This window comes from Rhizobium skierniewicense Ch11, from assembly GCF_023757665.1.
In the GTDB taxonomy this organism is placed as follows: Bacteria; Pseudomonadota; Alphaproteobacteria; order Rhizobiales; family Rhizobiaceae; genus Agrobacterium; species Agrobacterium skierniewicense.
In genome coordinates, this window is the sequence record NZ_RXPG01000021.1 from 344,798 (window position 1) to 402,468 (window position 57,671).

Sequence of the window (57,671 nt, forward strand, 5' to 3'; positions counted from 1 at the left end):
CGTTCTTCCTCGGTGAAGATACGGTCAGGCTCGTTGACGACGAGGTCCAGACGCTTCGATGTTGACGTCCCAAGCGTCAGATCCGGCGTGGCCTTCAGCTTCTCCGTAATGAGAGACAGCAACGCCTCACCACGACCGTTGTAGGCTTCGATCCACATCGTACGGCCGAAACAGGAAATGCCGAGCGGCGGGTCGATGATCGCGGTGTCCCAACGGGTGTAACGGCCAGGATACTCGTAGTTGGACGAAAACACGGCGCCACGACGTTCGTCGAGTCCGGTCACGTAGCTATCGATGGCCGTTGCGTAATCGGCAGCGCGACGCTGGCGCGTGACTTTGACCCCGCCTCTGGTCTCGTATGTTTCAGACCCGTCATCCTGAATAATTGTTACCATCTATTCTGCTTCCCGTTTCTAAAGCCCGATGACAGGCGGCATAACAACAAAAAAGCCGCCTGAAAATTCGGGCGGCTTGGACTTAGTCTAAGGACATGGGTGCTCAAGGCCGCGTTAAGCTGCCCCACCACCAGATTGCAATGTTCTTCGACCGTGTGTTCATGACGAAAATTGTTAGCGCCAACCGAGCCTATTGGCAAGCGGATTTGAACCGAAAGCATATTGAAACGTTGTGGGTGAGCCGCAATGGGGGAACGACCGGTCACATGCTTCATCGTCTCATGATACTCGCAGCCAGCACGCTGCTGATCTCCGCCGCACAACCGCCGCAGGATGTGCCGGTCCCTCAGCCCAAGCCTGCGCAGCAAGACACCACGCCCGTACCTGAATCGGCAGACAAGAAAAAAGAAGAAGAGAAACCCGCGCCCCCTCCTGCGGAAAATGGAGTGCCTAAACCAGAAGAAAAGCCTCAATCGCCTGCAAGACCTGAAGACAGCAAAAAAGAGGAGGACAAAAAGCCGGAAGAGCCTCCTCGCGATCCTGTAAAGGCAGAAAACCCCGAAGAGTTGAAAGCCTGCCTGGCGGAACTAAAACAGCTGGGTGCGGAGTTCAAGGAACTCCCGCCGATCACGGGTGAAGAGGATGGATGTGGCATCGCATCTCCTTTGGAACTATCCACCGTCATTCCGGGCATCAAGCTGGAGCCAGAGGGCACGATGAGATGCGAAACGGCACTGGCGCTCTCGCGCTGGGCAAAGAACGTCGTGGTACCCAATGCGGCAATCGCTATGCCCGACAAAAAAGTCACCGCCTTCGGCAATGCCTCCACCTACATCTGCCGTAACCGCAACAGCGCCGAAACAGGCAAGATTTCCGAACACGCCAAAGGCAGCGCCGTCGACATTGCGACCATGACCTTCGACAAGGGCGAACCACTGGTCATGAAGCCACGTTCGGAAGACGGCACCATGGAAGGTGCTTTTCAGCGCACCATCACCACCGCCGCCTGTCTGTTCTTCCGTACCGTACTTTCTCCCGGCAGCGACGCCACCCACCAGGACCACCTGCACCTGGACGTCTTGGAGCGCAAGGGCGGATATCTGTATTGCCGATAAACGTCAAAAGACGGAGCCAAAGCCCCGCCTTTCTTTTTTCACTCAAATCCTGATTGGCAAATCCTGATTAGCCAGTCCTCATTAGCCAGTCCTCATTAGAATGTCTGTGTGAGCGAAATCTTGAACGAACGACCCGGCTCGGAATAGAAATCGACGGGCTGGTTCACGCTGGAAACCGTGTTCGGGTTGATGTCCCTGACGCCGACTGCATTCCAGTATTTGCGATCGAAGAGATTATAGACACCGGCTTGAACACGCAGGCCCTTCGTCTGTTCGGGCTCCCACCAGCCGGTCAGGTTGAAGATGCCGTAGCCCGGCGCATCGAAAGTGCTCGCCGCTGCGTCATCACGCATGTGCGACGAAAAGATGCCGGTAAATTCCGAGCCCCAGCTTTCCTCAGCGTAGCCAACACCAACGATGGACTTGAACGGTGCGACCGTTCGAATGAATTCGTTGGTATCCGTGTCTTTGCCATAGGCATAGGCAAGCGAGGCATGCGCGAAAAAGCCATTCGCCAAATCCTTGCGGACCTTTGCTTCTACGCCAGATATCTCAACGTTTTCCCGATTTTGATAGGTGAAGAGCGAACCATTGCCTCTCCCACCGAAGCCGGGGAAAAGGGTTGTCGTCGTCGTGACCTGTTCGATGAAGTTTTTGTATTTGTTATGAAACAGCGTCACGCTACTCGAAAGATCGCCATCGTCATATCGGCCACCGAGTTCAAAACCATTGCTGGTTTCTGGGTCCAAGGATGAATTGCCAATGACAGCGTAGCCGGAGCTGATGTTGGAGAAGTTGAGATAGAGTTCGTTGACGGTCGGCGCGCGATACGCCATGGCCCATTGGGCAAAGAGCTGAACCTCTGGTGTCAGGTCATAGGTGGCAAGAAGCTTTGGAGAGAAGCGTGAGCCATTGTTGCCCGAGGGCAAGCCGAATGTATTGTAGCCGCTGTTGGTCGAGACCGATCCATCTGGATCGTAATCATAGGCATCGAACCGTATGCCGGGCGTCAGCTTGAAGCCGCCGTTGCCGAAAGCAAGTTCGTCCTCCAGATAAACGCCGAGACTTTTCCCGCTGACATTCGGCATATCAGACTGGGACGCGGAGGAAGATCCGCCCGTATTGATGTAAACGGAGTCAGTGAAATCAGACGTCCAGGCGTTACCGCCAAACCGAATGGTGTGGCTGATGCCGCCAAGGTCGAACCCGGATTCAAGACCGCCGACAAGCCCGAAGCGACTATCTCTCATAGTGTCTTCACGAATATAGAGCGAGTTGTTGGTCAAACGGTCGCCAGCACCGGAAACCTTGTCGAGACGCGTCCAGTAAAGGGACAAATCAGCCGCATCGATGACGCCGTCCGTCGATGGTGCCTCGTATTTGTAATCCAGAGATACGCGGTCGCGTTCAGTGTCCTCATGGCCATCATAATCGTCGATCCGGTAAGTGGAGCCGGAGACACTGGTGCCCTGCAGGGTTTTGAGGTCGGTTCTCGTACGCAGTGAGAACCGTTCCGCTGTCAAACCAATGCTGTGTCCACTTTCCAAATCCTGCCTGACCTTGAACAGCAGGTTGCTTTCATACGTATCGCCCGGATTGGGTGTCGTGCGGCGGGTGCCGTAAATATCTGCGCTTCCGCGGTTATCCACTTCATTCCCACGTTTGTAGGACCCCTGGAACAGAACGGACGTGTTCTCTATTTTCTTGGCAACAGCGACCGACCCGCCGATGCTTTTGTCCTCACTGTCATAGGTTGTTTTGGCAACGCCACCCCAGTCCTTGTCGCCGGAGATGAGATCGTCGGCCTCCAGGGTACGCAGTACCAGCGCGCCACCCAGGGCGCCAGAACCGACCCGGCTGGAATCGGCACCGCGAACCACATCGATCGACGACAGTGACGAGAAATCGAAGCTGGAACTGGTATTGCTCAGCGTTGTCGTTGCCTGCCCTTGACGGGCGAAGTTCTCGAAAAACGGGACAGGGATGCCGTCGATCAGCGTGGTGACGCGCGCGCCGCCCAATCCTCGTATGAAAAGGCCGCCCGGCTTACCAGGCTTGGAGTTGACGAAATCCACGCCCGCTTCTGTCGTCTTGCCAAGATCCTTCAGGCTGCCGATGTCTTTCCTACGGATTTCGGTGGCACCCGTCGTGCTTGCCAATGGCGTATCGCCAGCGGCATCTCCTGCCTTAACCCGCTTTCCCTTGACAATAATTCGCTCCAGCACCGTCGCGCCATTGGCGTCGCTCTGGTCCGCGGTCTGCTGTGCATTGACCACATTAACGGAAAGAAGAACCATCGCCGTGCTGACAAGCAAAGCGGATTTGGAAAGCCCATTCATCATCATTCACCCCTGAATTCGGGCACACGAAAGCATGCGACAGCGTGATGCGCTGCCGCGGAGTGACCCGATAAAATACCCCTAATTTTTACGGTTTGGCCGCAATCGAGCAGTATAAAACATGACTTTTACTGTCAACAATTAAAATATGATTCGATGACTCATATTTATCGTCAAGGGACTGAGTTGCAAAAATGTTACGATGCTTTGGTAAGCTGCAACTCAACAGATATAATGGATTTCCGGTCTCTTACATTCAGTTTCAGGAAAAATGACACAAAGCTGCGAGAAATATCTGAAAAAGGATGGTTCAACTGACCATCACGGAGCGATTTCGGCGTTTTTTATGCCCACCGATAAATTTCTTGAAATCGCATGCAACCATTTGAATTGAAATATTTAAAATAAAAGTTAGGAAACAGGAATAAAACCAAAAATTAAGAGTGGCATTTGAAGGTTTTTCGTATATTTGTTACCGTTAACATATCTCGTGTCCTCGAACGAAAATACTTATGATCACAATCGAACGGCAGCCTTTGCTGAGCAAACAGATATCTGCTGCGGAAAGCCGACCCCAGTGGCTCCAGGTCCTTCAGACCGTTGCGGTGGAATTCGGATACACTCACGCCACGTTAATGCGAGTTCCGAAGTCTGATGAAATTCTGCTGGCCGGCGTTGTTATCGAAAGCACGATCCCCGTCCGCTTCGTCCGTGAGTTCGACCAGAATGTCTTTCTGCAATATTGCCCGGTTTTGCTGCGGGTTGCGGACTCCCTGATGCCGCAATACTGGTCTTTGGATGACGATTCCAGTCGCGCGTGTTACCCGAAGCCGATGAGCGACCTGATGCGCCAGTTCGGCATCGTGAACGGCTTGATGATACCGATCAACGCCTTCAGCGGCGATCGTCACATTCTGCGCTTCGATGGAGATCGGTCTGAACCCGACCAGGGAACCTTCAACGAGATCGGCATGATTGCGCTGCATGCTTTCGACGTCTACGATCGCATGCGCCGTGCAGAAATGGTTGCGCCGCGCAATTTGACCAAGCGCGAACTCGAAGTCATCCGCTGGACCTCTCAGGGCAAAACATCCGCAGAGATTGGCCAGATTCTGACGCTCTCCGACCACACGATCAACGCTTATTTGAATAATGCTATCCGCAAACTGGATTGTGTGAATCGCACACAGCTGGTGGCGAAAGCCATTCGCCTGAAGCTGATCAACTGATCAACTGGCGCCCCTCGTGCGAAGCGCCAGTCGTCTCCAGACGATTATCGATCCAGAACGGATCTTAGTTCCACCAGATTGGAACGCACTCTCAAAACATAAAAGCCCATGGTTGCCAGATGCGATGGCATGATCCAGCCGCTTTCGTCACCATTGGAAATGATCATTGGTTGAATGCGCAGTGCAGCGCGGGTTTGCAGCAACGTGTCGTTCCACAAACTTGTCAGGTTACGCTCGCGAATGACCTGTGAGAAGTCTGCACCAGCAGCCGACAGAATGCCGTAGTAGCCATAGAGCTGCCCGTATGCGAACCAGAAGCGGTCATCCGCACGCGTATCGAACCAGCCGCCATTATAGTTTTCCGAGCGTTCCCGCAGAATGGCAGATGTGCCACCGATGTCGTTGGCAATACGGTCGACAAACTGGATGAGGTTGTCGGCACGGCCGTCGAAAACGGAATTGCACAACGACAGATTGGCGTTGAACTTTCTTAAGCTCTCGGCGGCAGAGCGGTAATAACTTGGGCTTGGCGTCTTCGGGCCGAAGGGGTTCAAGCCGAAATACCAGGAATATTCATCGAACTGGAGATTGCCGCGTGCGCTTTGCAGATCGCCATCGACACCCGATGTTCCGCGAACGCGACCAAGAGAATCGACCAGTTCCACAGAGGTGCGGCGCACAGCCTGGTTGACGCCCCGCTGGAAGGAAGCCTTGTTGTCCAGAAACGGCGTACTGTCCCAATCAATCCCGAAAAGCCCGACACGATAGAGCAGCATGGATGAAATCCAGGCGTTCTGATCAACATTGTAGTCAATCAGGTCTGCTGCAACATCAACAATGGCCGAGCGCTGGCAGCTCTTGGTGGGAACGGCAGTGGCTGTAGCATCCGCACCCGCAGCGGGCTGCGCCGGTAATTCCTGCCCGGCGCTTTCCTTGCGTTCGGCAAATTTGTACGTCGCTACATAGTCAGGATTGAAGTTCGTCCAGACCTGGGTCTGCCAGAAGAAGTAGCCATAAAGACCAACCAGAATGACGAGCGCAGCTGCAATCGGTGCCTTTACCATCAGTGCCCGGTCAGAATACCAGCCATTGGCGGCACGAAAAGGCCACAAAAGCCCCGCGATCACGATGGAGATCCCTCTTCCGAACGCTGTAAACACGCGCCTGAAAAACGCGACAATCGGATCGAGCATCGTTCAAATCTCCTTAGCGCAACGACCGGAAGACCAGCTGCGATCTTTCTGGTACTTTGCCTCAAAATAACAAATCTGTGTTGCGGGCGCTCCGCATGTTGACAGCCCGGAACGCTTCACCCGTAGCAGTATTTCGGGATCCCTCGCGAGACCTGATGTCACTCACATATGGTTGCCGTTGCCGACGATACAACGGATGGGTCACGTTTTTACGAAGACTGGCCTACACGGGGGCGCTGGAGACGCTTCCTGCGCGCTGAGCAAGTGCTTCATCAACCCGTCCCTTTCGTTGCTCAATATCCTGCATGGTAATGGCGCCTTGGGAATGCAAAGTCAGCAAGCCCTGAAAGACAGCAAGTGACATCGGTGTGGAAACATCCGTGTGAACAGACGGTTTTGCCTCGGCCAGAAGCGGGTCAAGCGATCCAAATGCAGCGTCATAAAGCTGTATGCACCGCTCGGCCTCGACGTTGACCTTGTTGAGCAACAGCGTATGCAGAGCAATCGCTTCATTCTGGAGATCGATCATATCTCCAAGAAGAATTGCCTGCCGATCCAGAACGTCGTGCATTTTGCGCAGCGTGTCGCGCTGCCCCAACACCATCTCGCGCTCTGCGGAAAGCTCTGCTTCTTCAAGTCTCAACTGGGAAAGCCGCGTTACGTCACTGGCATCTTGTATTTTTCGGTTCAGCGTCGCAAGCGATGCCACGAGACTTTTGTCTCGCTGGCGTGCATCATCCATCTTGGACACGATGACGCGCCGTTCTTCCATACTTGCAACGAGTTCCGGTTCAACGCTTACCACCAGTGATGCTGCGGCATCCTTACGGCGCTGAAAGACGTCATGAACAGCAGCCGCCTGAAGAAGAATGGTTTTCGCCGTCTCCGCAACGATAAGCTTTTTCAATCGCAAGGCTTTGAACGATGTGGGGTTGCGCTTGATAAAAAACCCAAAGAATTGCTCACGCCATGACACTTCTTCCACTTTATCAAAAGCGGCATAAGCGGCTTGAGTGGACGCTCCCAAACCGGAGACAACCTCCAGAATATCAGTTTCAAGCGCTCGTATCAAATCTCGAAGCTCGGCAAGCTCCCGCGCTTCAGATTGGAAAGCCGTTTTCGGCGCCTCATCGAATGGAATGCAGAGCGCGTTTGCCAGTTGCGCACAGAGTTCCTGCACCGTCCGCGCCTCGGCACGCAGCTTTTCGGTTCTGGCGTCAAAAGACGGCGTTTTCGCCATGCGAAATTGTCCCCCGAATCGATTTGTAGCAAAAAGTCCACACATATAAATATGGGTAGCCTTCTCGCAAAGAAGCAGAAGAGATCGCGTGCACCAAAAGGGTTAATCGCCCTTGACGGCGTCGACCCAGTGGCGACGACAGAAGGAGACGTATTTCTCATTGCCGCCGACATCGATCTGCGCACCTTCCTTGACCACCTTGCCGTCGGAATCGAAACGCGCCACCATGGACGCTTTGCGTCCGCAGTGGCAGATCGTACGAATTTCTCGCAACTCGTCGGCAATCGCCAACAGCTCCCTTGAGGCGGGAAACAGCTTGCCCTGGAAATCGGTCCGCAGGCCGTAAGCCATAACCGGAACACCCAGCGTGTCAGCAATCGTGGCCAGTTGCCAAACGTGGTGTTCCGACAGAAAATTAGCCTCATCGATAAAGACGCAGGCGACCGGCTCTTGCGCATGCAACTGCGTGACCTGCGCAAGAATGTCGGTACTATCATCGAAAACGAGAGCATCGGAGGAGAGGCCGATACGTGAGGCAACTTTGCCGACACCGGCTCGGTTGTCGAATGCTGCGGTAAAGATCAGCGTGCGCATGCCGCGCTCATGATAATTGTACGACGCCTGCAAAAGCATGGTCGACTTGCCGGCATTCATTGCCGCATAGTTGAAATAGAGCTTGGCCATCATGCCCTCCGGTCGGTTCTGGCGTCTTTTGCGGCTTGGGCTAGGCCAAGGGCAAGAGCCGCATGACAAAAAACACAGCTTTCCTTGGTCAATAGTCTTCAGCCATTCTAAAAATCGAAGACGTGTCGCAAACCGTTGTGCATCGCACGCAAACGCGCATGAGTTGATTGTCTGCTCCAGATATTCATAATGGGCGCGAAGTTTAAAAAAGAGGGAGTAAGCAATGCTTGCAAAAAATCGCCGCTGTCTGGCACTCGCCGCAGCAGTTTCTGCAATGGCACTCTTCACCACCGCCGCCTCTGCGGCCGAACCGGCAAGCTGCGGCACTGTCCGCTTCTCGGATGTGGGCTGGACGGACATCACGGCGACCACTGCAACCGCCTCGGTCATCCTCAAAAGCCTGGGCTATGAGACAGACGTCAAAATCCTTTCCGTGCCCGTGACCTACACCTCGATGAAAAACAAGGATATCGACGTTTTCCTCGGCAACTGGATGCCAACAATGGAAGGCGACATCAAGGCTTACCGCGAAGACAAGTCTGTGGAAACCGTTCGCGAGAACCTGACCGGCGCCAAATACACGCTTGCAACCAACACCAAGGGTGCCGAACTCGGCATCAAGGATTTCAAGGATATCGCCGCCCATAGCGACGAGTTGAGCGGCAAGATCTACGGTATCGAGCCTGGCAATGATGGCAACCGTCTGATCCTTGGCATGGTGGAAAAGGACGCGTTTGGCCTCAAAGATTTTCAGGTCGTTGAATCCTCTGAACAGGGCATGCTGTCGCAGGTGGCACGCGCTGAAAAATCCGGCGACCCCATCGTCTTCCTCGGCTGGGAACCCCACCCGATGAACTCCAATTTCAAGCTGACTTACTTGACCGGCGGTGACGATGTGTTCGGCCCGAATCTCGGCGGCGCCACGATCTACACCAACACACGCGCTGGTTACGTTCAGGAATGCCCCAATATTGGCGCGCTCCTGAAAAACCTGCAATTCACACTTCCCATGGAAAACGAGATCATGGGCAAGATTCTCAATGACGGCATGGAAGCGGAAGCTGCCGCAACGGATTGGCTGAAGGCCAACCCGACTGCCATCGAGCCATGGCTTGCAGGTGTAAAGACCAAAGATGGCAGCGAAGATGCCCTGACTGCGGCAAAGAAAAATATCGGCCTCTAGAGGCTTTATCTTGCATTTGAACCTGTCTTCCGACCTGATCACGGTCGGAAGACAATTATGACTCCGTTCACGAAAGGTCCCGTCTTACCGTGGAATGGCTCAGCGCTTCTCAAAACCGTTTACCGATCGGTCGATATGCCAAGGAAGCAGTCGATTGGCTGACCGGAAATCTTTCTTTTTTCTTTGATTGGTTATCCTTCATTTTCGAAAGCGTCATCGACGCTTTTCTTTTCATGCTTCAGGCGCCGCATCCTCTCATCATCGTCGCCGTGCTGACGGCCCTGTCTGCGTGGATGCGTCGCTCCATCGGAATGCCGCTGTTTACGGCGCTTGGGCTGCTGCTCATCATCAATCTGGGCTACTGGAAAGCGACAACCGAGACACTCGCACTCGTCATTGCTGCGAGCATCGTCTGTATGATCCTCGGCATCCCGCTTGGAATTTTAGCTGCACGACGCAAATGGGTCTACACCTTCATGCGTCCAGCACTCGACCTCATGCAGACAATTCCGACATTCGTCTACCTCATTCCAGCCCTTGTCCTGTTCGGACTTGGAATGGTGCCGGGGTTGATTGCAACGGTGATTTTCGCCCTGCCCGCACCGATCCGGCTCACAAGGCTCGGCATCATCTCCACGCCACCAGCCTTGGTCGAAGCTGCGGTTGCCTTTGGTGCGACGCCAGGTCAGGTATTGCGCAAGGTGGAACTGCCCTACGCCACACCACAGATCATGGCGGGCCTAACCCAGACGATCATGTTGGCACTGTCCATGGTCGTCATATCCGCACTGGTCGGCGCAAACGGCTTGGGTGTTCCTGTGGTGCGCGCACTCAACACCGTCAATATCGCCATGGGGTTTGAGGCCGGACTCTGTATCGTCATTGTGGCGATCATTCTCGACCGGCTGTTCCGTCTGCCGGGCTCGGAGGATGAAGTATGAGTGACGCGATTATTTTCGAAAACGTCGATATCGTCTTCGGCGACAGTCCATCAGAAGCGCTGCCACTGATCGACGCAGGCAAAACCCGTACGGAGATCAAGGCAAAAACAGGCCATGTGCTTGGCGTGGCCAATGCGTCCCTCACAGTCAAGGAGGGGGAAATTCTCGTTCTGATGGGATTGTCTGGCTCTGGAAAGTCGACCCTTCTGCGAGCTGTCAATCGACTTGCGCCTGTCGTGCGCGGCAATGTCAGTGTGAAAACACCATCTGGTTATCTTGATCCTTACAAAGCATCAACGAAGGCATTGCGGGAACTTCGCACCAACACGGTGTCGATGGTGTTTCAGCAGTTCGGGCTGTTACCGTGGCGCAATGTCGCTGACAATGTCGGGTTCGGCCTTGAATTGGCGGGCGTTTCGGACGCTGAGCGTAAGAAGCGCGTTGCTGAACAGCTGGAACTCGTCAATCTCTCGGAATGGGCAAACCGCAAGGTGGGCGAACTCTCCGGGGGCATGCAACAGCGTGTTGGTCTTGCCAGAGCTTTTGCCACCGGCGCACCCATCCTGTTGATGGATGAGCCGTTCTCCGCGCTCGACCCCCTGATCCGCAGCCGTCTTCAGGATGAACTATTGGAGTTCCAAAGCCGGTTGAAAAAAACCATTCTGTTCGTTAGCCACGATCTGGATGAAGCGTTCCGCATCGGCAATCGCATTGCCATGATGGATGGTGGCCATATCATCCAGTGCGGCACGCCACGGGAAATCGTTAAAAACCCATCCAACCAGTATGTTTCGGATTTCGTGCAAAACATGAACCCGATATCCATGCTGACGGCAGCAGACGTGATGCGACCGGGCGTCAGCGCACACCAGGCGGGTCTCCCGGTATCCGGCACAGCGCGCCCGACCTCCCCTCTGGTCGATATTCTGGATGCCATGGCAAAGCAGCCCGGCGAAATCGGGATCGTCGATCACGGGTCGATTGTCGGAACCATCTCCGCAGACGACATCATTCGCGGGCTGACAACTCACAGACGGCGATAGAACACGGGCTGCGGTGCACGACGTCTGCATCGCAGCTCAGCGTCCCCTTTGCAGAGACACAGGTCGAATAGCCTCCTCGCAAGACGTTTGCCTCACCCGCCTGTCCTTCACGGCTCATACTGCAATCGTGAAGCAGCAGATAAAACGAATGACATTTGAAATGCCTATTTTGGAGGCGGTCCCAAAATCTGGTAATTCGTTCACCTATAGACGCACTTCAGAGAAACGAAATAAAATACTTTAATAGATTGAAATTTAATAAAAAATTCCAAAATTCAAAAAATAATATATAAAAATAGGAATTTATAACTATTTTTCCGGATTAATAGGAAAAATAAACGAGTTTAAACTATAACTAATATACACTGCACCATACCTTAGATTTAGGTATATACAGCGATCTGACCGAATTGGTACACTTTACGCATACCAAAAATGGTTTGCCAATGAGATGGTCCGGGGCGGGCTTTACTCGGGAGAAGTAAGAATATGAACACTGAGTCTCTTTCTGAACAGTCGACAGTCGCCGCGGGCCTTTTGTCAGCCATGGCGAACCCAAAGCGCCTGATGATCCTGTGCAGCCTGGTTGAAGGCGAAGTACCGGTTGGCGTGCTCGCTACGCAGGTTGGCCTTAGCCAATCCGCTTTGTCGCAGCACCTATCCAAGCTGCGTGCGCAGCGTTTGGTCAAGACCCGGCGCGATGCTCAGACGATCTACTATTCCAGTACCTCTGAATCCGTCAAAAAAATCCTTTCCACGCTTGAAGGTATCTACTGCGCCTCCCCAAGCTCGGAAAAATCTGCTGCTTGAAGAATAGCGCAATGCCAGCGCTGGACATTTCAACGGCTGGCGCTGCGCGTTTTTATCTACAGGTAACCGGCCGCCCCGGCCATTGGCGTTGAAACATTGATTATATGATGGCCTGCATCTGGGCCTTGAGACTGGCAGCGGCCTTCGAATAGCCGCCATCGCCGCCATCGACAAAATGCATGTGGTCTTTCGACAGCGGCGACGGCACGATACAGGTCATCAGCGCCGTATCCTGCTCGTGCAGGCCGTAATAGCAGATACCGTCACGCGCCGCCTCCTCCAGCTTTGCCTTGATACCGGCTAGCCGTTCCGGATCCACATCGACCGTCATCTTCAACCCATCGTCGAACTTGCGGAAGTCCGTATTGCTGGCAACTGCGCGTTTGTATTCGATGGGGTCAAAACGACCAACAGGCTTTCTGAGCTTGTAGAGCACAGCGATGAGGATCGTCTGAAATAGCACCCACGCACCTTTGCGGGCTTGGGACAGCCTGTCCCTGTAAGCCGACAGCGCGCGCGCCTCCATTGCAAGCCCTTCGCGAATGAAGCCAAGCGGTGGCCCTTCTGCGGGAACCGGATGGCCACCACGTCCATCCTCGTTGGCAAGCGCGACAATCTGCGACACGAGGTGCCGGAATGCGACAGTGTCCTGCGTCAGCCCAGGCACGGCGATGATCGACACCACCGTGCCATATGTGGCGGGAATCGGGTTCCAGCGACAAGACAAACCCGTAAGATCGGGCCGCGAACCACTTTCGGCAGGCTCAACCAGATAGTGTCCCTGCTTCATCTGCTCGTCAGCCCAGTGGTTGCCACCACCTGTAAACATGGCATAGGACACATCGTCGCTCGCTTGAAACCGGGCAATGCGTACATCCAAACCATTCTCTCGTATTGCCGCCACAGGCACGATGGCGGCGCGAAGCGAAAGACCAATGTCGTCCGCAACCCAGCTCTGAACCTTTGACAAGGCTTCACGCGCCGCTTCCACCTGCAAGGGCGGGACGGCAATCGCTGCACCGTCCCCTCCAAAAATAAATGGCAAGTCATGCCGCTTCAGGGCGTTTAAAACTCCGGAGATGACACCGGCACCGGCCATATTGACCGCTTTGTAACGGCCTGCGTCGATGGCGCCGGTCGAATCGTTGATATCGGCAAGAGCAAGCGCCCAACCGTCTGGCAGCGCGCGATAAAGCGTGGGATTGGCGACGTCCTCGAATTCAAGGAACAGCGGCAGCTCACTCAGGAACTCTTCGTCGGGCGACAACATGACGGCACCATCCTCTCTCGCACAGATCCGGCTGCTTAGCGGCCTTCCCGTCTCATGACATCGACCGCCGGTGAAAGTCTTCACAGATGATTTACGCGACAGCACCACCTTTAGATCAAACATGGCTTGCGAAATCAGTTCTGGCGAGTATGAACCACATTAGGATGTTGTAAATCAAAGATGATACGGCGCCGCTCGTCTGGTGGAAGGGTCAATTTGCGTGGCAATGAACGCCCCGGCCCCGACGACTTATCGGGGATACGACCCAATCCAAGGAGAGAGACGAAATGACACTCAAAATTCTATCCGGTCTGACGCTTGCGGCTTCCGTAGCTTTCGCACCACTGGCTCATGCGGAGATCGTGATCGGCCTTATCGCACCGCTGACCGGTCCGGTCGCAGCCTATGGCGATCAGGTCAAGAAAGGCGCTCAGACCGCCGTCGAGGTCATCAACAAAAACGGTGGCATTCTGGGCGAACAGGTCGTGTTGAAACTGGCCGATGATGGTGGCGAGCCCAAGCAAGGCGTGTCTGCCGCCAACCAGCTGGTTGCAGAAGGCATTCGCTTCGTCGTCGGTCCCGTTACCTCTGGCGTTGCCATTCCCGCCTCGGACGTTTTCGCCGAAAACGGCGTGTTGATGGTAACCCCGACCGCCACCGCACCTGATCTTACAAACCGCGAATTGTGGAACGTACTGCGCACCTGCGGTCGTGACGACCAGCAGGCGCAGGTTGCCGCCAAGCTCGTGCTATCGCAGCTGAAAGACCGCCGCATAGCCGTCATCCACGACAAAGGCGCCTACGGCAAGGGTCTGGCAGACTCCTTCAAAAAAACGTTGAACGAAGGCGGCGTGACCGAAGTCTTCTATGATGCACTCACACCCGGCGAAAAGGATCTGAGCGCTCTTACCACACGTCTGAAGTCTGAAAACGTTGATGTCGTTTACTTCGGTGGCTACCACCCTGAAGCAGGTCTGCTGGTTCGCCAGTTGAAGGATTCCGGCGCTAAGGCAACCGTAATCGGTGGCGATGGCCTGTCAAACACGGAATTCTGGAGCATCGGCGGTACCGCTGCGGCAGGCACCATCTTCACCAATGCGGCCGACGCCACCAAGAGCGCTGACTCCAAAGCCGCCGCTGCCGCGCTGACGGCTGCCAACGTTCCTGCCGAAGCTTTCACGCTGAATGCCTATGCAGCCGTTGAAGTGCTGAAAGCCGGCATCGAGAAGGCCGGTAGCGCAGAAGATGCTGAAGCCGTCGCAACGGCTCTCAAGGCTGGTGAGCCCGTGGCAACGGCCATTGGCAAACTGACCTATGGCCAGACCGGCGACCTGACCTCGCAGGCATTCGCGCTTTACAAGTGGGAAAACGGCAAGATCGTTTCTGCCGAATAATCACCGAAACCTCTGCCATTCAGAACCGGGTGCGGACCATCGCGCCCGGTTTTCTCTTTTCAAATCACGGCAAATACCGCCTCATCATTTAGGTCAGCAAAGCTGGACAAGCCATGGTCGCGTCTGGCTTACTCTGTCCGACAAACACAATCGCAACGAGGTTAAACATGGCATCGGCACTCGAACGGAAGATCGATCAGGGAACAGGTCGCGAGAAAGCGGATATCGTGCTCAAAGGCGGGCGCTTCTACGATCTCGTGACTGGCGATCTCATCGCCTCCGACATTGCGATCTGCGGCGATACGATCGTGGGCACATGCGAGGCCTACGAGGGCGTAGAAGTCATCGACATCACCGGTAAGATTGTCGTCCCCGGCTTTATCGACACCCATCTGCACATCGAATCCTCGCTGGTCACACCGCATGAATTCGACCGCTGTGTCCTGCCCTACGGCGTAACAACCGTTATCTGCGACCCGCATGAAATCGCCAATGTTCTGGGCTCGGAGGGTATTCAGTTCTTTCTGGATTCGGCGCTGGAAACCATCATGGATATCCGCGTCCAGCTGTCCTCCTGCGTTCCCGCGACGCACTTGGAAACCTCCGGCGCGGATTTGCCGATCGAAAAGCTCCTGCCCTTTAGAGACCATCCCAAGGTCATCGGTCTTGCCGAATTCATGAACTTCCCAGGCGTTATCCATAAAAATCCCATCTGCATGGAAAAGCTGGAAGCCTTTCAGGGGCAGCACATCGATGGCCATGCTCCGCTGTTGTCCGGCACGGCGCTGAATGGCTATCTTTCCGCTGGCATTCGTACAGAGCATGAGTGCACGACCGCAAAGGAAGCGCTGGAGAAAATCCGCAAGGGTGTGCACATTCTGGTGCGCGAAGGCTCCGTATCGAAGGACTTGCATGCTCTGTTGCCGATCATCACCGAACGCCTGTCGCCTTATCTGGCCCTGTGCACAGACGACCGCAATCCGCTCGATATCGCGGAACAAGGCCATCTCGACTACATGATCCGATCGGCCATCGCCAGTGGTGTAGAACCTCTGGCAATCTACCGCGCCGCGTCGATTTCCGCAGCGAAGGCATTCGGGCTCAGGGATCGTGGTCTCGTTGCTCCGGGCTGGCGGGCCGATCTGGTGGTGATCGATACGTTGCAGAACTGCAAGGCCAGCATGGTGTTTTCTGCGGGTCGCCGCGTAACGGCAGAGCTTTTCGAAACCCGTCAGTCGGTTGCAGCCGTCGGCCTCGACAGCGTCAAAGCACGCCCTGTGCAGGCCTCCCATTTCGGTGTTCCCGCCACCGAAGGTGAAACGCCTGTTATCGGCGTCATGCCCGGCAAGATCATAACGGAGCATCGTCGTTATACGCTGCCGACAGATGGCAATCAGACCAGCGTCGATCTGGACAACGATATCATCAAGGTCGCCGTCATCGAGAGGCATGGCAAGAACGGCAATCACGCCAATGGCTTCGTCCAAGGCTTCGGTTTGAAGAAGGGCGCGATTGCCTCGACCGTCGGCCATGACAGCCACAATATCTGCGTTGTCGGTGTCAGCGAAGACGACATGGCGCAAGCCGCCAACCGGCTTGGCGAGATCAAGGGCGGGTTTGTGGTTGTTGAAGATGGCCGAGTCACCGGCGAGATCGCCCTGCCCGTCGCCGGTTTGATGAGCCTTGAGCCATATGAGACGGTGCGCGATACGCTGCACCACCTGCGTAAGGCCGCCTATGCGCTCGGTACGACGTTGGAGGAACCGTTTTTACAGGTGGCATTCCTTCCGCTACCCGTCATTCCTCATTTGAAGATCTCAGACATGGGGATGGTTGATGTAGATCGTTTCGCGCTTATAAGCTCGAAACGGGAATAACGAGAAATAACGTTAAATATAGAATTGATACTCATCGGAAATTAAGACAGTTAAGATAAACAACCGGATCAAGGATGGAGTACCGCTGGCGAGGCAATCCGTGGTCGTGACGAGAATAGACAAATCGCAGCTGAAGATTGGTATGTTTGTCGAGGCCGTGGAGGGTGCCTGGCAGGATAGCCCGACACTTGGCAGACGTTTTACCGTCAGATCGGGACAGGAGATCGAGCTCATCCAAAACAGCAACGTGACCGGCATTTTTATCAATACTGCACTTGGGCGCGATAACGCCAAAGCGTACTCTCCCAACGTCAAAAATATCACCACGGCGACGAAACTGGAGAAGTGGGAAACCGCGCGAAAAATACAGGGGCATGCCGCCGAAGCCAAATCCCTTATCGAAGATGTCTGCCACGGCCGCACCATTACGGTGGAATCCTTCACACCGCTCGTCAGTGATGTGGCGCGCACGATGGAAGAAAACCCATCCCTCTATATCGGCATGTCCCGCCTGCGCTTTCGCGATAGCGCGACCTTCGTTCACTCCCTCGCCGTTGCAGCACTTCTGCTGCACTTCGGAAGATCCATGCAGATGGACGGCGAAACCGTCCAATTACTCTGCATGGCCGGAATTTTGCACGACATTGGCAAGCTGACCATACCCGTCGAAATTCTGAACAAACAAGGACCATTGAACGCTGCTGAACGACGACTTGTCGAACAGCACCCCGAACGTGGCTATGATCTGCTCTTAACCCATGTGAACCTGCCACGTCTCGTCCTGGATATCTGCCGCTCCCATCACGAAAGACTGGATGGCAGAGGATACCCCGACAAACTCGTCGCCGAACAACTCGGTCCGGAGGTGCGTATGAGTACCATCTGCGATGTTTTCGACGCGTTGACCTCAGCCCGGCCTTACAAAAAGGGGTGGTCTTCGCAACAGGCTTTGAGCTGGATGATGTCCCACGAAAATCAGTTCGACAAAGCCCTCCTATGGCACTTCATCCTCAGTCTCGATCCTGAGATGACGAAAGGCATTCTTTAGATCCGCAGATCACGCCAGACGCGCGCAAAAGACATCAAGCGCATCCAGCTTGGCGACCCCGCCCTCGAAATGAGGCGCAAAACCCGGCATTTGCAAGACTTCACCGACTTTCAGACCACTCGGAACAAGATATTCCATGGGTTCGCGGGTCAGATTGAAGACGAAAAGCAAGGACTGATCGTTCTTGGTTCGGGTGAAGGCAAGCAGGTCCTGCTGGGTTTCCAGAAATGCCATATCGCCATCACGCAACATGGCATGCTGCCCGCGAAATTTCAGAACGGCCCGGTAATGGTTCAGAACCGAGTCCGGCTTTCGTTCCTGCCCGTCTGCAGCCAGCATCGCATGAGCATAGGGAACGGGTAGCCAAGGCTTTTCGGCGGTGGTGAAACCGGCACTTGCCTGCCCGGTTTCCCAAACCATTGGTGTGCGGCACCCGTCGCGGCCCTTGAAGGCAGGCCAGAAGCGGATCCCGTAAGGGTCGCGCAGATCCTCGAATGCCAGATCGGCTTCCGTCAGCGCCAGTTCCTCGCCCTGATAGAGGCAGATGGAACCGCGCAGCGTTGCCAGAACACTGAAGGCCAACTTGGCAACCCGCGCCTGTTCTTCCACGCCCTCTGCAAAACGGGTAAGATGACGCACGACATCATGGTTGGAGAACGCCCAGCATACCCAGCCATCGGTGACCGCCTTGTCGAAACCATCGACAGCATCGCGAATGTGCTTTGCGGTAAACTCCGGCCCCAGGAGGTCGAAGGTGTAGCACATGTTGAGCTTGTCATCATTGGATGTGTAGGCTGCAACGGTTTCGAGCGAACGGGCGCCATCACCCACCTCGCCAACCGTCATGCGCCCCTCATACTCATTGAGCAGTGCCCTGAAGCGCTGGAGAAACGCGATGTTTTCGACCTGCGTCTTGTCGTGAATGTGGCTTTGCATGCCATAGGGGTTCACATCGGGCGCATCGAGACCGGCACTGTCGCTGTCAGGGGCATGTGGCGGATTATCGCGCAGCAGCTTGTCGTGGAAATAGTAGTTCACCGTATCGAGCCGAAAGCCATCTACGCCCCGCTCCAGCCAGAACCTGACCGTTTCTAAAAGCGCGTCCTGAACCTCGGCATTGTGGAAATTGAGATCCGGCTGCGAGGTGAGGAAGTTGTGCATGTAGTATTGCTTGCGAACGCCATCCCACTCCCAGGCAGGCCCCCCGAAAACCGAAAGCCAGTTGTTGGGCGCTGTTCCGTCCGGTTTCGGGTTGGCCCAAACATACCAGTCGGCCTTGGAATTCGTGCGACTTGCACGGCTATCCTTGAACCAGGGATGTTGATCCGACGTGTGGGAAATCACCTGATCGATGATCACCTTCAGTTCCAGCCGATGCGCCTCGGCAATCAAGGCATCGAAATCGGCAAGTGTCCCGAACATGGGGTCAACATTGCAATAGTCGGAGACGTCGTAACCCATATCTGCCATGGGCGAGGTGAAGAACGGCGAAAGCCAGATGCCATCCACACCCAGAGACGCGATATAAGGCAGGCGTTGCGTTACCCCGGAAAGATCACCATAGCCATCCCCGGTCGTATCCTGAAACGAGCGCGGATAGACCTGATAAATCACCGCTCCCCTCCACCAGTCTGCATAATCTGCTGCGGTCGTGGCGGCGGCATCGGGGTGCGGCATGGGCATTCTCCAGTTTCATTCGCCAAAGCATATAAAGCCCGGCTCCGTTCGTAAACGTCAATCATGCAGTGTGGCGTAACATCACAGCGGGGCCGACCTGCCCTTGCCAGTCCGCGCCATGCATCGTAGTTCCGACGGGTCACAAGAGGAGTTTACGCGCAGTGGGTGGACGGTTTCTTTCTATCGGGGAATGCATGGTGGAACTTTCGCAGGCGGGAGACGGCCTGCTGCGAAAAGGGTTCGCCGGAGACACGCTCAATACCGCCTGGTACGCCCGTGCCTGCCTGCCTGCCGAATGGACCGTCGAATACTTTACCGCGCTGGGTGATGATCCGCTTTCGCAGGAAATGCTGGATTTCATTGGCGGGGCAGACATCGCAACCGGCAATGTAACCCGGATCAAGGGCGGTACGCCGGGACTTTACCTCATCAATCTCAAAAACGGCGAGCGCACGTTCAGCTACTGGCGCAGCACGGCTGCAGCCCGCCAATTGGCAACCGATGCCGACCATCTCCGCGGTACGATCGAGGCATCCGACCTCATCTACTTCTCCGGCATAACGCTTGCCATTTTGGCAACACCCTTGGCCGTCGATACATTTCTGGCGGAATTGCGTCGTGCCAAGGCCTTCGGCAAACAGGTGGTGTTCGATCCCAATATTCGCCCACGCCTTTGGAACGACAAGCAGATGATGCTGAAGACCATCACGGACGGCGCGCGAGCGGCAACGATGATAATGCCAAGCTTTGACGACGAGGCGGGCAACTTTGGAGATGCCGACGTTGCCGCGACCATCAAGCGCTATCGAGATCTCGGCGTGGCCAACATCGTCGTCAAAGATGGCGCCAAGGGTGCGACGCTGGACTTTGACGGGCAACAAAGTCATGCACCTGCCGTCCAGGCAGCCGATGTCGTTGATACGACCAGCGCAGGCGATAGTTTCAACGGTGCGTTCCTGGCAAAATGGCTCGGCGGCAGCACGCCGCAGGATGCTGCTATTTTTGCGGCCAAGGCAGCGGCGACGGTGATTGGCCACCACGGTGCACTCATCGATCATGATCTGCTGCCCAAGCGTTGACATGATGCTGTAACACGCCTGCCGCATATAGCCGAAGACCCGGAAAGCCACCGGGATTCGCAAGCGCGGAGGTCGGCCAGGCATGACCAGAATAACCATTGTCACGGATGCATGGCATCCCCAGGTCAACGGCGTCGTTCGCTCCATCGAAAACACCAATGCAGAACTGGAACGCATCGGTGTCGTAGTCTGCATGGTCACGCCACAGAGCTTTCATTCGGTGCCCTGCCCGACCTACCCGGAAATCCGCTTGTCCGTTGCCGGTTACCGCCGCGTGTCGCGCGAAATCGAAAAAGGTCAGCCATCGTACGTGCATATCGCAACCGAAGGACCGCTTGGCTTCATGGCGCGGCGCTGGTGCATCAAGCATGGTATGCGCTTTTCCACCAGCTACCATACGCGCTTTCCAGAATATGTCGCTGCCCGCTTTCCCATCCCCGAAAGCTGGCTCTACGCTTTTGTGCGATGGTTCCACAATGGCGGTAGCACCTGCATGGTCGCAACGCCCAGCCTTCAGAAGGAACTCGACACGCGCGGCGTCAAGAACCTCAAACGCTGGAGCCGTGGCATCGATTCGCGACTGTTCCACCCACGCGAAAAAACCGAGCGTCCTTTCGATCTGCCACGCCCGATCTTCATGACTGTCGGCCGCGTGGCGGTCGAGAAGAACCTTCCGGAATTCCTCGACCTTGATTTGCCGGGCTCAAAAATTGTGGTGGGCGATGGCCCCGCGCGCGCCGAGTTGCAGAACAAATATCCCAATGTTCTCTTCACCGGCGTCAAAACCGGCGAAGACCTCGCACGTGCTTATGCCGAAGCAGACGTCTTCGTTTTCCCGTCCAAGACCGACACCTTCGGCAACACCATACTCGAAGCGCTGGCAAGCGGCGTGCCTGTGGCAGCCTTCCCTGTCATGGGCCCCATCGACATCCTCGGCGATCACCCCAACGCCAGCGCCCTCAACACCGATCTACGCCAAGCCTGCCTCCGCGCTCTCGACTGCTCACCGGAAGCGGCTCGGGCGCTCTCCAACACCTACTCCTGGGAAAAAGCCTCGCGGCAGTTCCTCGACAACGTAACCTCGGCAGCCAACAACGGGCCGCAGAATTTCTACGCGACCTCGACGGCTTGAGGTACTGATCAAAGCACCGACGGCCACCAAGCACTGCACTTAAAAGTAACATATTAGTTTATATACAACTTAAAGATTGAAGAATGATAAAAACTCTTCTAGGTTGCTTAGGCAAATTGATTGCGACCAAACGATGAGGAGAAAAAAATGTCTGCATGTGCAATGCTTACCTTCAACAACGTCACCCCGGCGATTTGGCAGTGCGGTGTCGATTCTGCCAGCAAGCTCGGCGTTACGATTACCGCTAACTCCGGCAGTGCTTCGAAAAGCGGCTTTACGGTTTCCTGGAACTACGATCCCCAGGCGCAGACATGCAAGCTGCAATGCACTGATAGCCCCTGGGTCGTTCCTTGCGCGATCATCAACTCGACGATCACCAGCACGGTCGAGGCGTGTTACACTCAGCACAACGCCGTCATGAAAGAAATGGTTGGAGCATAAAGGCGGCCATGACCGACATTTTGCAAACACCGCAAAAAAGTCAGGCTAAGACTGAGGAGGAAGCGCAAAGCGCTTTCTCCTTCAAGCTGAGCGAGATGCTCGGCTTCCAAACAGCTTTACCGGAAAATGTTGCCCGACGCGCCTCCGTCGATCCGCTGTTCCTGTACCGCCTGTTTGAGGCCCGACATGAACACACGGCCTTGCAAGAGTTGATCGATTCAGTCGCCGAGACAAGCCTCCCCAAATGGGCGCCAATACCCACGACAGAACTTTTGAAACAGGCCAGTCTTGCCCTTGGACGCTGGGCCGCACACGGATTTTCGCAAGTCAGCGACGACGTCAAGGAAAAGCGACGTGCCGCCTGTAAGATTTGCCCTCACCTGCGAGAACCATCGCCCCACCTGCTTTTTCAAATTTTCGCACAGGACAGCAAAACCTGCGGGCTTTGCAGTTGTGCAATCGAGAAGAAAATCATGCTGCCCACAGAAACCTGTCCCGTGGCAGACGCGCCCGGCTCTTTACACAACCGTTGGGGCGAACTGCTCGATCGTTGATCCGCTAGCCTCAAGATATGTCAAAGCGGCCTTTTTCATTCAAACGTCTAGACGAAAAGACTTTGTCCTGTCACAAGGCGAGCGGGATGCGACCGCCGCTATCTATAGAGCGGGGTCGGGCTGCTGATTGACGTCAGGTGGCTGCCGCGAGATTACGCTGGCCGTCCTTTTTTTCACACCATTCTCACCATGCACCAGTTAGCGCATTGCCCGAAAGTGGGATGACGCTGCTCTTGCCGGTGCTGTCGATGGTGGAAATGGATGCCTGCATGTGCTTTGGCGATTTGCGAAACCAGCCAGCGGCAATCGAGGCGAGATCACCGATCATTGCGTGCTTGCGCCAGTCGGCAAATCGCCGGGCAGTAGCTTCGGGCTCCGACTTGTAGAAAAAATCGCCGGATGTTTCCAGATCGTTGACGGAAGGCGCCATAGCCGATAGCGGACGTTGAAACATTTTCGATGGGACCGAAAGCTCTTTGGCCGCCTGCGCAAAAGCAGGAGCCATGAAATCGATGACCCAGCCGTCCGCCTCCACCCAGCAGTGAAAATTCTCGCCTGCTCCGGTCACATGCCCGTCGTCGCGATGATCCGCAAACAGAATGCGTTTGCCGTCGAGATTATAAGCAGCCAAACCGCCCTTCGGCTTGGCCTTGATCTTGTAATGGTGCTCCAGAATGAATGCGCCGAAGGTACTGAAATACATCGAAGCCGTCGCCGGATCGGCATTCTCGTTGATCAGCAAACTGTTGATGACGCGGTAGATGCGATGATAATCGGTCTGCTTGATCAGCATTACTTCTCCTAAAAAACTCTCTACAGCACGATGCGAAGGCGCTGCTCTTACGGCTCCAACGTGGCCAGCCGATTGCTATGTAATCTGGAGATATTTGGGTGGAGTACGGTAGACAAACTCCGCTTCCACATGTCGAAGCACGTTCCTTTGACCTGCAAACGGCACCATGGTAGCAGCTTCAGCGAATGAAACCCAACGAAACTCGCTGTGCTCTCCGTTTATGGTGACGTGTGCGTCACTTTGAACGACACCAACGAAGACCGGTAGCAAGCTGATTGCATTGCGATCTGCCTCGTAGAACTGTTCGCATATGTCCCCCGAGTAGAGGCGCAAGCAGGTCAGTGCAGTTTCTTCCCTGACCTCACGCAAAGCGGCCTGCCAAGCCGTTTCTCCGGCTTCGATACCTCCAGCGATCTGGCACCATTCGCCGATGAGCGTGTGGTTACGACGCAGCAGCAAGACTTCGTGACCACCATCAGCTTCGCGAATGACGACCACCGATACCGCGAAACACTGGATTGGTACGCTGGCCATAGCAGTTGCTCCGCAAAACACTCAACGCTTCTTCTTCGCCTTGCTCTCGAATGGGTTGTCTGAACCGCGATAGTGCACACGGATCGGCACGCCCGGCATGTCGAAGTCCTTGCGCAGATTGTTGACGAGGTAGCGCGTATAGGACTCCGGGATCGCTTCAGGACGTGTGCAGGAAATCATGAAGGCCGGTGGGCGAGCCTTGACCTGCGTCATGTATTTCAGCCGCAGGCGACGACCGGATACCGCTGGTGGCGGATGCTGGGTGACCTGTGCGTCCAGCCATTTATTGAGCTTGGCCGTGGATACGCGACGGTTCCAGATTTTGTCCGTGTCGATGATGTTCTGCATCAAGCGATCAAGGCCGTAACCCGTGTGACCGGACATCGGCACCGCGCGTATACCACGTGCCTGTGGCAAAAGACGCTCCGTCTTTTCGCGTAATTCGGCCAGAAATGCCTGCGGATCTTCCACAAGGTCCCATTTGTTGAATGCGAGCACGGCTGCGCGCCCTTCGCGGATAACCAGATCGACGAGTTGCAAATCCTGTTTTTCAAACGGAATGGTGGAATCGAAGACGATGACGACTGTCTCTGCAAAGCGAATGGAGCGCAGGGAATCGGCAACCGAAAGCTTCTCCAGCTTTTCGATCACGCGTGCCTTGCGGCGCATGCCGGCGGTGTCGAACATCTTGATGGTGCGGCCGCGCCAGTCCCATTCAACCGAGATACTGTCACGGGTAATGCCAGCCTCCGGGCCGGTCAGAAGGCGGTCTTCGCCGAGGAAGCGGTTGATGAGCGTCGACTTGCCGGCATTCGGGCGACCAATGATGGCGACACGGAGTGGCTTGGTCTCATCGTAAACGGGCTCTTCGTCTTCGTCTTCGTCCTCACCCGGCTCGCCTCGTGGCAAAACGATATCGGTTTCAGCTTCGTCGAAATCGTCTTTCGGAAAGGCGACATCTTCGCCAACGGCCGCAACGATCGCATCGCGCAGGTCGATCATACCCTGGCCATGTTCCGCCGATATCGGGCAAGGCTCGCCAAGACCAAGCGTGTAGGCATCGTAAAAGCCGCCGTCTGATCCACGCGCCTCTGACTTGTTGGCCACCAGCACGACCGGCTTTCCCCCACGGCGCAGCATTTCCGCCAGTGTCTTGTCGGCGGGCGTCAGCCCGAACTTGGCATCCACAACAAACAGCGTGATGTCGGCCTCATCGATGGCCTCCTCCGTCTGCGCCCACATCCGGCCTTGAAGCGTTTCCGGCCCGGATTGCTCCAGACCGGCTGTGTCGATGATGGTAAAGCGCAAATCCACCAGTTTCGCGTCGCCGGGGCGGCGGTCGCGGGTCACGCCCGGCGTGTCGTCCACGAGCGCCAGCTTCTTGCCAACCAGTCGGTTGAACAGAGTGGACTTGCCGACATTGGGACGCCCGACTATGGCGACGGTGAAACTCATGGGAAACCCTAACCTGAATTTTGGCGTGGATGCACTGTCTATTCAAGAATTGCTGCTGGTCTGGCGAAAATGGTGATTTCAAGAACCGGCGCGGAGCGTACTCAAAGTACGTGAGCACCGGAAGCGCAGAAAATGCCATTTGCAGCCGGCCAGCGGCGATTATTGAAGAGACTGTTACGCTGCCTTGCCGGAAGCGGCAATATTATCGAGCATGATCTGGGCGCGGCTGGTCACGTTACGCGGTGCCTGCACGTCTGCGGTGATCTGCTCGAACCACTGCTTCGCCTTGACGAAATCGCCAGCCTTGTAGGCCGAAAGACCGAGAGCCTCGCGTGCCGAATTGCGCATGGCCTGCCCCTCACCCGTCAGCACTTCCGCCTGCGCGGAAACCTGCTCATAGGTTCCGGTATCCACCAAAAGCCAGGCCGCACGAACCTTGGCCGTATCGCGGAATACCTGCGGAGCACTGTTATCGTTACCAATTGCAGTAAACGCCGCGATGGCACCGGCCGCATCGCCCTTTTGCGCCAAAAGCGTCGCCGAGCGGAACTTGGCCAGCACGGGATAGGAACCGTGACCGGCAGTCTCCAGATCAGAAAACGCCTTTAGCGCCTCATCGTTCTTGCCTTCGGATGCCAGCTTCAGCGCGCTAGCAAACTGGTCGCCTGACGCAGAAGCGCGGTTCGTGTTCCAGTATTCGTAAATACCGACACCGGCAGCGCTCAGCACGATCAGCACGGCCGCGCCGATAACGACAATTCCATACCGTCCCCAGAAATTGCTCATCTGCTCCGAGCGAATCTGCTCGTTGACTTCGCGGATGAAGGTGTCGTTTTCGTTCGCCATCGAATTCTCCGTTACCCGCACCGAAACCGTTTGCCGTTCTTTCGGTCTGCGGACATGCCAAAGCGCTTTGCCGTGGCATGCAAAAGGCCAACCACGATCATTGGACGGCCTTCTAGCCTATTTTCCCTGATATGTAAGGGGAAAACGTCACTTTCTTACATTGCAAGGGGCTGAACGCCGATCAACCATTCGTGCAGCTTCCAGATGAAGGCGGCCCATAACACGATGCCCAGCACCACCGCCAGAATATCGTAACGCGCAGAAACGAAGGGACGGGTCACGACTTCGCCAGCCCGCGCGCGCCGCTTGAGCGAAATGCGCATGATCACGCCCCACGCAAGAACCGCAACGAAGAGAATGACGGAGGATGTCTCTCCATTGGCCAGAAGGTGCGACAGCGCCCAAATCTTAACCGCAAGCACCAGCGGATGCTTGGTCTTGGCAACGATGTGGCCAGCCGGCAAAAGGCTGGCGGCAAGACAGATCATAGAAAAAAGCATCAAGGTGATGGCGATATGGCTCGTCCAGACGGGTGGAGAATAGAGAATACCCGTGACCTGCCGTGCCTGCCCGAACGCATAGGCGACCAGCGCCAGCGCAGCGATGCTGACGAGGGAATAGAGAGCTTTAAAAGGCCCTTCACCCAGACGCGAAACCATGCGTGCGCGAAAATCAGGTGCAACGACACTCAGAGAATGCGTGACCAAAAGCAACAGAATGGAAAAAACAAGCAGCAGCATGGAAAGCCCCTTAAAGCATGGCGCAGGATCGAGATGAAGTGCGGTCTGCACATGCTTAGAACAAACGGGGCCAAATCCCAACGGCGATTTGCGCTGATGTGGCCCGCCGCTGTGGCCCTGATGTTGAAACCGCCGAAATTACGAACCAAATCAAAGCTTCGCCTTATTACCATCTCAAAAGGCCATGCTTCTTTTCAAAAAATGGTTCTTCATGGTTCGTACTCTTACACTCCTCCTGTCGTTGTCTGCGGCCATTCCGGCGCTTGCACAAACGACAGAACGACCAAAACAGTTGGTGATTGTCTCCTTCGATGGCGCGGGTGACAATTCGCTGTGGGAGCGAAGCCGCGCGACGGCCAAGGAGGTGGGTGCACATTTCACCTATTTTCTTGCCTGCACCTTGGTGATGGACCGCAAGACCAGCGCCAAAAGCTATCGGGGACCCGGCCAGCAAACCGGTCGATCCAATGTCGGCTTCGGACAATCCATCGAGGAGGTGGGGACACGCTTACGCAACATCTGGGCTGCAAAGCAGGAAGGCCACGAGATTGCCAACCATACCTGTGGTCACTTCGATGGTGGAAACTGGACAGCGGAACAATGGGACGCCGAGTTCACGGCTTTTACCAGCACGATGGAAAACGCCTGGCAGATGATTGGCAAGAAAGACGAGGAGCCCACGGGTTGGCGCGATCTCGTCCACGGCATCAAGGGCTTTCGGGCACCCTATCTGTCGCAAAGCGATGCCCTGACGATAGCGCAGAAAAAACATGGTTTTGTCTATGACGCGACCAGCATCACCAAAGGACCAGCATGGCCAATCCAGAAAGATGGCATCGAACATTTCGGTCTTCCGCTCATTCCAGAAGGTCCCAATGACAGACCCATCATCGCCATGGACTACAATCTGTTCGTGCGCCACTCCATGGCTATCGAAAACCGGGCTAAATCAGCCGAGTTCGAAGAACGCGCCTACCGCGCTTTCCGCGCTGCCTTCGATAAGCAGTATGACGGGGAACGGGTGCCTCTACAACTCGGCGTTCACTTCGTGAAAATGAATGGCGGCGCCTATTGGAACGCTTTTGAACGGCTGCTGAGGGAGGTCTGCAAGAAAGACGATGTGGCGTGCATCAGTTACGCGCAGGCCATGCCGATGATCGAGGCGCGGCGTGCGCAGAAGTCTGAGGGATAGGTCCCAATCTCAATCTCGAATAAAAAAAGGGTGGCGCTGGGCCACCCTTTTTTGCTTCACGTCGGCTTGTTCGCCGCCAGCTCGCCATCCTCAGCCTCACGCTTGAGGTAGTGCTGGTCGATCTCTGGCAATGGCTTGTCATCGATGGCCGCTTCGAAGGCTTTCAGACGCTTGTAGATGGATAGGAGCTCAACAATCGTCGTCCAGGAATTGATCAGATACTGGAACGAGCCACGCACTTGATCGAAGACATTTCCAATCTGCGTGAACACACCCAGCGTAATCTTCCCGGCAGCGATAGACGGGATGAGAACAATGAGGCTGTAGAGATTATCGGCCTGAAGATAAAAAATACGCGCCACGTTAAAGTACATGTAGTGGAAATACAGGCGGAAATAATTCTTTCGAACGTTTGAAAAGAGTTCTGCAACGGTCGCAGGACGAGCGCGATCTTCGTGATCCTCGCCATAAACCAGTTCTTTCCGGTAGGCGGCTTCGACGCGCTGATTGCGGAACTCAAGCCCTGGAAGCTTGATGCCGACGAGCGCCAGAAAACCCGTACCGAACAGCGACCAGACAATGGCAGCCCAAACCAAGGCGTGAGGTATCTCGCCAATGATAGGCAGTTCGGTGATCGTTTCCGAAAAGGTGAATAGGACCGGCAGAAATGCAATGAGGGTCATGATAGCCCTCACCAGACCGACGCCCAGACCCTCAACCGTACTGGAAAAGCGCATCGTGTCTTCCTGAACACGCTGGGACGCACCTTCAATGTGCCGCAGACGATCCCAGTTCGCCATGTAGAACTCGTTCATCGCGGTGCGCCAACGGAAGATATAGTGGCTGACGAAAAACAGATTGAGGACACCGATGGTGATGGCGAAAAACAGAATGCCGCTAACACCGACAAGCCCCATATAGAGCTGTTCAGCGGTTACCGGAGCCGTCTTCGCTAATGCCTGCTGGACAAGGTCGTAATAAGGGCCGTACCACGCGTTCATGGCGACGCTGACCTGAACGGAAAAATAGGTCGTGAAAATGATCAACGCAGAGCCCAGAATGGACCAGTTCTGCCACCGGTGCGGGCTGTAGACGAACCAGAAAGCCGAGAAAAATCCGACCGCAACTGCGTAGTAGAGATAGAACCAGAGAAACGGCGTGGACCAGAAAACGGAAACGCCAGTTGGGGGCTGCTGCCCCTCAGGCAAAGCAGGTAGGCCGATGGAATTGCCCCAATCTCTAGCGCCCGCATACCAAAGACCGATCATGAGGAGAGACCAGATCACAGCGGACGTGAAGAAGAGTTTGGGTTTTGGGAAGAAGGAATGAAACACGGTACAAACTCTCGCGAGTTGGGAGGTCAGCCATTATTGGCGAAGCAGTTTGGCGGGAAACTAGGCCAGAATTTTGTGCACAGCAATGCGGCAAGCGCTAACTTACGAAGATGTAAGGCAGATCATCGATTTTGCCGCCATACATGACCAAGCCTTTACTTAACGCCAGCCTGCAAACGCCGAAAATTACTCGGAAAGCGTGAGGATCAACGGGCCGTTTTTGGTCGCGACGACGGTATGCTCGAACTGCACGGTCGGCGCGCTCGGATCGCTGAACAGCGTCCATGGATCGTCGTCGCCGTCTTCCGCCCAATAGGCACCCATGGACAGGAACGGCTCCACTGTAAACACCATGCCTTCGGTCATGATGCGGGTTTCATCCTTGTCGGGCCACGTGGCCAGTTCGGTCGGCTCTTCGTGGAGAGAACGGCCAATACCGTGGCTGGCGAGGTTGGTAATCAGCGTATAGCGATTTTTTTTGGCGAATGCTCCAATCGCGTTGCCGATATCTGCCAGCGGACGACCAGATTTGATCTGCTGCAAGCCCGTCCACATGGCACGCTTGCCGTCGCGGCACAGTCGCTCGATGTCTCGTCTGACGGGGGGCACGGCAAAGGAGGAGCCGGTATCGCCGAAAAATCCGTCTTTCACCGCTGATACGTCGATATTGACGAGATCGCCCGCCTTGATGATGCGAGCGCCGGGAATGCCATGCGCCACCTCTTCATTGACGCTGATGCAGGTGGCACCGGGAAACTGGTAACAGAACTCCGGTGCGGATTGAGCGCCATTGTCTTCCAGAACCTTGCGGCCGATCATATCCATTTCCAGCGTCGTCATGCCCGGCTCCATCGCATCGGCCATGCTCTGCATCGCCAATCCGCAAATGCGGCCGATATCTTTCAGCTTCGCAAGTTCTTCTTCGGTGGAAATAACCATGATCGTTCCGTCGTGTTTTTCAGGCCGTGGCTTTCGCGCTATCGGCTCTGCCAGTCAATTCTTTTCTGACGATCGGGGCGACTTTGGTGCCGTAGAGCTCGATACCGCGCATGATCTGCTGATGTGGCATCAGGCCAATCGCCATCTGCAACAGGAACCGATCGTTTTTGAAAACGCCGTGCGCCTTGATGATTTTTTCCGCCACCAGTTCAGGCTCACCCAGAAACAGATTGCCCTCTGGCCCACGCGCCACATCATACTGTCCTCGATTGGTCGGCCCCCAGCCGCGCTCGCGACCGATGCGGTTCATAACCTCGGCCTGCGGACCGTAGAACTGGTCAGCAGCCTTGTCGGTCGTATCGGCGATGAAGCCATGCACGTTGATGCTGGTTTTCTGTTTCGCGGCATCCTGTCCTGCGCGCCGCGCGGCTTCGCGGTAAAGATCGAACAGCGGCGCATAACGCCTGTATTCGCCACCGATGATCGCCAGAGCAACGGGCAAGCCCATCGCCCCTGCCCGCGCAACCGATTGTGGTGTGCCGCCAACGGCGATCCAGACCGGCAGGTGCTCCTGCAAAGGCCGCGGATAAACGCCACGTCCGTGGATGGGCGGGTGCTTGGTGCCAGACCATGTGACGATTTCTTTTTCCCGAAGCGCCAGAAGCAGATCCAGTTTTTCGCTGAACAGTTCGTCGTAGTCCTCAAGATTATAGCCGAACAAAGGATAGGACTCGATGAAGGAGCCACGACCTGCCATGATTTCGGCGCGACCATTGGACAGAAGATCGACGGTCGCAAATTGCTGAAAGACGCGGATCGGATCATCGGAACTCAGCACGGAAACGGCGCTGGTCAGCCTGATGTTTTTGGTTTTAACAGCAGCAGCGGCCAAGACCGTGGACGGTGAGGAAATCGCGTAATCCGGGCGGTGATGTTCGCCAAGACCGAAGACATCCAGCCCCACCTGATCGGCGAGCTCGATTTCCTCCAGAAGGTCTTTCAACCGGCGCGCACCTTCCGCACCTTTGCCGTCAACGGCGTTCGGATCGACATCCGCAAATGTGTAAAGCCCCAGCTCCATGCGATATTCCTCAATGATGTTTGTTGAGAGATAGGGTCAGAAAAACCCAGAGGCAAATCTAAAATCTGGAACGGACCGTTCGATAAAACCGCTATGCGCAACCTCGAAAGAGAATCAGAAATCAACCGTTTGGCGACAACGGTTGATTTCAATGCGTAGCGACCTGATGGATTTTACGAGCGCTGCAACAGGGCTTCCATTTGATCGGCGGCAGCGTTCCAACCTTCGTTGAAACCCATATCTTCATGCGTTTTCTTGTCTTCCGCTGTCCAGTGCAGTGCGCGCGCCGTGTATTTGGTCGTGCCGCTACCGGCATCCTGGAATGTGATGTGGCCCGTCATGAAGGGACGGTCTCCAGGCACCCAACCCTCGCGAAACGCATCGGTAAAGATCAGCCGCTGGTTGGTGACGACATCCAGAAAAACACCGAAATTATCATACACCTCTCCCGTCGGCGCATGCATGGTGGTGTTGAAGGCGCCGCCTGGGCGCAGGTCTATCACGGCCTGCGACGTGCGGTACGGCACCGGTGCCCACCATTGAACGAGCAAGTCCGGGTCCGTCCATGCCTGAAAAACCCGCTCTGCCGGTGCTTTGATAATGCGGCTCAATGACAATTCATGCTGTGATGTATTTGACATCCGCTGTCCCTATCCCTTGAAACGCGGACACCATAGCGCATTTTAGCAATAACTATAATTGAGATGATCAACCCTGGCTGAGCGTGCGCCGAACGGCATTGCGCCACCCCTTGATCTTACGTTCGCGGGTTTCGTCCTCCATCTGCGGCTCGAAGCGCCTGTCCCGTGACCAGGCGTCCGAAAACGCCTTTATGTCAGGCCATACGCCCGCTTTGCTGCCCGCGAGCCATGCGGCGCCAAGTGCCGTTGTTTCCAGAATAACCGGTCGGTCCACAGGCGCATCGATCAGGTCGGACAAACGCTGCATCGTCCAGTCTGACGCAACCATGCCGCCATCCACACGCAAGACCGTGTCGCCATTGGCGTTCTTCCAGTCCTTGTGCATGGCATCCAGGAGATCGCCAGTCTGATAGCAGACGGCTTCGAGGGCGGCGCGCGCAAATTCGGCAGGACCGGTTCCGCGCGTCAACCCAAACATCGCGCCACGAGCGTCGGCATCCCACCAGGGTGCACCAAGACCAACAAAGGCCGGAACCAGATACACATCTTGCGAGGGATCGGCCTGATCGGCAAGTACACCGGTTTCCGATGCCGAGCCGATAACCTTCAACCCGTCGCGCAGCCATTGCACGGCAGCGCCGGCCACGAAGATCGAGCCTTCCAGCGCATAGGTCGTTTTGCCATCCAGACGATAAGCAATGGTCGTCAACAGTCGGTTCTTGGATCGAACCATATCCTTACCCGTGTTGAGAAGAGCAAAGCAGCCGGTGCCATAGGTGGATTTCAGCATGCCGGGTTCGAAACACGCCTGACCGATAACGGCGGCATGCTGGTCGCCCGCAACGCCGAGGATGGGGATGGGCGCACCGAAGAGCTCTTCATCCGCCACGCCGAATTCGGCAGCACAATCCAGGACCTCTGGCAAAACGGAGGGTGGCACATCGAGAATGTCGAGAAGTTGCTTGTCCCACACATTCTTCTCGATGTTGAACATCAGCGTGCGTGACGCGTTGGTGGCATCCGTCACGAAGGATTTTCCGCCGGTTAGCCGCCAGATGAGGAAGGTGTCGACAGTGCCGAAGCAAAGCTCACCCTTTTCCGCCCGTTTGCGCGCGCCCTTGACCTTGGACAGCAACCACGACAGCTTGGTGCCGGAGAAATATGGATCCAGCAGCAGGCCGGTTTTCTTGACGAAAACCTTCTCGTGCCCTTCTTTTTTCAGCTTTTCGCACAGCTTTGCTGTCCGCCGATCCTGCCAGACGATGGCGTTGTGCAATGGTTTTCCGGTGTCTCGCTCCCACAGCAGCGTGGTTTCGCGCTGATTGGTGATACCGATAGCGGCAATGTCGGAGGCTTTCAGATTGGCTTTTTCGAGCGCCTGTTTGATCGACCAGACAACGCTTTCCCAGATTTCTTCCGGGTCATGTTCCACCCAGCCTGAATCAGGGAATATCTGCCGAAACTCCTTTTGCCCCGTTCCAGCCACCTGCATGGCGCCATCGAAAACGATGGCGCGTGTGGATGTCGTACCTTGGTCGATGGCGAGGATATAACCGCCCATGCATGCCTCCCGGAAATCAATGTGGCGCAACACAATATGCGCAGCCCCCAATGTCAAGCCACGGTCTGTGCATCCTCATGTGAAATCCGATTGCCAGCTCCCCCGCTTTAAGCATAACCTGATGTAAATCGTTGCAACGTTGGATAAAAAGGGGAACGCATGCATCGGACCGTAATTGTAACAGGCTCAACCAGTGGCATTGGTCTGGCCATAGCGCGCGCCTTCGCCAATGATGGCTGCAACATCATGCTGAACGGCTTTGGCCTGGAGCATGAGATTGAAGACACCCGCCTTCTCATGGAGGCCGAGAGCGGTACCCGTGTCCTCTACCACCCGGCCGACATGACCAAGCCGGATGAAATTGCCGATCTGATAAAGACGGCAAATGAGAAGCTCGGCTCCGTGGACATCCTCATCAACAACGCCGGCGTCCAGCACGTCGCGCCGTTAGAGGAGTTTCCGACGGAGAAATGGAACCAGATCATCGCCATCAATCTGACCAGTTCCTTCCACACCATGCACGCGGTCATTCCGCTGATGAAGGCGGCCGGAAAAGGCCGCATCATCAATATTGCCTCAGCCCATGGTCTTGTCGCGTCACCTTATAAATCTGCCTATGTGGCGGCAAAACATGGTATCATCGGCCTGACGAAATCCGCAGCGCTGGAACTTGCGGAGACAGGCATCACCGTCAACGCCATCTGCCCAGGCTATGTCCTGACATCCCTCTTGGAAAAGCAGATACCCGACACGGCCAAGGCACGCGGCATCAGCGAAGACGAGGTCAAGAACGATGTTCTGTTGCGACTGCAAGCGACCAAGGAGTTCGTCAAAGCGGCGGATATCGCCGCAACCGCGATTTTCCTGGCCAGCGATGCAGCCAAGCAGATAACCGGTACGCACATATCCATCGATGGCGGCTGGACCGCCCAATAAATAGAACGCATACGAAGGCATGGCATGAAAGACGCAATCAGCTTCATCCTCAATAACGAGACCGTTTCCATCCGGGATTTTGGCCCGACGGAGACGCTGCTCGATTATCTGAGGCTGCAAAAAAGACTGACTGGCACAAAGGAAGGCTGCGCCGAAGGCGACTGCGGCGCATGCACAGTGCTGGTCGGACGGCTGATGGACGGATCGTTGCGCTATGAAACCGTCAATGCCTGCATTCGCTTCATGGGTTCCCTGCACGGCACCCACATCGTGACCATCGAGCATCTGGCTGGCAGGGATGGCGTTCTGCACCCCGTACAACAAGCAATGGTGGATTACCACGGCTCACAATGCGGCTTTTGCACGCCCGGCTTCGTCATGTCGCTTTATGGCCTCTGGCTGACCAGCGACAAGCCATCGCGCGCAGACATCGAGAAAGCCTTGCAGGGCAATCTCTGTCGCTGCACCGGCTATGAGCCGATCATTCGCGCCGCCGAAAGCGTGACGGCAGCCAGGCCCAGCACGCTGTTCGATCCGATAGAGCGGGACCGGTCCAGCATCATGTCCCGCCTCTGGGCCATCCCGATGAACGAGACGATAACGGTCAGCAAGGGGGACTGTCGCGCGATCATTCCCTCAAACCTCACAGAATTTGCGAGCGCCTATTCTGCCGAACCCAAAGCAACCATCGTGGCGGGTTCGACCGATGTCGGCCTGTGGGTGACGAAGCAGATGCGGTCCCTGACTCCTGTCATCTTCATCAATCACTTGAGCGAGCTGCAATCCATCCAGATCGAGAATGGCGGAATTTCGATAGGCTCTGGCGTCACTTACGCCCATGCCTTCACCGTTCTGGCAAAGCATATTCCGCCCTTCGCCCGCCTGATCGACCGTATCGGCGGCCAGCAGGTGCGCAACATGGGAACGATCGGCGGCAACATCGCCAACGGCTCTCCTATCGGCGACACACCGCCTGCCCTGATTGCGCTGGACGCGACACTCACCCTGCGATCCTCGTCTGGTAGCAGGACGATACCGCTCGAAAAATACTTCATCGACTATGGCAAGCAGGACCGTTTCGCCGGCGAATTCGTGGAGAAAATTTTCGTGCCCATCCCGGCGCCGGATGCACATTATGCGATCTACAAAATTTCCAAGCGCCGCGACGAGGATATCTCGGCACTGTGTGCGGCCTATCATCTGAAGCTTGACCCCGCAGGCGCAGTTGAAGAGATCCGTGTCGCCTTTGGCGGCATGGCGGCAACGCCGAAGCGGGCGGCAAAGCTGGAGGACGTGCTGCGGGGCAAGCCTTGGAACATGGAAACCATAGAGGCGGCGCGTGAAGCGATCGATGAGGATTTCAAACCGCTGACGGACTGGCGCGCGACGGCAGAGTATCGAACACTGACGGCGAAGAACCTGCTGACGCGGTTTTTCCTAGAAACATCCGGCGAGCGCCAGGAATTGCAGCGCTTCGAGCTGGCGGAGGCCTGAGCCATGGACACCAACACGTTCGAACGCACCAAAACCGTCATTGATGGCAAGATGCATGGATCGCTCCGACATGATTCAGCGCACAAGCATGTCACGGGAAGTGCCGAATATATCGATGATATTCCCGAACCAGCGGGCATGATCCATGGCGCCATCGGCATGGCAGACCGCGCCCATGCCGAAATCGTCTCCATGGATCTCTCCGAGGTGGCAGCTACGCCCGGCGTCCTTTGGGTGATGACGGGCAAGGATGTGCCCGGCGAGAACGATGTCTCGTCCGGCGGACGTCACGATGAGCCGTTGCTGACTGAAAAACTAGTGCAATTTCACGGCCAGCCGATCTTTGCCGTCTTTGCCGAAACCCGCGACATCGCCCGCAAGGCAGCGCGCAAGGCGAAAATCACCTACAATGATTTATCGCACTGGAGCGACATAGACGGCGCCATGGAAAACGGTGAGCCGCTGGTGACACCCGGCATGGTTTTGCAGCGTGGCGAAGCCGAACTGGAGATGGACGTCGCACCGCGTCGACTGACCGGAACGATGCGTATCGGTGGACAGGAGCATTTCTATCTGGAAGGCCACATCGCGATGGCCGTACCCGGTGAAGACGATGAAGTAACGGTGTGGAGTTCCACCCAGCATCCCAGCGAAATCCAGCACATTGTCAGTCATATTCTGCAGGTGCCATCCAACGCCGTCACCGTGCAGGTGCGGCGCATGGGAGGCGGATTCGGCGGCAAGGAGACGCAGGGCAACCAGTTTGCAGCACTCTGCGCCATCGCCGCCAAGAGACTGAACCGCGCCGTCAAAATGCGTCCCGACCGCGATGAGGACATGACCGCCACCGGCAAGCGGCACGACTTCCGAGTCGATTACGAACTGGGTTTCGATGAAGAAGGCCGCATTCACGCGGTGGACGCGACCTATGCCGCCCGCTGCGGCTTCTCTTCAGACCTGTCAGGGCCGGTCACGGACCGCGCGCTTTTCCATGCGGATTCCAGCTATTTCTATCCGCACGTAAAACTACAATCCAAGCCTTTGAAAACGCATACGGTTTCCAACACCGCCTTCCGCGGCTTCGGCGGCCCCCAGGGCATGCTGGGTGCAGAACGCTTCATCGAGGAAATCGCCTATGCGGTGGGCAAAGACCCGCTGGAAATCCGCAAGCTCAACTTCTACGGCCAGCAGGCGTCTGGGCGAACGACCACCCCTTATCATCAGGAAGTCGAAGACAACATCGTCGCCCGTGTCGTGGAAGAACTGGAAACCTCCAGCGACTATCAGGCACGGCGACAGGCGATCATCGATTTCAACGAGACCAGCCCGATCATCCGCAAAGGCATTGCGCTGACACCCGTAAAGTTCGGCATCTCCTTCACCATGACAGCCTTCAATCAGGCGGGTGCGCTGGTCCACGTCTACAATGATGGCTCGATCCACCTGAACCATGGCGGCACCGAGATGGGCCAAGGCCTCTACACCAAGGTCGCTCAGGTCGTCGCAGATGCTTTTCAGGTGGATATCGACAGGGTCAAGATCACTGCGACCACAACGGGCAAGGTGCCGAATACATCCGCGACGGCTGCGTCCTCCGGCACAGATCTGAATGGTATGGCCGCTTATGACGCAGCGCGCCAAATCAAGGAACGGCTGATCAAATTTGCGATGGAAAAATGGAATGTGGGCGAAGGCGACGTCATATTTCTCCCAAACCGCATTCGGGTTGGGACGGAAGAACTCGCTTTTAACGACTTCATCAAGCAGGCATATTTTGCCCGCGTTCAATTATCGGCAGCAGGCTTTTACAAGACACCCAAAATCCATTGGGACCGAGCCGCAGGCAAAGGCACGCCCTTCTATTACTTCGCCTATGGTGCAGCGGTCTCGGAAGTCTCCATCGATACGCTGACCGGCGAATATATGATGGAGCGCACCGACATTCTTCACGATGTCGGCAAGTCGCTGAACCCGGCCATCGATATCGGCCAGATCGAAGGTGCCTTCGTGCAAGGCATGGGCTGGCTGACGACAGAGGAATTGTGGTGGGACGCCAAGGGTCGTCTTCGGACCCATGCTCCCTCTACCTACAAGATTCCGCTCGCCTCCGACCGCCCGAAAATCTTCAACGTCAAACTGGCGGAATGGGCCGAAAACGCCGAACCCACTATCGGCCGCTCCAAAGCCGTCGGCGAGCCGCCCTTCATGCTGGCCATCTCCGTTCTCGAAGCGCTGTCGATGGCGGTGGCGAGCGTTGCAGACTATAAGGTCTGCCCACGGCTGGACGCGCCAGCAACGCCGGAGCGGGTGTTGATGGCGGTGGAGCGGTTGAAGAGGGTGTGAGGGCGATCGCATGACCATTGCCTTCCTGACAGACTTCATAGAGCAAGCAGGCGATGCCATCCTCGTCGAAATCACCTCCGTGAAAGGCTCGTCTCCGCGTGAGGCGGGCACCTTCATGCTGGTCTCCCAACACGGCATCTGGGAAACCATTGGCGGTGGGCAGTTCGAATATATGGCGATCGATCATGCCCGCGCGATGCTGCAGGGAAAGACCCGGCAGCAGACACTGGATATTCCGCTTGGCCCCGAAATCGGCCAGTGCTGCGGCGGGCGCACATTGCTGACATTCACCGCGGTGACACCTGCGATATCGGGCGAACTGAAGGACCGGTTGGCGCGGGAGCATCAGTCACAGCCCGCCGTCTTCATCTTTGGCGCAGGCCATGTGGGCAAGGCCCTGGCGCAGGTGCTGGTTCTGCTTCCGCTGTCCATCACCGTCATCGAGACGCGGCGCGAAGAGCTTGACGGGTTGCCGTCATCGATCTCGGCACATCTGACACCCATGCCGGAGGCCAGGGTCAAGGACATTCCGCGCGGTGGTGCGGTCCTCATCGTCACCCATGACCACGCGCTGGATTTTCTGATCGCGAAAGAAGCCCTCGCCCGCTCCGATCTTTCCTATGTCGGCATGATCGGCTCCAAGACCAAGCGTGCCACCTTCGCGCATTGGCTGGAACGCGAAGGTGGACAAGCTTCGATGCCTGGGCGACTGGTCCTGCCCATCGGTGGGCAAGCGGTCAGGGACAAACGCCCCGCCGTCATAGCGGCCTTGGCATCTGCCGAAGTGCTTCACGCAATTCATCGCTTTGCCGCACCCGCCCCGGCCCTATCTGATCGCGACCGTCCAGCAGGCCAAGATCACGCTTGAGATGATCTTGCAGTTCATCTTCCTGAAGGCCATCCTGTTGTATCGTGCTGGGGGAAAACCAGTCTGCACCCCATAACCACGCGAAAGGCCGCAGCCAGACGCTGAACGCGACTGAACCCATATCATTTCTCCAAAGCTCTATTGATGCTATGAGAGAGAAATGCTCCTGTTTTTATGGAAAAACCAATGAAACTTCCGACCGAATGGATAAAGAGAACTTATCCATGAAGCTGTCTCGCAACGTCCCCTTGAATGCCATGCGCGTGTTGGAAAGTGCTGCCCGTCACTTAAGCTTCACCAAGGCTGGCGATGAGCTTGGCATGACGCAGACGGCGGTGAGTTACCAGATCAAACTGCTGGAAGACTTCATCGGTGCGCCGCTGTTCCTGCGCAAGCCACGGCAGGTGGCCCTGACCCAGACGGGCGAGTTGCTGGCGGGCCGGGCCTCACAGGCCTTTGCCATCTTGGCGACAGCGCTTGACGAGGCACGCACCAGAACGGCGGATGTGCTCATCATTTCCTGCACCACGACATTTGCGCATCAATGGCTGGCCCGACGGCTGGGCGTCTTTCAAGCCAGACATCCCAAGATTTCCGTGCAACTGGCATTGACGAACGAGATCGTGGATTTCTCGCGCACCAATGTCGATATCGGCATTCGCTGGGGAAAAGGTGATTGGCCGGGGCTCACCGGACGCCGCATCATGCGGCTGGATTTTGCACCCGTCGTCAGCCCGAAGCTCGCGGCGACCATCGGCGGGCTCAAGGACCCGAGTGACATTCTCAAACTGCCAATCATCAGCCCGAACGACCGCTGGTGGAAACACTGGTTCGCCGAAGCGGGTGTGACAGAAACGGATCTCGACAAGCGCACCGGCAGCGACTTCGGCATCCAGAACCTGGAAGCGCAAGCCGCAATTGCAGGTCACGGCGTAGCCATCGTCAATCCCGTTCATTTTGCGGACGACATTGCGTCCGGTCGCCTGCTCCAGCCCTTCGACCTCGTTTGCAATGATGGCCATGATTATTGGATCGTTCACAGTGAGGCAAGCCGCAACGTGACCAAAATCAAGGCCTTCACGGAGTGGATGCAGGAGGAGTTTCCAACAGAAGCCTGACTTAAGGCAAGAATATCTGCGCGTTTCGCACATCGCCCCTTTTCTGATCGGTAAATATTTCGCACAGTGCGATGCAAAGCAGGGGAACAGAATGTACGAATACGCCATTGCGTGGGAATGGATGGCTTTTGCCGTCCGCTGGTTGCACGTTATTACCGCCATCGCCTGGATCGGCTCGTCCTTCTATTTCATCGCGCTCGATCTGGGTTTGGTAAAACGAGCGCATTTGCCGCCCGGCGCCTATGGCGAAGAGTGGCAGGTGCATGGCGGCGGTTTCTATCACATCCAGAAATATCTGGTGGCGCCCGCGCAGATGCCGGAACACCTGACATGGTTCAAATGGGAAAGTTACGCCACATGGCTCTCCGGCTTTGCCATGCTGTGCATCGTCTATTATGGTGGCGCAGACCTGTTTCTCATCGACCATTCCGTGCTCGCACTGACGCAGTTTCAGGCGATCGGCCTGTCTCTGGCATCGCTCGCCATCGGCTGGGTGTTTTACGACCTGCTGTGCAAATCGCCCATCGGCAACAATACCTGGGGCCTGATGGCAGTCTTGTATATTGCGTTGGTTGGCATGGCCTGGGGCTACACGCAGATATTCACGGGTCGCGCGGCCTTCCTGCATCTTGGCGCGTTCACCGCCACCATCATGTCGGCCAACGTCTTCATGATCATCATTCCCAACCAGAAGATTGTCGTGGCCGACCTGATTGCGGGTCGTACGCCGGACCCGAAATATGGCCGCATCGCCAAGCAGCGCTCGCTGCACAACAACTATCTGACGCTACCCGTTATCTTCTTCATGCTGTCGAACCATTATCCGCTGGCCTTCGCCACGCAGTTCAACTGGGTCATAGCAGCCCTCGTGTTCCTGATGGGCGTCACCATCCGCCACTGGTTCAACACGACCCATGCCCGCACGGGCAGGCCAACATGGACGTGGCTGGTGACTGCGCTGATCTTCATCGTCATCATGTGGCTCTCCACCGTGCCGAAAATCCTGACCGGCGAACAGGAGCAGAAAGCGGCCATGCTTTCTCCAACACAGCAGCTTTTTGCGGCCAATGTCCATTTTGCTTCGGCACGCGACGTCGTCCAAAGCCGCTGTTCCATGTGCCATGCGGCAGAGCCCGTGTGGGAGGGCGTGACGTTCACGCCGAAATCGGTAAAACTCGAAACCGATGCGCAAATTGCAGCCCATGCGCGGGAAATCTATTTACAGGCGGGCCGCAGCCATGCCATGCCGCCCGGCAACATCACGGCGATCACGCCGCAAGAGCGCAAGGTGCTGACCGCTTGGTATGAAAGCGCCGTGTCCCAAGGAAAAACGGAATGAGCATGCTTCTGCTGCGCGGACGACTTCTCAGCTTCAACCGCGCACCAAACGCCATCGATGATACGGAAAGCTATCTCTATATCGAAGACGGTGGTCTTTTGATCGAGGATGGCAAGATCAGCGCCATCGGCGAGTATAGAGATATTCTAGCTCGGGCACCCGAGGGTGTGGAAGAAACAGATCATCGCCCTCACCTCATCGTACCGGGTCTGATCGATATGCACATGCATTTTCCGCAGATGCAGGTCATCGGATCCTACGCCGCCAATCTGCTGGAATGGCTGGACACCTACACATTTCCCGAGGAATGCCGTTTTGTGGAAAGCGCGCACGCAACGCGCATCGCCACGCATTTCTACGATGAACTGATCCGCCACGGCACCACCACGGCGGTTGCTTATTGCTCCGTGCACAAGGCCTCGGCAGACGCCTTTTTCGCGGAGGCCATGAAGCGTAACATGCTGATGGTCGGCGGCAAGGTCATGATGGACCGTAACGCGCCGCAGGGTCTCCTAGACACGCCGGAGCTTGGTTATGACGAAACCCGTCAGGTGATTGCCGACTGGCATGGCAGGGGCCGCAACCATGTGGCCATCACACCGCGCTTTGCCATCACCTCCACGCCCAAACAGATGGAGGCAGCGCAGGCACTGGCGCAGGAATTCCCCGACCTGTTCATTCAAACACACCTCTCCGAGAATCTGGATGAGATCAAATACACCTGCGAACTCTATCCTGACGCCATCGATTACACAGATATCTACGTTCGTTACGGCCTGATGGGAAACAAGACCCTGCTGGGTCATGCCATTCACCTATCAGATCGCGAGGCCGACGTACTCTCTGAAACGGGTGCCGTCGCGGTTCATTGCCCGACATCAAACCTGTTCATCGGCTCTGGACTGTTTCCGATGAAGAAACTCCAACGCCGCGAAAAGCCCGTGCGCATTGCCGTGGCAACCGATATTGGCGGCGGATCGAGCTATTCCATGCTGCGGACCATGGATGAGGCCTACAAAATTCAGCAACTGCTTGGAGAACGACTGAATCCGCTGGAAAGCTGGTATCTGATGACGCGGGGAAATGCCGAAGCGCTGTCCATGGTCGACAAGATCGGCACTCTCGACGTGGGCACAGATGCGGATATCGCCGTGATGAACGCATCTTCAACACCAGCAATGGCGTTGAAGATGGAAGTCGTTAGAAGCCTCCCGGAAGAGCTGTTTCTTATACTGACCATGGGAGATGACCGCACGGTGATCGAAACTTATATTTCAGGTATAGCGGCAAAAGGCTTCCTTTGATTTTAGGAAAACCGTAAAATAGCACAACCGGTCAATCGAGATTTACTTATATTTAAACCATAATAATCTAATATCCGCATCACAGACATCCCCCAGCGGCCATGACGGCACGCCCTTTCTGTGATGAAGCTCCAATACCGAATGAACGTTCTTCTGAAACCGCTTGGTGGACGGCGTCCCATGTCGCGCCCTTCAGATGCACCGTGTTCGCCGCCCTACATCAATCGTGAGGAAATATGTCATTTCTGAAAAACGCGAGCATCCGCACAAAAATACTTTCTCTTGTTCTTCCCTTATGTGTTGTCGGGCTGAGCGCAACCGCCTTCATGTCACACAGCTTTAAAGATGCCGACGCCAGCTACAGTGATTTTATTGCCAACGACACGACTGGTGCAACGGCAATGGCGCGCGCCAATAGAAATCTGGCTGCTACAGCCTACGCCGCTTATCAGACGCTAGTGTATGCCAGCGAAGATCCCGGCACGAAGAGGGCATTGGCTCTTTACATTGATAGCAAGACCAAGCTTTTTGACCGGCTGCAGACCACCGCTCAGCTCCTTCCTGACCAAAAGCCCGCGATCGACGACTTTATTTCATTTCCCGGTCAAAAGTTGTCATTGGCTTGACGGATGAGGCTGTGAGGCTTGGCCAGCTTGATCAGGATGAGCCTGCGAAGGCTTTGCTGGCAAAGGCTGACGATTTGATCGTCCCGCTGGCAGCAGATGCGGCACAATTCCTCGACACAGTTCTGAAAAATGTCACTGCTGGAAGCGACGCACTTTCAGACCAGACGAACACAACGATTCTGTGGTCTCTGACAATTGTCGGTGTCACATTCGCACTTGGCATCATCGCCTCATTGGTTGTTGCCGCCAAGGGCATTACCACACCGATCGCGAACCTGCGCGAACGCATGATGACGCTTGCAGAAGGGCAGACGGCTGAAGCCGTCGAAGGCCAGGATCGCAACGATGAAGTGGGCCAGATGGCGAAAGCGGTTTCCGTGTTCCGTGAGAACGCGATGGAACGCATCCGCATGGAAGCCGAGGCCGATGCAAATCGAAGCATGTCCGAAAAGGAACGCATCGAACGCGAAGCCCAAAAGGCACAGGAAGCAGCCGATACAGCATTTGCCGTCGATCAACTGGCCAAAGGTCTTGGTCGTCTGGCGGATGGCGACGTCGCATACCGCATCGATACGCCCTTCGTGGCACATCTCGATACTTTGCGTTCGAACTTCAATGGATCTGTCAATAACCTCAACGACGCCCTGCGCGCGGTTGGCGAAAACGCTCGGGGTATCGATGCCGGTGCCAATGAAATCCGCTCAGCTGCCGACGATCTGTCCAAGCGCACCGAACAGCAGGCAGCGTCCGTCGAAGAAACGGCCGCCGCTCTGGAGGAAATCACAACGACGGTGAAGGATAGCAGCAGCCGCGCCGAAGAAGTCGGACATCTCGTAGCGAAAGCCCGCGATGGTGCCGAAAAGTCAGGCAACGTCGTGCGTCAGGCCGTGACCGCCATGAACGAGATCGAACGCTCATCTGGCGAGATCACCAGCATCATCTCCGTTATCGATGAAATTGCGTTCCAGACCAACCTTCTGGCCCTGAACGCAGGTGTGGAAGCCGCACGTGCCGGTGAAGCCGGTAAGGGTTTTGCCGTCGTCGCGCAGGAAGTGCGTGAATTGGCGCAACGGTCTGCAAAGGCCGCGAAGGAAATCAAGGCCCTGATCACGACATCTGGCGAGCATGTTCGTTCTGGCGTTACCCTCGTGGGTGAAACCGGCAAGGCACTCGAAGTCATCGTTACCGAAGTTCAGGAAATCAACCGTCACATCACCGCCATCGTCGAATCGTCGCGTGAACAGTCGGTCGGACTTCAGGAGATCAACACGGCCGTCAACACCATGGACCAGGGCACACAGCAGAACGCCGCCATGGTCGAACAATCGACAGCAGCCAGCCACAGCCTTGCCAAGGAAGCGGCCTCACTCAACCAGTTGCTATCCCGCTTCAATCTCGGAAATGGTGAGGGCGCTAGTCGGGCAATGCCGTCGGCGGCACCTGTCCGGGCTGCATCCAACGCCTCCAGGCCAGCACCGTCTCCAGCACGCGCGCTGGGTCGCAAGATCGCAGGCGCCTTCGGTGGCGGTTCGTCCGCGGCCGTCGCGCAGGATACCTGGGAAGAGTTTTGAGCTTAAAACTCAGAGCGACCAAAATGGGCGGCTTTGGCCGCCCATTTTTTATTTAAGACAGTCTAAAAATAGGCGGGAGACGCTAGCTGATCCGCAGATTGTAAGCATCATTCGTCGCGTTTTCGAACTTCCTGGCCTTGCTGTCATAGCGACTTTTCAGCAGCCTGGCATACTCGAACACCGTTCTTGGCGTCCACACACCACCAGACACCCGCAAATTGATAAAATCGGAAGCGGCGGCACCAAGATCGTAACCCGTCCCGACGTCTAGGATACTTTTGACAGTCCAAGCACAGTTTTTTCGGTACACTAAATAGCGTGGGTTATTGGCGAGCATGTTATCCCACGCACGCTTCATCTGCGCTTCATCGAGGCCGGAGATTGACAACGTGGCAGTGGGAGAACCTCCCTCAGCTGTTACATCGCCGTCATATGTTCGCGAGGATATCGGCTTACCCACAAACGTCTCTTTGTCACCGGCACCGGGCCACCAGCTCACATATCGCTCAAGACCCTTGCCTTGCCCTGCACCAATAGAAAGTGAGATATGACCAATGTTATTGCGAGACATATCTGGTGCCCAAAAATAAACTGTAATCATCAACAGCTCCAGTCGATCTTGTTAAAATCTACTCTCGATAGAATTACCGGCACTTATCAATCGGAAAACGTAAAATAAATTTTGTGGCAAAAGTTTGCTTTTAACGACGTTTCCTCGATGCACACAACCGAAGAGCGACGAGGTCTCTGCTGAGCGAATATTTGACGCGTTTTGAAGACACAATGTGACAATTCCGATGTCCCCAATCACACTCCCATGGTAGTTGAAGATGTTATTCAGATTTGAAGGCTTCATCCATGAGCAAACCACTGACCATTGCTGACTTGAAGAAACAGGCACGGCGCCGCGTGCCAAAAATGTTCTTCGATTATGCAGACAGTGGCGCATGGACCGAAAGCACGTACCGCGCAAATGAAGATGATTTTGCCAAGATCAAGCTGCGCCAGCGTGTCCTGGTCGATATGACGGACCGGTCGCTGGCAACGAAGATGATCGGTGAAAACGTGTCTATGCCGGTCGCGCTTTCTCCAACGGGTCTCACGGGCATGCAGCATGCCGATGGCGAAATGCTCGCCGCCAAAGCTGCGGAAGAATTTGGTGTCCCCTTCACGCTCTCTACGATGAGCATCTGCTCTATCGAAGACGTCGCCTCCGTCACCGCGCGGCCCTTCTGGTTCCAGCTCTACGTCATGAAGGACCGCGATTTCATCAACAACCTGATCGACCGTGCAAAGGCGGCGAAATGTTCCGCACTGATGCTGACGCTCGATCTGCAAATTCTTGGCCAACGGCACAAAGATCTCCGCAACGGTCTCTCCGCCCCGCCGAAATTTACGCCCAAGCACATTTGGCAGATGGCAACGCGCCCACAATGGTGCCTTGATATGGCGCGCACCAAGCGCCGCAGTTTTGGAAACATCGTGGGCCACGCCAAAAACGTGTCCGATCTGTCTTCACTGTCTTCCTGGACGGCAGAGCAGTTCGACCCGCGCCTGTCTTGGAAGGACGTGGAATGGATCAAGGAACGCTGGGGCGGAAAACTCATCCTCAAAGGCATTCTGGATGAAGACGACGCCCGGGCTGCGGCCGATACGGGCGCCGACGCCATCATCGTTTCCAATCATGGTGGAAGACAGCTCGACGGCGCTTTGTCTTCCATCGCAATGCTGCCGAAAATCGTCGATGCGGTCGGCGACAGGATCGAGATCCATATGGATGGCGGCATTCGTTCCGGCCAGGACGTTTTGAAGGCCATCGCGCTCGGCGCCAAAGGGACATATATCGGCCGTCCCTTCCTCTACGGCCTAGGTGCAGGCGGCAAACTTGGCGTCACGACGGCGCTGGAAATCATTCGCAAGGAAATGGATATCACCATGGCGCTCTGCGGTAAGCGGCTGCTGAGCGATGTCAACGGCGACATTCTGGTCAAATATGGGACAGCCGCCTCCTAGAACATAGCCATCAGAATGGTCGGCACCCATCACGTCAGCTGGTGTGACTGCTGCAAGAACAACATGCCGGTGATTTCGCGGATGATGCCTGCGATCAGTGCTCCATAGATCATGACTGTTCGGTTTATCCCGAATTTGCCTTTCGTGCCGCGCGGATGAGCCGCTTTCGAAGGGCATCTCTGTCATCATCGGATTGACCCTTCCCGCTCATTAAATCAGCAAGCCAGATGCCGTCGATCGCGAGCCTGACGAGCTGCAGCCCAACACCATCGTCAGTTTTCTTGTGCCGCGCCAATCGTCCACCCAACCAGCTATCCCACCTTTGCCTTAACGACGGCTCGCCGATCAGGGCGACGGCGAGTGCCGACCACTTATCGTCGGTCTCTTGTCCCCGATCAGCAAAAAATGCGTTCACGTAAGCCCGTGTGAAGCAACCATAGTCCTCACGATCCCGTGAGATCAAAGCGTCAATGTCAGAATCAAGCTGATCCAGAAGATCGATAATTAGAGCTTCCACCAGCGCCTGCTTGGACGCGAAGTGGTGAAACAGGCCGCCCTTCGTCACCCCTGCGGCCGAGGCAACAGCCTGCACGGAGACGGCCGCAAGGCCCTGTTTGGCAGCGATTCTTGCGGCACAATCAATTAGATTTCTCCGCACCACGTCGGGCTGTTTCTTGCGTTCACTCAAGATTTGCATGAAAAAAACATACCGGACGGTTGGTTTCCTATCAAGGAAATTACCCGCCACCAGTGAGGATCGATTTTCATACTTAATTAGGGATGAAAGCGGTCTTTAAAGTTTGAACGGTTTCGTTGCCTCAAACTATCGGTAGGCTGAACGAGCGACGAGTGCATGGATCAAGGGGTGAGTGGATGTTGAGAATGATCAGGCGAGGAATGGTCAACGCATGGATGTTTGCATTGGCCTTCCTGTGTGCGGTCATCTCGTTACAGGCGTCTGAGGCGCAGGCGGGTTACGCCCATTTCGTGATGGATGCCAGGACGGGCAAGGTCCTTGCCGCTCAAAGCGCGGATACTAAGAACTATCCAGCTTCCCTTACGAAAATGATGACGCTCTACATGGTGTTCGAAGCCCTGAATGAGGGTCGACTGCGGTGGGACCAACGCATCACCATGTCGAGACACGCGGCGTCCGTCATACCCTCGAAGCTGTGGGTCAAGGCGGGTACGACGTTTACCGTTCGCGAGGCAGTCTATGGCATGATCGTGAAGTCCGCCAACGACATGGCAGAAGGCATGGGTGACCACATCGGCGGCTCAGAATCGAAGTTCGCGCAGATGATGACCCGCAAGGCACGCCAGCTGGGCATGACGAAAACGGTGTTCCGCAATGCGTCCGGCCTGCCCAACAAGGCTCAGGTCACCACCGCGCGTGACATGGCAAAGCTGGGCCTTGCGCTCCAGCGTGATTTCCCGAAAGAATACAAACTCTTCGCCATGCAATCCTTCAAGTTTCGCGGCAAGACGATCCGAGGACATAACCGCCTGATGGCGCGTTATACTGGCGTCGACGGTATCAAGACCGGCTACACCAACGCATCCGGTTTCAATCTGGTCAGCGCGGTCAACCACAACGGCCGCAGCGTCGTCGGCGTTGTGCTGGGTGGAAAGACGGCCCGCAGCCGTGACAACCAGATGGCATCGCTGTTGGACCGGACAGTGCCCAAAGCGTCGAGAGGCGCGAGCAGCCAGCAGCTGATCGCCAGCGCCAGCACGAGCCGCACTTTCGATGTCGCGCCCGCCGCAATTCCACTGCCCATGTTCCGAGAGCGCCGTGACCCCATCGCGATGCAGATCGCCACGGCAAACAACGTGATCCCGGATATGATGCAGACCTCGGCTGTGCGCGCGACGGTGTCCGAGCGGAGTGACTGGGAGGTGCAGATTGCAGCGGCGGATTCACAAGGGGCAGCGCTTTCCCTGCTGCGCCATGCCCGCCCGGCCATCTCATCCAGCTATTCGGGAATAGCACCCTACACGGAAGCGGTTCGAAGCGGCGCGGCAACGCTCTATCGCGCACGTTTTACCGGCTTCGATAGTCAGGCGGCGGCCCTATCGGCCTGCAAGGATCTCAAAGCTCAGAGCTATTCCTGCGTCGTCATGGCAAATGAAAGCTGAGACGGATCAGTCAAGCCAGCCGGTGGCAATGGCCTTGCCGAGACGCGGCATGCCGTTTGTGCTGGCGAGTTCACCCATCGCCGTGCTGTCATAACGGACCTGCCGCAAGTAGACCTGCCATCCTCTCGATGTTTCCTCCAGCACCGCGTAGCTGGCGAGAGGGTGGCCCGCTTCCACCTGGTGGTAGAAAGGCTCATCGTCTCTCCAGCCGGGACAGCCGACACTGCCGGGATTGACGATCAGGCGACCATCCGAAAGCTGAACGGTACGTGCGATATGGGTGTGTCCACACAGCATCAGCGGTTGCGTGATCCCATCCGCCAATGCTTCGATTTCAGAAAGCGAACGCTGGTAGAGAAAACCCTCCGGCGCAAGCTGCTCCAGCCAATAACCCAGATCATCCCTAGGCGAGCCGTGGCAGCAATAGGCGACGTCCTTGAAAACCAAGTGAAACGGCAAAGCCTGCAACCAATCGAAATGCTCTGAAGAAAGCTGCATATGGGCAGGCTTCTCCCAATCGCCCATGAGCTCGAAGGGACGATCGATCAAGGCGCGATCATGATTGCCACGAACCGTCGGCATGTTCCGGCCCACCAGAATATCGGCTGTACGGCCAGCTTCCAGCGGACCGCTGAAGCAATCACCAAGATTGACAATATCGGCAATCCCAAGCGTTTCGATGTCTTCAAGCACGGCTTCCAGTGCCGCACAGTTCCCATGGATATCGGCAATAGCGGCAAAAATCATAAAGGTCAGCTTCCACGATATGTTGAATAGCTATAAGGCGAAAGCAGCAGCGGCACATGATAATGCCCGCTTTCATCCGCTATGCCGAAGCGAATGGGTATAATGTCGAGAAAGGCAGGCTCCGCTAGCACCAGACCTTTGGTGCGAAGGTAATCGCCAGCGTGGAACACCAATTCATACTGTCCTGCCCGAAAGTCCTCACCGATCAGCAGAGGGCCACCGTCGACACGGCCATCACTGTTGGTTTCAACCGTTTTCAGCTTGTCTCTGCTCTCGCCATCCAGCCGGTAAAGGTCGATCTTCAAACCCTGCGCAGGTGTGCCGTGTGCCGCATCGAGGACGTGGGTGGTAAGGCCGGTCATGGCTTTGGCTCCGCAATAAAATAGGGCTGATCGAAAAAGAACTCTTCCAGATTGTGACCGGGGCCATCCCGGTCCACGACAAGAAAATCACTGACAGAGCCAAGCGTCATCAACGGATGGTGCCAGACATTGCGATGATAGTTCACGCCCTGGTCGGGTCGCGCGAGAAACACTTTGGGAGTTTCCGGCCTGCCCTCCTCATCCTCAGCCACCACCACCAGAAACGGATGGCCCGAGAGAGGCGTAAAACTCTGGCTTCCAAGCGGGTGCCGCTCCATCATATCGATGGCATAGGGAAAAACGCGTGGCCTGCCACGAAAAATATTCAGAACAATACGAGCGCCCTCACCCACGATCTCAGGTGCAGCCAACGCATGATGCCGCTCGGTATTACCACCATTGATGAGCTTGATGCTGGCAGGATCCGTCTCAATCAAATCGCCAAACGGCGCAAATGCCTCTCTCGTGAGAGGCAGGATTTCAAGATAGTCACTCAATGCCTATTCACCTTGTGCGCGCCAGTTCTGGCAAAGCGCCAGTTTTTCCAGAAGCTCGGCTCGGACCATCGCATCATCACTCCGGCAAAAGCGCAGACAGACGCAGCAGCGCGATTTTCTCAACCTGCGCCGTAGCCGTTGCGAACTCCTGTTCCGCATCATCTTTGATGCGCGTCTCAAAGGCGCGCAGAATGTCTGTCTTGTTCAGGCCCTTCACCGCAATGATAAAGGGAAAGCCGTTGCTCTCCACATAGGTGGCGTTCAGTTCGGTGAAGCGCGTATGTTCCTGTGGTGACAACTGATCAAGACCTGCGCCCGCCTGTTCATTGCGGCTGTCTGCGGTCAGCTGCCCTGCAATCGCGAGCTTTCCGGCAAGATCTGGATGGGCACGCAAGACGCCAAGCCTTTCCTCATGAGACGCCGCACGAAATTGACTGCACAGTGCCTCGTGAATGCCCATTGCTGTCAGAGGTTCAGTCACCTTGCCAGCATCATAAGCACGCTCTGCGATAAACGGAGAATGCTCGAAGACGCCACCAAAACGACGGATAAACTCGCCCCGATCCACCATCAGAGCGCCCCCGGCTTATGATGCGCATGCCAGTGACGCGCGATGTCGACACGCTGCGGTATCCAGACTTTTTCGTGGCCAAGCACGTATTCGATAAAGCGTCGCAGTGCTGCCGCCCTTCCCGGCCGTCCAACAAGACGACAATGAAGGCCGACACTCATCATCTTGGCAGCACCTTCTGCACCTTCCTGATAAAGCACATCAAAGCTGTCCTTCAGATAGGTGAAGAATTGATCGCCGGAATTGAAACCCTGCGGCGTCGCGAAACGCATGTCGTTGGCGTCGAGCGTGTAGGGAATGATCAAGAAAGGGTCGTTTTTCAGACCCTTTACCCAATAGGGAAGATCGTCGGCGTAGCTGTCGGAGGAATATAGAAACCCACCCTCTTCCATGACGAGCCGCAATGTGTTGTCGGAAGGCTTACCCTGATACATTCCGTACGGGCGCTCGCCAGTCAGCTCCGTATGCAGACGAACGGCTTCCAGCACATGCTTGCGCTCGTCCTCTTCCGAAAAATCCTTATATTCCAGCCAGCGATAACCGTGGCTGGCGATTTCCCATCCCGCCTCCTTCATGGCGGCCACCGCTTCGGGGTTCCTCGCCATGGCGGCAGTAACGCCATAGACCGTGGTCGTGACGCCCAGATCCGTGAACATGCGCCACAGTCGCCAGAAACCGGCGCGCGAACCATATTCGTAGATCGACTCCATATTGAGATTGCGCTGACCGGGCCATGGTTGCGCACCCACGATTTCCGACAACAGAGATTCCGACGATTTGTCATTGTCGAGAATGCTGCTTTCACCGCCCTCTTCGTAGTTGATGACAAATTGCACGGCGATTCTCGCCTCACCGGGCCATTTTGGATCAGGAGTGTTACGGCCGTAACCAGCAAGATTACGGGGATAGTCAGCGGAAATCATCAAATCACCTTCACGCAAATTTCGTGAACGGTACCATCGCAAACCGGAAAGTCGAGAGCAATGTCGTCAGGAGACTAAGCAATCTTGCGGGCAGACACACGCCCCATCGGGTGCAGCGAATGCACACGGAATGGCGCGCCAGGCTCGTCTTCCACGAAAAGCGCCAGATTGGAAAATTCGATCTGCCGTTCCAGGACAGGGGCGAACACCGCACGCACGGCTCTTTCGACCCTTGCGCAGTCTCCCGGCACCACTCCGCCCGTCAACATCATCTGGAAGCGAAACTCGTCCATCACATAAGGGTGGCCCCAGCGGTGCAAATTGGTCAGTTGGGTAGCGGAGAGACGATCCGGGTCGGCGCGCTCGATATCGGCATCGGACAAGGGTGCACGGTAGTGGTCAAATTCCTGTACGACGCTCGCGGCTAGAAAATTCAATGTTTCCGATGGCCAGGAGGGTACCAGTCCGTAAACATTTCCGAGCTTCGCGATCTCGAGCGGTGGCAAACGAAAGGGTTGGTGCGTGCCGGCAAAATGCATCAGCGCCCGCAGCAAGGTTGCTTCGCCAATGTCTTCCATCAGGCGAAAGGGCGCCTTGATGGTGCCGTGGAAACCGTAACGCCTGGGCAGCGCCGTGTGGTAGGAAATTTCCTGCATCCCGAGGCTCGAAACCGCAGGTGGCTCTACGGTTTGGTCGGAATAGATATCACGTCCCAGCCAGGCCGCAGCCACGTGGGTGAGCGGATCGTTCGGAGAGGGCGTAAAATGAATGGCGTACCGCATGCGTCGTCACCTCGCCGTCCGAAACGGTTTTCTTCAGCTCTATTGCATGAGCTAAGCTGTTAGGTGATTTGCGTGACAGATTAACGACTGGAAACGCTGCTTCATAACATCTTCGCGTTGAGCACGCGGAGGTGATCTTCCAGTGTAAAACTCTTGGGCACATCCATGGCTCTCCCCATCAAAGCATCCAGCGCAGCGTCCGCCAGACGATGCGCCAGACCGAAACTGACCTTGAAACCACCCGTCAGCGCGATGATCCGGGAATGATCGGGATGACGCCCAACCATCGGGTCCCGTCCAATCGCCTTGGGACGCAAACCAGCCCAGCGTTCGATGATGGGGGCATCCGCCAGCAGCGGAACGATCTGGCGCGCCTGCGCAATCAGGGCATCAAGCTTCTCATCCGTCGCAAGCGCGTCCTCGAATTCTTCCTCACTGGTGCTACCAATAGCGACCGTTCCGTCTTCGTGCGGCACCACATAGAGACCGTTGAGAAACACAACAGGCATCGACGGATCGACATCGGCGCGCAGCAGCGCCGCCTGCCCCTTCACCGGCTGACCGAACCTTGGAACGGAGGGCAAACCAAACGTCTGGCTGAGCAGGGGGAAAGAGTGATGACCCGCCGACACCATGGCATGACCGAACCGAATGTTTTCCCCGCTTGCCAATGCGACCGTGCCGCTGGGTTGCAGCGTGGATACGCTGCATTTCTCCATCACCTGCACATGCCTGGCGTGCCGCAAATATGCTTGGAGCGTGGCAATGAAGGCTCGCGGAGAAACTTTGGCCGCAAAGGTGTCGTGAACGAAACCGGCCCCGCCCGCTGCCGCGTTTACCCACCCATCGATGGGAGGTCGATCAAGAAGATGCCAGTGAAACGTCGTCCCCCCTGCCGTCCAGTTGGAGAGTGCGTCGCGTCGATGGCGCTCTGCAATGGGCCGCAGATGCGGCTTGGGGAGCGGAATAATTCGTCCGCACCGGCGGTAACCTGCTGAAAACCCTGTCTCCGCTTCCACCGCTGCGATTTCCGCTTCGAGGCCAAGCAAGGCATCGAACTGAAACTGCTTCTTGTCGGACCAGCGATCCGGAACGTGCGACATCAACGCGCCCAGAAGACCACCGCTGGAACCGCTTCCAATCGTGTCGGCATCGACAAGAAGCGTGTCGATGCCCAGCCGCTCCGCTTTCACAGCCGCCCATAGCCCCATGATGCCGCCGCCGACGATCAGCAACGAGACGCTGGATGGCAAAGGTGATTGACCTGTTTGCCGGGGAAGACTATCGGCTTGAACCATGACACATCCCGACGAAAACATGCCGGTAAGAGCCGGCTCAAATATGCTGGATTGGCGAGAGGGCGATATGCCCTATTCGCTGGCCTTTGGCGACCATTTTTATTGCCAGACGGATGGACGGCAGGAATGTAGCCACGTCTCGCTCGCCGGAAATGGCCTGCCGCAGCGCTGGGAAACGGCGGAAGGAACCTTCCGCATCGGTGAACTCGGGTTCGGCACCGCATTGAACCTGTGTGAGACCTGGCGACAGTGGAAACTGCACCGCCCAGCCCAGGCGATGCTGCATTTTGTCTCTTTCGAACTATACCCGATGACGGCGCATGAACTGGACCGCGCATTGTCCCACTGGCCTCAACTGGAGGCCGAGCGCACAGCGTTTGTCGCGCAGTGGCCCTCAGATCCAGAAGGCTGGATTGACATAACTCTGGATGAGCAGACACGCCTGACGGTCTTCTGCGGCGACGCCATGCAGGGAATAATCCAGAGCAACGACACGTTCGATGCCTGGTACCTGGACGGTTTTGCCCCTTCAAAGAACCCGGACATGTGGTCGCTGGACCTCATGTCGGCGCTGTTTGAAAAAACCGCTCCCGGCGGAACCTTCGCGACATTTGCGGCCGCCGGTTTCGTGCGCCGCAATCTGGGTTCGGCTGGTTTTGCGGTTGAACGCCGGCCAGGCTTTGCGGGAAAACGGGAAATGCTCTGCGGCGTAAAGCCTGCACAATAAGCACAAACGAAAAACGCCCGGACACAGGTACGGGCGTTTCTCAGGTTAGATCAGATCTGATCAGCCGCGCTTGCGACCACGACCGGCGTTGCCAGCTGGACGACCCTGACCGGCTGGCGCAAACGAACCAGCCTTGCGAGCAGGGCGCCCTTGGCCACCACGGTGGTTGCGGCTGGCAGCGGGCTTGCCCGCACCCTCGACGCCACCGCGCTTGAAGTCAGACGTTGTTTCCAGATCGTTGTCACGTTCAACAGGCGCAAATTCACCGGCGCGCTGACCACGGAACTCACCGTTGCGGCGTCCAGCATCGCGTGGCGCACCGTCGCGTGGCCCACGCTGTGGGCGATCACCATGTGCACGTTCGCCACGTTCTCCGCCCTGACGGCGAGGACCGTTGCTGTTGCCACGATTACCGGCGCCACGGTTGTTGTTGTTGCCGCGAGACGGGCTGGCAAGACCAGCGGGACGTTCGCCGGACAGAACCGGAATTTCGATCTTCATCAGCTTTTCGATGTCATGCAGCAAACGGGTTTCATCCGGTGCGCAGAAAGCGATTGCGATACCATCGAGACCCGCGCGGGCCGTACGACCGATACGGTGAACGTAAGCATCGGCAACTTCAGGCAGATCGTAGTTGAAGACGTGCGTTACGGCTGGAATGTCGATACCGCGCGCGGCAACGTCAGTGGCAACCAGAACCTTGAATTCACCATCCTTGAAGCCCTTCAACGCGCGCTCGCGCTGACCCTGGCTCTTATTGCCATGGATCGAGGCCACCTTGAAACCGATGTGTTCGAGATACTTGGACAGCTTTTCGGCACCATGCTTGGTGCGCAGGAACACGATAGAACGGCTATCGGGGTTTTCGTTGAGCGTCTTCTTGAGGAGTTCGGTCTTGTCATTCTTGCCGACGACGAAGTGAACATACTGTTCGACCTTGTCTGCGGCCTTGCCGGGAGGCGTGACCTGAACGGTGACAGGATTGGTCAGATAGCTGCTGGCCAGATCAGCAATCGAGTTCGGCATGGTCGCCGAAAACAAAAGCGTCTGACGGTTGGCAGGCACCATTCTGGAAATCTTGCGCAGGTCATGGATAAAACCAAGGTCCAGCATCTGGTCGGCTTCATCGAGCACAAGGAAAGTCACCTTGGACAAGGAGATTGCGTTGCGCGAGATAAGGTCGAGCAGGCGGCCTGGTGTGGCAACGAGAATGTCGGTGCCCTTTTCCAGCTGAAGCTGCTGCTTGTTGATGGACGCGCCACCAACGACCTGGTTGATCTTCAAATGCGTCTTGCGCACGAAACCGCGCAGACTTTCACCGATCTGGTTCACCAACTCGCGGGTTGGCGCCAGAATAAGAGTGCGGGTGGTGCGGTTTGCGGGACGATCCGGCTGCTTCAGCAGCATTTCGATAATCGGCAGGCCGAAAGCGGCCGTTTTGCCGGTGCCGGTCTGCGCAAGACCGATCATATCGCGACCTTCCAGAAGAAGCGGAATCGCTTTTGCCTGGATAGGGGTCGGTGTGGTGTAACCGAGCTGGGTGACGCCGGCCACGATTTTTTCAGAGAGGCCGAGTTCGCTAAAACTGGTCAATAGTATACCTTTCGGGGCGCCAAAACGCTTGAACCCGGATCAGCCCTGCTGTCCGGTTGTCTTGGCGTCAAGAACCCCGCGTGAATTGGGAACTTGTGGGTTGGAATGACTTTCTGCGCTTCAGTGCGGCTGTAATCGCCGTCTCCTGCATTTATGCGCTTTTCCTTCATGCGTCGTATTGTGTCGATGACGCTGCAGCTCACGCGGCCGCCAAAGGTGAAAGCTTGGACGGGATTTCGTCCTTTTGGACAGCAAAGTCAAGTGAATGTTTTGAAATAGCGGGTTTGCACCCGAGGCATATCCGCCCGCGACGACGTCTCGACGAACTGAAAAAACGTGAAAACGGAGGGCAATCATGGTTAAAAAACTGTTATAACCCTGTGTTGTGGATAGCCAATGCCATGCCGCTACAATATTGTCCGTTCGCAAGAATATTCTTAAGTAATTTGATTCTATTATGGGCGCTACATTACTACGGAGAATGTCTTGAACACAGAAGGCGGCTTGCTTGAAAAAGCATGTGAAGGCGTCCTGACGCTGGAACGTCCTGCCTGCGTCAAGGACAGCCAGTTGCGTTATGTTTGCGCCAATGCCGCCTATGCGCGTTTTGCCGGCCGCGACCCCGACGATTTCCGAGACAAAACAAGCCATGAGTTGTTT

The 57,671-nt window shown here is 56.1% G+C and carries 52 protein-coding genes and 1 pseudogene (2 of these 53 running past the window's edge); 26 read left to right on the forward strand and 27 right to left on the reverse strand.

Features of this window, described 5'->3' with window-relative positions; genetic code table 11:
- Nucleotides 1-395, reverse strand: partial view of an anthranilate synthase gene (locus EKM04_RS15855; RefSeq protein WP_183895189.1) — the beginning only. The gene continues 1,795 nt to the left of window position 1, outside the view; the window shows 395 of its 2,190 coding nt (coding positions 1-395); it begins with the start codon at nt 393-395; the stop codon falls past the left edge of the window.
- A gap of 266 nt (nt 396-661) precedes the next feature.
- On the opposite strand from EKM04_RS15855, the gene EKM04_RS15860 reads away from it, so the two are divergent.
- The gene (locus EKM04_RS15860) at nt 662-1,510 is read left to right on the forward strand and encodes an extensin-like domain-containing protein (protein WP_183895187.1); all 849 of its coding nucleotides are present in this window, start codon (nt 662-664) and stop codon (nt 1,508-1,510) included.
- 95 nt (nt 1,511-1,605) lie between these two features.
- Here the strand turns inward: EKM04_RS15860 and EKM04_RS15865 are convergent, their stop codons facing one another.
- The gene (locus EKM04_RS15865; RefSeq protein WP_183895185.1) at nt 1,606-3,852 is read right to left on the reverse strand and encodes a TonB-dependent hemoglobin/transferrin/lactoferrin family receptor; all 2,247 of its coding nucleotides are present in this window, start codon (nt 3,850-3,852) and stop codon (nt 1,606-1,608) included.
- A 509-nt stretch (nt 3,853-4,361) separates the two neighbouring features.
- On the opposite strand from EKM04_RS15865, the gene EKM04_RS15870 reads away from it, so the two are divergent.
- Nucleotides 4,362-5,078 (forward strand): helix-turn-helix transcriptional regulator, encoded by a 717-nt coding sequence (locus EKM04_RS15870; protein WP_174153677.1) that lies wholly within the window; start codon nt 4,362-4,364, stop codon nt 5,076-5,078.
- 44 nt (nt 5,079-5,122) lie between these two features.
- Here the strand turns inward: EKM04_RS15870 and EKM04_RS15875 are convergent, their stop codons facing one another.
- The 3 genes from EKM04_RS15875 to EKM04_RS15885 form a co-directional block, all read right to left on the reverse strand.
- A complete protein-coding gene (locus EKM04_RS15875) occupies nt 5,123-6,271 on the reverse strand; it encodes a DUF2333 family protein (RefSeq protein WP_183895183.1) in 1,149 nt (382 codons plus the stop codon).
- Between the two features lie 223 nt (nt 6,272-6,494).
- Complete coding sequence (locus EKM04_RS15880; protein ID WP_183895181.1) at nt 6,495-7,511, reverse strand: hypothetical protein; 1,017 nt, start codon at nt 7,509-7,511, stop codon at nt 6,495-6,497.
- 102 nt (nt 7,512-7,613) lie between these two features.
- Nucleotides 7,614-8,195: a thymidine kinase gene (locus tag EKM04_RS15885; RefSeq protein ID WP_183895179.1), complete on the reverse strand. Its 582-nt coding sequence runs from the start codon at nt 8,193-8,195 to the stop codon at nt 7,614-7,616.
- A gap of 223 nt (nt 8,196-8,418) precedes the next feature.
- Between EKM04_RS15885 and EKM04_RS15890 the strand changes: the two genes are divergently transcribed.
- From EKM04_RS15890 to EKM04_RS15905, 4 genes are all read left to right on the forward strand, one after another.
- Nucleotides 8,419-9,378: a choline ABC transporter substrate-binding protein gene (locus EKM04_RS15890; RefSeq protein ID WP_174153681.1), complete on the forward strand. Its 960-nt coding sequence runs from the start codon at nt 8,419-8,421 to the stop codon at nt 9,376-9,378.
- Between the two features lie 89 nt (nt 9,379-9,467).
- Complete coding sequence (gene choW / locus EKM04_RS15895; protein ID WP_174153682.1) at nt 9,468-10,319, forward strand: choline ABC transporter permease subunit; 852 nt, start codon at nt 9,468-9,470, stop codon at nt 10,317-10,319.
- A complete protein-coding gene (gene choV, locus EKM04_RS15900) occupies nt 10,316-11,362 on the forward strand; it encodes a choline ABC transporter ATP-binding protein (RefSeq protein ID WP_183895177.1) in 1,047 nt (348 codons plus the stop codon). Before choW ends, choV begins: the two co-directional genes overlap by 4 nt.
- Nucleotides 11,363-11,851: 489 nt before the next feature.
- On the forward strand, nt 11,852-12,172 hold the full coding sequence (locus EKM04_RS15905; protein ID WP_174153684.1) for an ArsR/SmtB family transcription factor: 321 nt from the start codon (nt 11,852-11,854) through the stop codon (nt 12,170-12,172).
- 100 nt (nt 12,173-12,272) lie between these two features.
- Here EKM04_RS15905 and EKM04_RS15910 read toward each other — a convergent pair whose 3' ends face one another.
- Nucleotides 12,273-13,442, reverse strand: a complete 1,170-nt coding sequence (locus EKM04_RS15910) for a DUF3095 domain-containing protein (protein WP_183895175.1) — start codon at nt 13,440-13,442, stop codon at nt 12,273-12,275.
- A gap of 287 nt (nt 13,443-13,729) precedes the next feature.
- Between EKM04_RS15910 and EKM04_RS15915 the strand changes: the two genes are divergently transcribed.
- The 3 genes from EKM04_RS15915 to EKM04_RS15925 all read left to right on the forward strand — a co-directional run bounded on the left by EKM04_RS15915 (nt 13,730) and on the right by EKM04_RS15925 (nt 17,761).
- Nucleotides 13,730-14,836, forward strand: coding sequence for a branched-chain amino acid ABC transporter substrate-binding protein (locus tag EKM04_RS15915; RefSeq protein WP_174153686.1), 1,107 nt, complete (start codon nt 13,730-13,732; stop codon nt 14,834-14,836).
- A 167-nt stretch (nt 14,837-15,003) separates the two neighbouring features.
- Nucleotides 15,004-16,713 carry an adenine deaminase gene (gene ade / locus EKM04_RS15920; protein WP_183895173.1) on the forward strand — a complete coding sequence of 570 codons (1,710 nt, stop codon included), beginning with the start codon at nt 15,004-15,006 and terminating at the stop codon, nt 16,711-16,713.
- A 106-nt stretch (nt 16,714-16,819) separates the two neighbouring features.
- Nucleotides 16,820-17,761 carry an HD-GYP domain-containing protein gene (locus EKM04_RS15925; protein WP_350310111.1) on the forward strand — a complete coding sequence of 314 codons (942 nt, stop codon included), beginning with the start codon at nt 16,820-16,822 and terminating at the stop codon, nt 17,759-17,761.
- Nucleotides 17,762-17,770: 9 nt separating this feature from the next.
- Here EKM04_RS15925 and bglA read toward each other — a convergent pair whose 3' ends face one another.
- On the reverse strand, nt 17,771-19,438 hold the full coding sequence (gene bglA / locus EKM04_RS15930) for a beta-galactosidase BglA (RefSeq protein ID WP_183895169.1): 1,668 nt from the start codon (nt 19,436-19,438) through the stop codon (nt 17,771-17,773).
- A gap of 161 nt (nt 19,439-19,599) precedes the next feature.
- Here bglA and EKM04_RS15935 point away from each other — a divergent pair, with 161 nt between their 5' ends.
- The 4 genes from EKM04_RS15935 (at nt 19,600) to EKM04_RS15950 (ending at nt 22,644) form a co-directional block, all read left to right on the forward strand.
- A complete protein-coding gene (locus EKM04_RS15935; RefSeq protein WP_183895167.1) occupies nt 19,600-20,517 on the forward strand; it encodes a sugar kinase in 918 nt (305 codons plus the stop codon).
- A gap of 82 nt (nt 20,518-20,599) precedes the next feature.
- Entirely contained in the window at nt 20,600-21,649 is a 1,050-nt protein-coding gene (locus tag EKM04_RS15940) for a bifunctional monoglucosyl/glucuronosyl diacylglycerol synthase (protein WP_183895165.1), read from the forward strand.
- Between the two features lie 147 nt (nt 21,650-21,796).
- Entirely contained in the window at nt 21,797-22,090 is a 294-nt protein-coding gene (locus EKM04_RS15945) for a hypothetical protein (protein WP_174153692.1), read from the forward strand.
- An 8-nt stretch (nt 22,091-22,098) separates the two neighbouring features.
- A complete protein-coding gene (locus EKM04_RS15950) occupies nt 22,099-22,644 on the forward strand; it encodes a hypothetical protein (RefSeq protein ID WP_174153693.1) in 546 nt (181 codons plus the stop codon).
- A 184-nt stretch (nt 22,645-22,828) separates the two neighbouring features.
- Here the strand turns inward: EKM04_RS15950 and EKM04_RS15955 are convergent, their stop codons facing one another.
- The 5 genes from EKM04_RS15955 to EKM04_RS15975 all read right to left on the reverse strand — a co-directional run bounded on the left by EKM04_RS15955 (nt 22,829) and on the right by EKM04_RS15975 (nt 27,012).
- Nucleotides 22,829-23,437 carry a DUF2026 family protein gene (locus EKM04_RS15955; protein WP_183895163.1) on the reverse strand — a complete coding sequence of 203 codons (609 nt, stop codon included), beginning with the start codon at nt 23,435-23,437 and terminating at the stop codon, nt 22,829-22,831.
- A gap of 75 nt (nt 23,438-23,512) precedes the next feature.
- Nucleotides 23,513-23,971 carry an NUDIX hydrolase gene (locus tag EKM04_RS15960; RefSeq protein ID WP_183895161.1) on the reverse strand — a complete coding sequence of 153 codons (459 nt, stop codon included), beginning with the start codon at nt 23,969-23,971 and terminating at the stop codon, nt 23,513-23,515.
- A gap of 21 nt (nt 23,972-23,992) precedes the next feature.
- Nucleotides 23,993-25,426, reverse strand: coding sequence for a ribosome biogenesis GTPase Der (der, locus tag EKM04_RS15965; protein ID WP_174153696.1), 1,434 nt, complete (start codon nt 25,424-25,426; stop codon nt 23,993-23,995).
- A 174-nt stretch (nt 25,427-25,600) separates the two neighbouring features.
- On the reverse strand, nt 25,601-26,272 hold the full coding sequence (locus EKM04_RS15970) for a tetratricopeptide repeat protein (RefSeq protein ID WP_174153697.1): 672 nt from the start codon (nt 26,270-26,272) through the stop codon (nt 25,601-25,603).
- A gap of 155 nt (nt 26,273-26,427) precedes the next feature.
- Nucleotides 26,428-27,012, reverse strand: a complete 585-nt coding sequence (locus tag EKM04_RS15975) for an NnrU family protein (protein ID WP_174153698.1) — start codon at nt 27,010-27,012, stop codon at nt 26,428-26,430.
- A 211-nt stretch (nt 27,013-27,223) separates the two neighbouring features.
- Between EKM04_RS15975 and EKM04_RS15980 the strand changes: the two genes are divergently transcribed.
- On the forward strand, nt 27,224-28,204 hold the full coding sequence (locus tag EKM04_RS15980; RefSeq protein WP_183895159.1) for a polysaccharide deacetylase family protein: 981 nt from the start codon (nt 27,224-27,226) through the stop codon (nt 28,202-28,204).
- 56 nt (nt 28,205-28,260) lie between these two features.
- Here EKM04_RS15980 and bacA read toward each other — a convergent pair whose 3' ends face one another.
- The 5 genes from bacA to glpK form a co-directional block, all read right to left on the reverse strand.
- Nucleotides 28,261-29,538 (reverse strand): bacteroid development protein BacA, encoded by a 1,278-nt coding sequence (gene bacA / locus EKM04_RS15985; protein ID WP_183895157.1) that lies wholly within the window; start codon nt 29,536-29,538, stop codon nt 28,261-28,263.
- Nucleotides 29,539-29,724: 186 nt separating this feature from the next.
- Nucleotides 29,725-30,477 carry a type I methionyl aminopeptidase gene (gene map, locus EKM04_RS15990; RefSeq protein WP_183895155.1) on the reverse strand — a complete coding sequence of 251 codons (753 nt, stop codon included), beginning with the start codon at nt 30,475-30,477 and terminating at the stop codon, nt 29,725-29,727.
- Between the two features lie 19 nt (nt 30,478-30,496).
- Nucleotides 30,497-31,558, reverse strand: a complete 1,062-nt coding sequence (locus EKM04_RS15995) for an LLM class flavin-dependent oxidoreductase (protein WP_183895153.1) — start codon at nt 31,556-31,558, stop codon at nt 30,497-30,499.
- 173 nt (nt 31,559-31,731) lie between these two features.
- Complete coding sequence (locus EKM04_RS16000; protein WP_183895151.1) at nt 31,732-32,199, reverse strand: SRPBCC family protein; 468 nt, start codon at nt 32,197-32,199, stop codon at nt 31,732-31,734.
- Nucleotides 32,200-32,266: 67 nt separating this feature from the next.
- The gene (gene glpK, locus EKM04_RS16005; protein ID WP_183895149.1) at nt 32,267-33,760 is read right to left on the reverse strand and encodes a glycerol kinase GlpK; all 1,494 of its coding nucleotides are present in this window, start codon (nt 33,758-33,760) and stop codon (nt 32,267-32,269) included.
- A 159-nt stretch (nt 33,761-33,919) separates the two neighbouring features.
- On the opposite strand from glpK, the gene EKM04_RS16010 reads away from it, so the two are divergent.
- The 8 genes and pseudogenes from EKM04_RS16010 to EKM04_RS16045 all read left to right on the forward strand — a co-directional run bounded on the left by EKM04_RS16010 (nt 33,920) and on the right by EKM04_RS16045 (nt 45,359).
- Nucleotides 33,920-34,696, forward strand: a complete 777-nt coding sequence (locus EKM04_RS16010; RefSeq protein WP_183895147.1) for a 3-hydroxybutyrate dehydrogenase — start codon at nt 33,920-33,922, stop codon at nt 34,694-34,696.
- Between the two features lie 24 nt (nt 34,697-34,720).
- A complete protein-coding gene (gene xdhA, locus EKM04_RS16015; protein WP_183895145.1) occupies nt 34,721-36,190 on the forward strand; it encodes a xanthine dehydrogenase small subunit in 1,470 nt (489 codons plus the stop codon).
- Between the two features lie 3 nt (nt 36,191-36,193).
- Complete coding sequence (gene xdhB / locus EKM04_RS16020) at nt 36,194-38,533, forward strand: xanthine dehydrogenase molybdopterin binding subunit (protein WP_183895143.1); 2,340 nt, start codon at nt 36,194-36,196, stop codon at nt 38,531-38,533.
- Between the two features lie 10 nt (nt 38,534-38,543).
- Nucleotides 38,544-39,401 carry a xanthine dehydrogenase accessory protein XdhC gene (gene xdhC, locus EKM04_RS16025; protein ID WP_183895141.1) on the forward strand — a complete coding sequence of 286 codons (858 nt, stop codon included), beginning with the start codon at nt 38,544-38,546 and terminating at the stop codon, nt 39,399-39,401.
- A gap of 224 nt (nt 39,402-39,625) precedes the next feature.
- Nucleotides 39,626-40,519, forward strand: a complete 894-nt coding sequence (locus EKM04_RS16030; RefSeq protein WP_183895140.1) for a LysR substrate-binding domain-containing protein — start codon at nt 39,626-39,628, stop codon at nt 40,517-40,519.
- Nucleotides 40,520-40,610: 91 nt separating this feature from the next.
- Nucleotides 40,611-41,858, forward strand: coding sequence for a urate hydroxylase PuuD (gene puuD, locus EKM04_RS16035; protein ID WP_183895138.1), 1,248 nt, complete (start codon nt 40,611-40,613; stop codon nt 41,856-41,858).
- Nucleotides 41,855-43,162: a guanine deaminase gene (gene guaD, locus EKM04_RS16040; RefSeq protein ID WP_183895137.1), complete on the forward strand. Its 1,308-nt coding sequence runs from the start codon at nt 41,855-41,857 to the stop codon at nt 43,160-43,162. Before puuD ends, guaD begins: the two co-directional genes overlap by 4 nt.
- Before the next feature lie 236 nt (nt 43,163-43,398).
- Nucleotides 43,399-45,359: pseudogene (locus EKM04_RS16045) on the forward strand (methyl-accepting chemotaxis protein).
- Between the two features lie 82 nt (nt 45,360-45,441).
- Here EKM04_RS16045 and EKM04_RS16050 read toward each other — a convergent pair.
- Nucleotides 45,442-45,960 carry a hypothetical protein gene (locus EKM04_RS16050; protein WP_183895134.1) on the reverse strand — a complete coding sequence of 173 codons (519 nt, stop codon included), beginning with the start codon at nt 45,958-45,960 and terminating at the stop codon, nt 45,442-45,444.
- A gap of 257 nt (nt 45,961-46,217) precedes the next feature.
- On the opposite strand from EKM04_RS16050, the gene EKM04_RS16055 reads away from it, so the two are divergent.
- Nucleotides 46,218-47,372 carry an alpha-hydroxy acid oxidase gene (locus tag EKM04_RS16055; RefSeq protein WP_183895132.1) on the forward strand — a complete coding sequence of 385 codons (1,155 nt, stop codon included), beginning with the start codon at nt 46,218-46,220 and terminating at the stop codon, nt 47,370-47,372.
- Between the two features lie 124 nt (nt 47,373-47,496).
- Here EKM04_RS16055 and EKM04_RS16060 read toward each other — a convergent pair whose 3' ends face one another.
- Entirely contained in the window at nt 47,497-48,069 is a 573-nt protein-coding gene (locus EKM04_RS16060) for a TetR/AcrR family transcriptional regulator (protein WP_183895130.1), read from the reverse strand.
- Nucleotides 48,070-48,269: 200 nt separating this feature from the next.
- Here EKM04_RS16060 and EKM04_RS16065 point away from each other — a divergent pair, with 200 nt between their 5' ends.
- On the forward strand, nt 48,270-49,511 hold the full coding sequence (locus EKM04_RS16065; RefSeq protein WP_183895666.1) for a D-alanyl-D-alanine carboxypeptidase: 1,242 nt from the start codon (nt 48,270-48,272) through the stop codon (nt 49,509-49,511).
- A gap of 6 nt (nt 49,512-49,517) precedes the next feature.
- On the opposite strand, the gene EKM04_RS16070 is transcribed toward EKM04_RS16065, so the two are convergent.
- From EKM04_RS16070 to EKM04_RS16100, 7 genes are all read right to left on the reverse strand, one after another.
- Entirely contained in the window at nt 49,518-50,258 is a 741-nt protein-coding gene (locus EKM04_RS16070) for a metallophosphoesterase family protein (RefSeq protein WP_183895128.1), read from the reverse strand.
- A gap of 5 nt (nt 50,259-50,263) precedes the next feature.
- Nucleotides 50,264-50,620, reverse strand: a complete 357-nt coding sequence (gene uraH, locus EKM04_RS16075; protein ID WP_183895126.1) for a hydroxyisourate hydrolase — start codon at nt 50,618-50,620, stop codon at nt 50,264-50,266.
- On the reverse strand, nt 50,617-51,117 hold the full coding sequence (locus tag EKM04_RS16080) for an ureidoglycolate lyase (protein WP_183895124.1): 501 nt from the start codon (nt 51,115-51,117) through the stop codon (nt 50,617-50,619). The genes uraH and EKM04_RS16080 overlap by 4 nt, the downstream gene beginning before the upstream one ends.
- A gap of 76 nt (nt 51,118-51,193) precedes the next feature.
- Nucleotides 51,194-51,688: a 2-oxo-4-hydroxy-4-carboxy-5-ureidoimidazoline decarboxylase gene (gene uraD / locus EKM04_RS16085; RefSeq protein ID WP_183895122.1), complete on the reverse strand. Its 495-nt coding sequence runs from the start codon at nt 51,686-51,688 to the stop codon at nt 51,194-51,196.
- On the reverse strand, nt 51,688-52,611 hold the full coding sequence (gene puuE / locus EKM04_RS16090) for an allantoinase PuuE (RefSeq protein WP_174153720.1): 924 nt from the start codon (nt 52,609-52,611) through the stop codon (nt 51,688-51,690). The genes uraD and puuE overlap by 1 nt, the downstream gene beginning before the upstream one ends.
- Nucleotides 52,612-52,685: 74 nt before the next feature.
- Nucleotides 52,686-53,393 (reverse strand): DUF1045 domain-containing protein, encoded by a 708-nt coding sequence (locus EKM04_RS16095; RefSeq protein ID WP_174153721.1) that lies wholly within the window; start codon nt 53,391-53,393, stop codon nt 52,686-52,688.
- A 101-nt stretch (nt 53,394-53,494) separates the two neighbouring features.
- Nucleotides 53,495-54,691, reverse strand: a complete 1,197-nt coding sequence (locus tag EKM04_RS16100) for an NAD(P)/FAD-dependent oxidoreductase (protein ID WP_174153722.1) — start codon at nt 54,689-54,691, stop codon at nt 53,495-53,497.
- Between EKM04_RS16100 and mnmC2 the strand changes: the two genes are divergently transcribed.
- A complete protein-coding gene (mnmC2, locus tag EKM04_RS16105) occupies nt 54,690-55,418 on the forward strand; it encodes a tRNA (5-methylaminomethyl-2-thiouridine)(34)-methyltransferase MnmC2 (RefSeq protein ID WP_183895120.1) in 729 nt (242 codons plus the stop codon). The genes EKM04_RS16100 and mnmC2 overlap by 2 nt on opposite strands.
- A 60-nt stretch (nt 55,419-55,478) precedes the next feature.
- Here mnmC2 and EKM04_RS16110 read toward each other — a convergent pair whose 3' ends face one another.
- The gene (locus tag EKM04_RS16110) at nt 55,479-57,011 is read right to left on the reverse strand and encodes a DEAD/DEAH box helicase (protein ID WP_183895118.1); all 1,533 of its coding nucleotides are present in this window, start codon (nt 57,009-57,011) and stop codon (nt 55,479-55,481) included.
- A gap of 486 nt (nt 57,012-57,497) precedes the next feature.
- On the opposite strand from EKM04_RS16110, the gene EKM04_RS16115 reads away from it, so the two are divergent.
- Nucleotides 57,498-57,671 carry the beginning of a response regulator gene (locus EKM04_RS16115; RefSeq protein WP_183895116.1) on the forward strand. It continues 3,465 nt past the right edge of the window, so 174 of the gene's 3,639 nt are visible here — the first part of the coding sequence; it begins with the start codon at nt 57,498-57,500; its stop codon lies beyond the right edge, outside the window.

Coding starts and splice junctions, on each gene's coding strand:
- uraD (WP_183895122.1), bottom strand. CDS start 51,688: ATGGTGGATCGGGGCGAGTTTATCCGTCGTTTTGGTGGCGTCTTCGAG.
- EKM04_RS15970 (WP_174153697.1), bottom strand. CDS start 26,272: ATGGCGAACGAAAACGACACCTTCATCCGCGAAGTCAACGAGCAGATT.
- EKM04_RS16055 (WP_183895132.1), top strand. CDS start 46,218: ATGAGCAAACCACTGACCATTGCTGACTTGAAGAAACAGGCACGGCGC.
- uraH (WP_183895126.1), bottom strand. CDS start 50,620: ATGACCGGCCTTACCACCCACGTCCTCGATGCGGCACACGGCACACCT.
- EKM04_RS15945 (WP_174153692.1), top strand. CDS start 21,797: ATGTCTGCATGTGCAATGCTTACCTTCAACAACGTCACCCCGGCGATT.
- EKM04_RS16070 (WP_183895128.1), bottom strand. CDS start 50,258: ATGATTTTTGCCGCTATTGCCGATATCCATGGGAACTGTGCGGCACTG.
- EKM04_RS16050 (WP_183895134.1), bottom strand. CDS start 45,960: ATGATTACAGTTTATTTTTGGGCACCAGATATGTCTCGCAATAACATT.
- guaD (WP_183895137.1), top strand. CDS start 41,855: ATGAGCATGCTTCTGCTGCGCGGACGACTTCTCAGCTTCAACCGCGCA.
- map (WP_183895155.1), bottom strand. CDS start 30,477: ATGGTTATTTCCACCGAAGAAGAACTTGCGAAGCTGAAAGATATCGGC.
- bglA (WP_183895169.1), bottom strand. CDS start 19,438: ATGCCGCACCCCGATGCCGCCGCCACGACCGCAGCAGATTATGCAGAC.
- EKM04_RS16095 (WP_174153721.1), bottom strand. CDS start 53,393: ATGCGGTACGCCATTCATTTTACGCCCTCTCCGAACGATCCGCTCACC.
- EKM04_RS15915 (WP_174153686.1), top strand. CDS start 13,730: ATGACACTCAAAATTCTATCCGGTCTGACGCTTGCGGCTTCCGTAGCT.
- EKM04_RS15955 (WP_183895163.1), bottom strand. CDS start 23,437: ATGCTGATCAAGCAGACCGATTATCATCGCATCTACCGCGTCATCAAC.
- puuE (WP_174153720.1), bottom strand. CDS start 52,611: ATGATTTCCGCTGACTATCCCCGTAATCTTGCTGGTTACGGCCGTAAC.
- EKM04_RS15975 (WP_174153698.1), bottom strand. CDS start 27,012: ATGCTGCTGCTTGTTTTTTCCATTCTGTTGCTTTTGGTCACGCATTCT.
- EKM04_RS16065 (WP_183895666.1), top strand. CDS start 48,270: ATGGTCAACGCATGGATGTTTGCATTGGCCTTCCTGTGTGCGGTCATC.
- glpK (WP_183895149.1), bottom strand. CDS start 33,760: ATGGGCGGTTATATCCTCGCCATCGACCAAGGTACGACATCCACACGC.
- EKM04_RS15890 (WP_174153681.1), top strand. CDS start 8,419: ATGCTTGCAAAAAATCGCCGCTGTCTGGCACTCGCCGCAGCAGTTTCT.
- EKM04_RS15860 (WP_183895187.1), top strand. CDS start 662: ATGCTTCATCGTCTCATGATACTCGCAGCCAGCACGCTGCTGATCTCC.
- xdhC (WP_183895141.1), top strand. CDS start 38,544: ATGACCATTGCCTTCCTGACAGACTTCATAGAGCAAGCAGGCGATGCC.
- EKM04_RS15950 (WP_174153693.1), top strand. CDS start 22,099: ATGACCGACATTTTGCAAACACCGCAAAAAAGTCAGGCTAAGACTGAG.
- EKM04_RS16060 (WP_183895130.1), bottom strand. CDS start 48,069: ATGCAAATCTTGAGTGAACGCAAGAAACAGCCCGACGTGGTGCGGAGA.
- EKM04_RS15960 (WP_183895161.1), bottom strand. CDS start 23,971: ATGGCCAGCGTACCAATCCAGTGTTTCGCGGTATCGGTGGTCGTCATT.
- choV (WP_183895177.1), top strand. CDS start 10,316: ATGAGTGACGCGATTATTTTCGAAAACGTCGATATCGTCTTCGGCGAC.
- EKM04_RS15940 (WP_183895165.1), top strand. CDS start 20,600: ATGACCAGAATAACCATTGTCACGGATGCATGGCATCCCCAGGTCAAC.
- EKM04_RS15875 (WP_183895183.1), bottom strand. CDS start 6,271: ATGCTCGATCCGATTGTCGCGTTTTTCAGGCGCGTGTTTACAGCGTTC.
- der (WP_174153696.1), bottom strand. CDS start 25,426: ATGAGTTTCACCGTCGCCATAGTCGGGCGTCCCAATGTCGGCAAGTCC.
- xdhA (WP_183895145.1), top strand. CDS start 34,721: ATGAAAGACGCAATCAGCTTCATCCTCAATAACGAGACCGTTTCCATC.
- EKM04_RS15870 (WP_174153677.1), top strand. CDS start 4,362: ATGATCACAATCGAACGGCAGCCTTTGCTGAGCAAACAGATATCTGCT.
- EKM04_RS15980 (WP_183895159.1), top strand. CDS start 27,224: ATGGTTCGTACTCTTACACTCCTCCTGTCGTTGTCTGCGGCCATTCCG.
- EKM04_RS15910 (WP_183895175.1), bottom strand. CDS start 13,442: ATGTTGTCGCCCGACGAAGAGTTCCTGAGTGAGCTGCCGCTGTTCCTT.
- EKM04_RS16030 (WP_183895140.1), top strand. CDS start 39,626: ATGAAGCTGTCTCGCAACGTCCCCTTGAATGCCATGCGCGTGTTGGAA.
- EKM04_RS15885 (WP_183895179.1), bottom strand. CDS start 8,195: ATGGCCAAGCTCTATTTCAACTATGCGGCAATGAATGCCGGCAAGTCG.
- EKM04_RS15905 (WP_174153684.1), top strand. CDS start 11,852: ATGAACACTGAGTCTCTTTCTGAACAGTCGACAGTCGCCGCGGGCCTT.
- EKM04_RS16000 (WP_183895151.1), bottom strand. CDS start 32,199: ATGTCAAATACATCACAGCATGAATTGTCATTGAGCCGCATTATCAAA.
- puuD (WP_183895138.1), top strand. CDS start 40,611: ATGTACGAATACGCCATTGCGTGGGAATGGATGGCTTTTGCCGTCCGC.
- ade (WP_183895173.1), top strand. CDS start 15,004: ATGGCATCGGCACTCGAACGGAAGATCGATCAGGGAACAGGTCGCGAG.
- mnmC2 (WP_183895120.1), top strand. CDS start 54,690: ATGACACATCCCGACGAAAACATGCCGGTAAGAGCCGGCTCAAATATG.
- xdhB (WP_183895143.1), top strand. CDS start 36,194: ATGGACACCAACACGTTCGAACGCACCAAAACCGTCATTGATGGCAAG.
- EKM04_RS16010 (WP_183895147.1), top strand. CDS start 33,920: ATGCATCGGACCGTAATTGTAACAGGCTCAACCAGTGGCATTGGTCTG.
- EKM04_RS16100 (WP_174153722.1), bottom strand. CDS start 54,691: ATGGTTCAAGCCGATAGTCTTCCCCGGCAAACAGGTCAATCACCTTTG.
- EKM04_RS15865 (WP_183895185.1), bottom strand. CDS start 3,852: ATGATGAATGGGCTTTCCAAATCCGCTTTGCTTGTCAGCACGGCGATG.
- EKM04_RS15880 (WP_183895181.1), bottom strand. CDS start 7,511: ATGGCGAAAACGCCGTCTTTTGACGCCAGAACCGAAAAGCTGCGTGCC.
- EKM04_RS15995 (WP_183895153.1), bottom strand. CDS start 31,558: ATGGAGCTGGGGCTTTACACATTTGCGGATGTCGATCCGAACGCCGTT.